The sequence below is a fragment of the Flavobacterium sp. HJJ genome, assembly GCF_015351475.1.
Taxonomy (GTDB): domain Bacteria; phylum Bacteroidota; class Bacteroidia; order Flavobacteriales; family Flavobacteriaceae; genus Flavobacterium; species Flavobacterium marginilacus.
The window spans coordinates 1-57,671 of the sequence record NZ_JADKPR010000024.1; the positions used below are offsets into that span (position 1 = coordinate 1).

Here is a 57,671-nt window from a genome sequence, read left to right on the forward strand (position 1 = left end):
TTTATCACTTACCAAAGAATTGGTAACACTCCATAAAGGAACTATTAAAGTGAGTAGTGAACCTAATAAAGAAACCTGTTTTACGGTAAAATTATCTAATCTTACTTTTGCAAATGAAAATTTAGAATCCAGAAGCAATTCAGAATCTCCAATAGATACAACTCAGAAAGTTATTTTGGAGAATTCGAAATACAAATTACAATCAGATGTTCCTATTGTTTTGGTGGTGGAAGACAATGACGAAATTCGAAATTATATTAGGATGAATTTAAGTGAAAATTATAAGGTCTTTGAAGCTGAAAATGGGCTGAAAGGTTTAGAAATGGCTATCGATACTATTCCTGATTTAATTATTAGTGATATTATGATGCCTGAATTGAATGGGCTGGATCTATGCCGAAAACTAAAAACGAATGAGAGAACCAGTCACATTCCTGTACTATTGCTTACAGCCCAACAGTCGGAACAATCTCAAAAAGAAGGGTATGAAACTGGTGCTGATGCCTATATTTCGAAACCATTCAGTTCCGTTTTATTGCAGATTCGAATTAAAAATTTAATCGAATCACGACAAAAACTTCGTGAATTGTTTAATAAAACAACAGGTTTCAATCCGCTCGTTTTAGGAACCAATGCGGCAGATAAAGCTTTTTTAACTAGGGCTACAAGTCTAATCGAAGCTAATTTTGCTAATGAAAATTTTGATGTGGAATGGCTTGCGTCCGAAATGTTCTTAGGACGTACACAACTTTATCGAAAAATTAAGGCATTAACCAATCAGTCTGCACAGGAATTTATTACTACAATCCGTTTAAATAAAGCAGCCGAAATGCTTTTGGAAGAAAAATTTTCAGTTGCTGAAATAGCCTTTCAGATAGGCTATTCTGACTCTACCAGCTTTAGTAGAGTATTCCAAAAACAATTTGGTTTAACACCAAAAAAATACAGTCAGCAGGGAAAGACTACCCTTTGATAAAATCTCGGTATATTCATAGAGTTTTTTGGGTAGTATCATGATCTTGTTCTTGTAATGTATTTAAAATCAGTAAATATGGTTTGTTGGTCAATTAAAAATGTATCATTTGGTAGGTTTTTAGAATCATTTAGCCTGTTTTAAAAAGGGAGATTATTCTAATTTCGTATTGAATCAAAAAGCATCTGCCAATCCTTGTATTTATAAAAGGTACTAGCAGAATTATTGATTTCAGTATCAAGATTAATAACCAACATTTTAAACGGAATTAAATGATAAAACATTCATTTTTATTTTTTATTACAGCATTACTTTTTTTGAATTTAGCGTTAGCGCAAAAAAAAGACAGGAGTAACAAAGCAACCACTTTTAAGTTCGATTTTGGATCTGGTAAAACCGAAGCAGGCTACATTAAAATATTGTCAGAAACAAAATATACAGATGAAAAAGGTTATGGAATAGATTTAGAAACTTCAGCTACTGAAAATAAAAAAGTCGGAAAAAATCCTTCGACAGATGGTTATCTCACTTCTGATAAACCTTTTTATTTTTCTGTAAAAATTCCGGAAGGAAATTATCATGTTAAAGTGGTATTAGGAGATGATTTTGCAAGAGCAGATTTAGTTGTCAGAACTGAAAGCCACCGAATGATGGTCAACAGAATTCAAACCGATAATGGAAAACACAAGACAGTTGAATTTACAGTTCATATTCGGGACAGTGTTATTCGCGGTGGAAAATATGATAAAGTAAACTTAAAACCCCGTGAATATGAAAACCTGATGTGGGATGATAAAATTACTTTAGAATTTAATGGTTTAAGCCCTAAAATTAACGTTGTCGAAATTTGTCCTGAAAATAATAAAGTTACCACTCTCTTTCTTACGGGAGACTCTACGGTAGTCGACCAGTCAAATGAGCCATGGGCCTCGTGGGGTCAAATGATACCTGCATTTTTTAAACCGGGTCAGGTTGCGGTCGCTAATTATGCTGAATCGGGTGAAACAATTAGCAGTTCTATTGCCCAGCATCGATTGGATAAAGTGTATAGTTTATTAAAAGCCGGAGATTACGTTTTTATAGAATTTGGACACAATGATCAAAAACAAAAAGGCAAAGATGCTGGTGCATTTAAAAATTACAAAAAGTATCTTGAGATTGTTATTGCTGAAATAAAGCAAAGAGGGGGAATTCCGGTTTTGGTAACACCAGTACAAAGAAGAAAGTTTGACGAAAATGGTAAAATTGTTGCAACTTTAGGAGATTATCCGGAAGCAGTAAGGGGGACGGCTAAAGAGCAAAATGTGGCTCTTATTGATTTGAATGCGATGTCCAAAATAATGTATGAGGCTTTGGGTCCAAAAGAGTCTATTAATGCATTTGTACATTATCCTGCAAATATGTTTCCTGGAAAAGACAAACCGCTCGCAGATAATACGCACTTCAGACCTTATGGCGCTTATGAAATCGCAAAATTAGTTGTAAAAGGAATAAGGGACAGCCAATTGAAATTAGCACTTTCCATTCTTGACGATATACCTGAAATAGATCCTGCAAAGCCAGGAACTTTTGAATCGTTTTACTGGCCTTTAAGTCCTCTCAAAGAGGTAGTAAAACCAGATGGTAATTAGGATTAGCTTTAAATAGAATTGATATCAAACAGCAATAAAAATATATTTATATGAACCTAAAACAAGCATTTACAGTAAAATTCCCTCTAGTTGTTCTGGCTATATTGTTTTTAGCATTAACAACCAAAGAAGAGCCAAAAGCATGGACATCTTCAAGCCAGCCTTTAAAAGAAATGCAGCGAATTCGCAAATTGATTAAAGCTCCTGTTTTTAAAGACAAAGATTATGATATTACCGATTTTGGCGCTAAAGCCGATGGAGTAACCAAAAACACGAGAGCATTAAAAAAAGCCATTGAAGCTTGTAATGCTAATGGAGGCGGTAGAGTAATTGTTCCTTCAGGGGAATTCCTTACAGGACCTATTTATTTAAAGAGCAATGTCAATCTTCATTTAAAAGACGGCGCTACTATTGTTTTTTCAAGAGATACCAAAGATTATCCTCTTGTTTTGACCCGTTGGGAAGGGATGGATTGCATGAATTATTCCCCCCAAATTTATGCCTTAAATGAAAAAAATATTGCCATAACCGGCAAAGGCATCATAAACGGAAATGCCGATAAAATACATTGGTGGCCATGGAAAGGAAGAGCGCAATATGGTTGGAAAAAAGGGGCACCAAACCAATTAATAGCTAGAGACAGCCTCCACGTTATGATGCGTGACAAGGTAGATCCCCAAAAAAGAATCTTTGGAGACGGTCATTATCTAAGACCTTATATGATTCAGCCTTACAATTGCAAAAATCTATTGATTTCGGGAGTTACGTTAATCGATTCGCCTATGTGGTTTGTAAGCCCTGTAATGTGTGAAAACATAACTATTGAAAAGGTTAAAATTGATTCTGAAGGACCAAATACCGATGGCATTGATCCTGATGCATGCAAAAATGTACTCATCAAAGATTGTTATTTAAATACAGGTGACGATTGTATTGCCATCAAATCAGGTCGAGATGAGGATGGTAGGGATAATAAAAAACCTGCCGAAAATCATATCATTGAAGGCTGTGAGATGAAAAATGGCCATGGAGGCATCGTCATTGGCAGTGAAATTGCGGGAGGAGCTAAAAATATTTATGCCGTTAATTGTAAAATGGACAGCAAAAATCTTGACAGAGTATTACGGGTTAAAACCTCATCATCAAGAGGGGGAACTATAGAGAATATTTTCCTGAAAGATATTACGGTGGGAAGCTATGGCGAATCTGCCATTCATTTCAATATGTTTTACGAAGATCCGGGGAAATTCATTCCTACCATCCGCAATATTTGGGTGGAGAACCTAAATGTGGAAAATGGTGGTGAATATGCAGTTTTTGTGGATGCCTACAAGGAATCTCCTGTGACTAACTTGAAAATAGTGAATTGTAATTTTAAAGGAGTAAAACAGCCATTTAAAATCAATCACGTTAAAAATATGGACATGAAAAATGTAAAGATGGATGGTCAGGTTGTAAATTTTTCTGAGACTCCGAAAACAAAATAACCCAGCTACTAATTATAAAAGATGAATTTTAAAAACATATTATATGCCTTATCCTTATGTTGTTTTTCGGCAATGGATGGGCAAGTACAATCGCCTGTAAAAAAGGAAATACAATATCTTTCAGGAACCGATGTAAAGCATACAAAAACTTGGGACTTCTGGGCCACGGCTGGCAGAAAAAGTGGGGTTTGGACTTCTATTGAGGTACCGGGACATTGGGAACAACAAGGTTTTGGCGGTTATAATTATGGTCGGGACAATGTAACTAATGGTAAAAACTTTCGCTATCATGATGAAAAAGGTTTTTATAAATACCAGTTTAATGTAACTGCTGATTGGAAAAACAAAGACGTATATATTGTTTTTGAAGGATCCATGACAGATACCGAAGTAAAAATCAATGGCGATCTTGCCGGTAAAGTACATCAGGGTGCATTTTATCGTTTTAAATATAATATTGGAGACAAACTAAAATTTGGACAAAAGAACGAGCTTGAAGTTTTGGTAAGCAAAATGTCGGCAGACAAATCAGTAAATGGTGCCGAACGTTTAGCGGATTACTGGATTTTTGGAGGGATTTTTAGACCTGTTTATCTTGAAGCTTTGCCAAAAGAAAATATCTCATGGACTTCTATTGACGCTAAAGCTGATGGTTCTTTTAGTATGAATGTTCATTTGAATACTAAAACTGTTGGGCGAGATATCATTGCCGAAATTATAGATTCAAAAGGCAAAGTGATAGGCAAAGCAACTGCTACAACTTCAGAAAATGATTCTGTAGTGAATGTTAAAACCTCGATTAAGAAACCTTTACTGTGGTCTGCTGAAAGTCCTAATCTTTACAGTGTAAAAGTTTCTTTAAAGAAAAATGCTGATGTATTATACGAAACATCGGATAAGTTCGGTTTTAGAACTATTGAAGTTAGAAAAGAAGATGGTATTTATCTTAATGGGACTAAAATAAAAATTAAAGGGGTAAACCGTCATGTCTTCTGGCCTGAATATGGGCGTGCAACTTATCCCGAAGCCGATTTGATTGATGTGAAGTTGATTAAGGAAATGAATATGAATGCGGTGCGTTGTTCACATTATCCTCCGGATGAAAACTTTTTGAGAGTTTGTGATTCGCTAGGGCTTTATGTTATTGACGAATTGGCAGGCTGGCAAAAGGCGTACTCAACCAAGGCAGGTGAGCCTCTTGTCAAAGAAATGGTAATTCGGGATGCCAATCACCCATCGATATTTTTTTGGAGTAATGGTAATGAGGGCGGGCATAACTTTGATTTTGATGATGATTTTGCCAAATATGATTTGTCAAATCGCACAGTTATCCATGCACACCACAAACCCGGAAATGCAATTAACGGAATTGACTGCAATCATTACGAAGGCTACTACAGTACCCAAGAAATTGTCAAAGATACCAATATCTATATGCCAACGGAATTTTTGCACGCCATGCAAGACGGAGGAGCGGGAGCAGGATTGGCTGATATGTGGGAATTGCATTGGAACTCCAAAAAAGGTGCAGGAGGTTTTATCTGGGATTTTGCAGATGAAGGTATTGTGCGAACAGATCTCAATAATTTCATTGATGTGAATGGAAATAATGCTGCTGATGGAATTGTTGGTCCCCACAGGGAAAAAGAACGGAGCTTTGATGCTATTCGCGAAATTTATTCGCCGATACATATTACATTTAAAGATTTGCCAGAAGGTTTTAAAGGCGAAATTCCGGTAGAAAACCGTTATCATTTTACTAATTTGAACCAATGTACTTTTCAGTGGGAATTGATTAATTTCAATGGGAAACAGGAAGATGAGACTGGTCATACAATTATAAAACAAGGAACTTTTGTTGGGTCAAATATTGCACCCGTAACTAAAGGTACGTTGAAATTAAGCCTTCCGGCCGATTGGGAAAACAGCGATGCTCTGGCTTTAAAAGCTATCGGTGCAGATAAAAATGAAATTTACCGTTGGGTTTGGAAAATAAAATCCAACGCAGATCTATTGGAAGGGATGTTAAAGGCCGAAATGTCAAAAACGGTATCTATTAAAGAAACAGATGTTGCTATAACCCTTTCAGCCAATGCTATTTCTGTTAGTTTCAGCAAAGAAACCGGTGAATTAGCAAGTTTAAAAAATGAGAATGGGGCAGCATTGTCTTTTGGAAAAGGTCCGGTGATGGTAAGTGGTACTTCAACTTTTTCAGGTTTAAAGCATTTTAAAGAAGCAGATGCTTATGTGATTGAAGCTTCTTATTCAGGAGATTTGAAGTATGTACGCTGGAAAATGCAGCCTACAGGTTGGTTAGAAATGGATTATGAATACACACTGAATGGGGTATACCCTTTTGCTGGAATTAGTTTTAGTTATCCCCAAGGCTTGGTTATTGGAGCAAAATGGTTAGGTAAGGGACCTGGTCGTGTTTGGAAAAATCGCCTGCAGGGCGTTACTTTTGATGTTTATCAAAACCAAAATAACGCTACGCAGACCGGCAGTTCACCATGGATTTACCCAGAATTTAAAGGTTATTTTTCCGAAATTGTCTGGATGGAATTAAGTACATTGGAAGGTAAGTTTACAGTCGCTTCAACCGATAAAGACCTTTTTGTGCGATTATTTGATTTTTATGGAATCAATGGTAACAAGCCACATCCACAGCTGCCTACTGGCGATATTTCTTTTCTTGATGCGATTCCTGCTGTAGGATCAAAAATGGGAATAAATGATGGGGATGTCAAAAAATTAGGTCCTAATAGTGAATTAAATCATATTAATGAGCCAATTAAACGCAGCTTGTATTTTTATTTTGGAACTCCCAAGATAAAGGAGCAAAAAGAAGAGAAATTGCCAAAGTAAGTTTGATAACAAATTCTTTCCTCCACCCCCAACTGTCGCGTGCGTTTAGCTCGTGCACGAAAAGAATATAAAATCTCAATGAAAATATGTGAAATAAAAAAAGCTTTTATGAAGCTTTTTTCTGGTGACAAAGACGGGACAAATTTCAAAATGTTTTAAGGATGATGTGAAGAAATTGGCGTACTACAAATAGGGTATGTCTTTTCTTGGCATCGTAAATTTGATTTGGATGTCCAGTTGGGGATCGATGGAAAAACAGCCTTAAATTTTTTGTGGACAATTGAAGGTACTTCAAATAATGGAAAGGTAGATTACTGAAATTACGTTTACTATAAGTAGAGCATTTTTGAATTTGTTGGTTGTTAATTTGTACAGGTTAATTAAAATTGGGATTAGGTGTTTAGTCCTACCGTTTTTCCCACTTTATTCTTCACTATTATATTTTTTTTTAACATTCTACAGGACAGTTGGACTTTTTAGATTCTTTTATTTTGCAAAAAATACCTTCTTAGTTTTCCATTAAAAAGATTGTGAAATGGGGTCCTCCATTCAATAGAACAATTTTAATCTCCAGAATTAGAATTATTTTCCCTGCATATAGAGATTTAATAAATTATGAAAAAGAAACATAAAATTGAAAGTTTACTCATTGATGAATTTTCGTCAATACCTAAATATTTGCAGTTAGTTAATTCTGTGCTGAATTTGATTAAACAAGGTGAATTAAAAAAAGGAGACTTAATGCCTTCAATTAATGAATTAAGTTTCGAATATGGAATTTCGAGATTAACAATTGAAAAAGGATATAATCATCTAAAAAAAATAGGGGTTTTAGGTGCCTTTCCAGGGAAAGGGAGTTTTATTGCCTCAACAAATGTTCTACAAGATATAAGAATTTTTTTAATGTTCAACAAACTCAGTTCTCATAAAAAAATAATTTATGATTCTTTTATTGAAACCTTGCAGGATAAAGCTTCGATTAGTTTGTTTATTTACAATAATGATTTCAGTCTATTTGAAAAATTATTAAACCAGAAAAAAGGAGATTATTCTCACTACGTTATAATCCCACACTTTATTGACAAATCGGGAGAGTATCAAAAACTAATTGAAAATATACCAAAGGAGAAATTAATAATTGTAGGCAAGAAGATTGAAGGTATTTCGGGTAGTTATGCTGCTGTTTATGAGAATTTTGAAAAAGATATTTATACATCACTGATGAAAGCATTAAAACCTCTAAGGAAATATCATACTTTAAAATTAATTTTTCCTGAGGTTAGTTATCTTCCAGAAGAAATTGCCAAAGGGTTTAAAAAATTTTGTTGTTCGTTTGATTTTGATTACAAAATAATTAAGGACATTAATTTGGAACCTGTCAATAGGGGAGAAGTATTTATTAATTTATTGGAAGAGGATTTGGTTAGAGTTCTTGATAAAATTCTTGACCAAAATTTGACAGTGGGTGCAGAAGTTGGCGTGATATCTTATAATGAAACCCCATTGAAGAAGTTTATAATGAATGGATTGACTACTATTTCAACTGACTTTATTGAAATGGGAAAGACTGCAGCACGCTTAGTGTTGAATTCTTCGAAAGAGCAAGTTGAAAATCCCTTTGATATAGTTTTTCGCGGATCATTGTGAAATTTTAGTTCTTTTGTTTGAGAACTAAAAAAACCTTTTATATATTTGCAACTTAAAACTGTATTATGATGTTAAAATTATCAGACAAGCAACTTAAATTAGTAGAAGATCTAGGTATTTACTATGAGAAATCAGATTTGCAGCCTGCTGCCGCAAGAATTTATGCTTTGTTAATGGTAGCTGATCGCAATGAATTAACATTTGAAGAAATATACGAGAATTTAAACATTAGTAAAAGTGCTGCCAGTAATGCTCTTAATTTGATGATTGGAACTCAAAGGGTTGATTATATAACAAAGCCTGGGGAGCGTAAAAGATATTTTCGTTGTAAAGTTGAGTCATTGACTGATGGAATGGGGAAAACTTTGCATAATCTAGTTGTTTTTAATAATTTATTAAAAGAGGTGATAGAGTTGAGACCAAAAGAAACAAAAGAATTTAACGATAATCTGAAAGAGGTTGTTGGTTTTCTAGATTTTATGAGTATGGAACTACCTATTTTGGTAAAAAAATGGGAAAGTAGGAAGAAATAATTTTTTTGCCCTATTGGTTCTTTTAGTTAAGAACTAATTGGATTTGATTTTAAAGAAGACCAGAAAAATAAAGAGAAAATTTTTTTGTTCAATTGGTTCTTTTTGTTAAGAACTAACTATAATTAATATAACAATAAAAACTATGAAATTGAAGAATTGTATGATACTCCTTCTGTGCTGTCTCTCAGGTGTGTCATCACATGCACAAAAGACAGTAAGTTTAAAGGATGCTATTAATTCCAGTTTATCGAATCACAGTAGTGCCGTAATTTATAACAACAAAATCGGAATTGCAGTAAACCAGAATAAAGATGCATTATCGGGATACTTGCCTCAAATTAATGGTTCATTCGCATTTGATTATAATATAAAGAGGCAAACGACTGTATTTCCAGGAGTAATGTTGGGAAGCCCTAATGATGTAGAGGTGCAGTTTGGAAATAAGTACACAGGTATGGCTACTTTACAATTGGATCAGACTATATATGATCAAGCATTGATTTACGGTATCAAAGCTGGTGTTCCTGCAAAATTAATTGCAGAGCTTAATCGTGATAAAAATAATGAAGATCTAACTTATAATACAGCGGCAGCTTTTTTTCAGATTCTTGTTCTAAAGGAACAGAAAAAACTTCTTGTGGCAAACGAGACTCAATATAACGAGTTGCTTAGAATATCTACACTTCGTTTTGATAAAGGAGCCGAAAAAAAGGTAGATGTTGATAGGGTTGTTGTACATCTTAATGATGTTAGAGCAGATTTAAAGCAGATAGACTTAGATATTGATGTCGCATATAATACACTGCGAAACGCTATGGCACTTCCACTCGAAGACAAATTCAGTATAGATGAAAACTTGGATTTTAAAAAATACTTGGAATTTCAAACTGAAAATTTAAGTGTTAGGGATCTCATTGGTTATAAATTGCAGGAGCAGAATATTGTTTTGCAAGAAATTGATTTAAAGCGTAAGAAAGCGGCGTATCTCCCTACTGTAAATGGTTATGCAAGATATGGAGAGCAGGCATTTGGGAATGAATTAGATAAAGTTTTTGACCGATGGAAGGATTTTTCTAGTCTGGGGCTGAAGGTAAATATTCCAGTATTTAGTGGAGGACACCGTAATGCACAAATACAGGTTAGCCGTTTGGAACTTGATAACGCTAAACAGGATTTAAATCAGGGTGTAATTGATTTTGAGATCAAGTTTGAAAATGCAAGTAAGCAACTTGCCGAGGATATCACTAAGCTAAATTCAAATAAAACAAATATGGATTTAGCAAAGAGTATTTACGAGACCAATAAATTCCAGTATAGTAAAGGTGTTGCTCAAATGTCGGATTTGTTAGACACCGATTTTACTTATAGGCAGGCAGAATCAAAGTATATGAACTCATTGTTTAATTTGGTTACTAACCGTCTAATATACGAAAGGGCGAAAGGAACTATTAGAAATTTTGTTAATCAATTATAATTATGTTATTATGAAAAAGAAAATTATAACTATATCAATCATACTTGTGTTTTTTACAACAATAGGTTATGTATTAAGTAAAAATAAAGAAGCAATCGACAAGAAAAATGTAAGTGTCGACAGAAGTAATATTCCTGTTGCGGTTTCTGTAATAAAACTGGAACAACAAACTGTTAAACGAAACTTAGAAGTACCTGCAACTTTGGAGCCTTCAAAAAAGGCAAATATTACAGCTGCATCATCAGGTACACTTGCCAGCCTAAATATTTCTTTAGGTTTGAAGGTAGTTGCAGGTCAGGTTATTGGTGCCATTGATACACGTCAACAACAGATAAATTTAAATGATGCGAAAGATGCTTTTAACAAAGCAAAATTAGATTATCAGTTAAATAAGGAGCTTTATGAAGGTAATGCCGGAACAGGTCAGAGCGTTAAAGATGCACAACGAACAATGGAGAGTGCCCGTTTTAAATTATCACAACTCAATCAGCAGATTGGAGATGCCAAAATAAAAGCTCCAATTACAGGGATTATTGTAACTAAAACAGGAGAAGTAGGTGAGTATACAAGTCCGGGGACTACAGTTGCGACAGTTGTAGATGTTTATAATTTAAAAGCAGTGGTTTTTGTGAATGAAAAAGATGTATACAAGCTTCATCTTAATCAGCCGGCGGTTATTACTGCAGAGGCCCTCAGTGGAAAAAGTTTTAATGGAAAAGTGAATTTTATATCACCGGTAAGCGATGAAAATCATAACTATCGTGTGGAATTGGTTGTGAATAATCAATCAGCAGTACTAAAAGCAGGAACTTATATTAAAGTGAGTTTCGATTTTGGCAGCGAAGCTTCTGTTTTGTTAATTCCTAAAAATACACTTGTTGAAGGAACAAAGAACCCTTTTGTTTATGTTGTAAATGGAGATAGGGCTACAGTTCGTAAAATTACCGTTGGAAGGGAGTTTGGAGAGAATGTGGAGGTATTAAGTGGGCTGCGTCAAGGTGAAGAAGTTGTTGTGAGCGGTCAAATTAACCTTAGTGATAATTCTAAAATAGAAAAAAGAAATGTCAATAAATAAGACTATAAAACTTACAATTTTTGAGTGCTGTGGAGAACTAAATTATAAATAGAGAAAAATGTCAATAACAGAATTATCAATAAAACGACCGCTATTGATTACCGTAATCTTTGTTACGATGATCCTTTTTGGCTGGATCAGCTATAATCAGCTGGATTATAATTTACTTCCTAAATTTGAAGCCAATGTGATTTCAGTTCAAACTGTATATAGAGGTGCTTCATCGGATGAAGTTCAAAACAGTATTACCAAACCTGTTGAGGAGGCTGTTTCAACTATTGAAGGTGTTAGCTCGGTTTCTTCCATATCGCAGGAAGGTGTTTCAGTAGTTACTATCGAACTCAAATCAGGATTCGAAATGAATAAGGCGCAAAGAGATGCCGAAAGAAAAGTAAACGAGATTAAGGGGAATTTGCCATCGAATGCAGATGATCCTTTGGTTCGAAAATTTAGTACTGATGAGATGCCTATACTTCGTATTAGTGCTACGAGTAATTTGAGTGAACCGGGCCTTTATAATCTTGTAGATACCAAAATAAGACCGCTTCTGCAAAATGTGGCCGGTGTAGGACAAGTTACGCTTATTGGTGGTAACGAGCGTGAGATTCAAATAACGCTTGATAATGATAAGCTTGAAAGTTATGGGGTTTCGTCAAATCAGGTAAATCAAATTATTGCCAATAGTAATACTTCATATCCAGCTGGAAGTGTTGAGTCAAGTAGCAGTCGTTTTTCGATAAGGCTAGATGCCAAAACTTCTAAATTAGAAGATATGCGTAATCTGATTATAAAGGAAAATACTGATGGAAGCCGTATATTACTGAAGGATATTGCGATTATTACCGATTCGCAAACCGAACCAACTACTATTAACCGAATTAATGGAAAATCTGGAATCGGAATTCAAATAACCAAGCAGGCGGATGCAAACGCTGTAGAAGTAAGTCAGAGCGTAAAACAGAAGCTTGAAGTCATTAAAAAGCAGTATGCTGGTGAAAATTTTAATTATATAATTGCGGCAGATCAATCTGTTTATACTTTAGCTTCGGCTGATGCGGTAATGCATGATCTTTTTTTGGCAATTTTAATTGTAGGTGGGGTGATGTTGTTGTTTTTGCATAGTATGCGAAGTTCATTGTTTGTTTTGGTTGCCATTCCTTCGGCTATGATTCCGACATTTGCTTTAATGTACTTGTTTGGATTTTCATTGAATCTTATGACATTAATGGGGCTTTCACTTGTTGTTGGTATTCTTGTTGATGATAGTATAGTGGTTCTTGAAAATATTTATCGTCATATGGAAATGGGTAAAGAAAAGGTTAAAGCCTCACTTGAAGGACGAAATGAAATTGGGTTTACTGCAATGGCAATTACTTTGGTCGATGTCGTAGTTTTTGTTCCACTTTCATTTTCAGGTGGTTTAATTGGGAATATCCTAAGAGAATTTGCTCTTGTAGTCGTATTTTCAACTTTAATGAGCTTATTTGTATCTTTTACATTAACTCCATTACTTGTTTCAAAATGGGGAAAATTAGAAGTTTTGAGTAAAAATTCACTTTGGGGAAGATTGAGTTTAAGCTTTGAGCACTTCATGGATCAGCTCAAAGTAACTTATGGCCATATTTTAGAGTGGACTTTAAGTCATAAACGATGGGTCTTAGGAGGGATATTTGTACTTATGATTGGGTCTTTTACTTTACTAGGGAAAGGTTTTATAGGTACTTCGTTCTCTAGTAATGGAGATCGTGGTGAATTTACAATTCAGGTAGAGACATCCGTTCAGACTCCTTTGTATCAAACCAACCAAAATGTAAAGCAATTAGAGAAATTATTGTTGTCTTATCCAGAGGTAGTAAATGTTTTTACCAATGTGGGATTGCAGAGTGGTACTACTGGGGGTAATTCCAATACTAGTAATGTGGCAGAATTGGCGGTAGTACTGGTGGATAAAGAAAACAGAAGCATTTCTACCGAAGATTTTGGTTCAAAAATTAGGGATGAAGCTGCCAAAATACCTGGATTGAAAATTAGTATCCTCCCTACCACTATAGCTGGAACAATTTCGCTTCCTATTCAAATTGCTGTAAAGGGAACCGACATGGATTCTATCTGGAAGGGGGCAAGGTTGCTGCATGATGTAGTAGTAGCTACTCCTGGAACAGATTATGTGGAGTTCAGCACAAAGAGTCCTAAATCTGAAATTTCTATTGACCTAAGCAGAGAACGTGTGTCGCAGTATGGTCTAACCATACCTGAAGTTGGAAATGCGGTACAGTTGGCTTTTAGAGGAAACGATGAGACGAAGTATAAAGATAATGGTGAAGAATACCCAATTAATTTAACTCTTGAAAAAGGGGATCGATTGAATATAGAAAGCGTTAGAAAGCTGACTATTAAAAACAGCAGGGGGGCTGTTGTTCGATTAGACCAAATAGCGGAAGTTAAGGAAATATTGGGACAGGCAGTTCTTGAGAGAACTGATAAGTTGAATACCATTAAAGTTACGTCGGCTGCGGTTGGGCGACCAAGTGGTACGATTGTGGAAGATATTCAGAAGAAATTAGAGCACGTTTCGATGCCTAAAGGAGTTAGTATTGAATATTTAGGTGATGCCAAAAATCAAAAAGAAGCTTTCGGGAGCCTAGGTTTCGCTATGTTGCTTGGTATTCTACTTGTTTATTTAATTATGGTGGCTCTATATGAGAGTGTCGTTTATCCATTTGTTGTCCTATTTTCTATACCTGTGGCAATTATTGGAGCTCTTTTAGCATTGGCTTTAAGTATGGAAACTTTATCCATTTTTGCAATAGTCGGATTAATTATGCTTCTTGGTCTTGTAGCAAAAAATGGAATCTTGATTGTAGATTTTACGAATCAGCTGAAAAGCGAGGGCTTACCAGTTAAAGAAGCATTAATTGAAGCAGGTAAGGAACGTTTGCGTCCGATATTGATGACTACGATTGCCATGATTACGGGAATGTTGCCAATTGCTTTGGCAAGCGGTGCCGGAGCAGAGGTTAAAAAAGGTATGGCATGGGTAATTATTGGAGGATTGACCAGTTCTTTACTACTTACTTTAGTTTTGGTTCCTGCTATGTATATGATTATCGAAAGTATGAGAGTTAAAGTCAACGGATGGTTTTCGAAAAAGAAAGAGGTGATTGATGAAGAGCAGGAAATTGTTGGGGTTTAGTATTTCCTTTTTAGGAGGTATATAAACTGTCATTTTAGAATCGCTTATTGTAGAACAGATATTTTATTAATTAAAAAAAGTAAAAATGAAAATAGTATTAACAATTCTTTTTTTTGGACTATTTAGTGTGGGGTTTGCCCAGACATATGATTTGACAATTAAAGTTCCTAATGTAAAAAATTCGAAAGGGAGTATTCATGTTTCAGTATATGACAGTAAAAACAAAACCGTATTTACAAAAATAGGTAAAGAGTATAGGATTTTGGATTTTAAAAATCTGGGTACAAAAGGGAAATATGTTATTAAGGATTTACCTGAAGGAGAATATGCAATTGCTTTATATCATGATGAGAATGATGATAAAAAATGCAATACTAATATGATTGGTATTCCAACTGAAGGTTATGGATTTACAAATCTTGAAAAAATCTGGTCAATTCCAAAATTTGATGATTGTAAGATTCTTTTAAACAAGAAACTATCGGTGATGGTTACTCTTATTTATTAGGAATTTCAATGAGTAGTAGATTCTTTTCATCATTCAATAATTTCATAGATCCACAAAGATTTTTGATGTTTAGCATCTTATGAACAGTTGAGTTTAATAACTCACGTTCAATTGATGAAATGGCATTCAGGACATATTTCCTATTTTTATAAATAAGGAGTTATGTCCTGTTTTGCTTTTTTAAAGATTATTGTTAAATACCAATATTAATTTTACCTTTAATAGGTTATGATTCTTATGAATTGCAATGGTTTATAGCGAGTATTTTGAATAAGATTGTCTCAAATTTTAAAGATATATTATTTATAATTTATTTTTTTTTATTTAATACTTTTTATTTAAAATTGCCAAAACCTTTTTTTTGAATATATGAAGAAATTTATGAGAATTAGTAAATGTATTTTAAAAATAGAAGTTGTTAACTATACGTAATTATGGATATTATATTATTATCTATAGGATTATCACAATCATTGTTTGCAGTATCAATGATTATGACTAAAAGGCCAGTTAAAATTGCATATATAATTTTGTGCGCATTGCTATTGGTTTATGCCTTGATTTTTGGACTTGACATTCTTCAGTACTGTCATATTATACCTTCGCGTCGTTGGTTTTTGTCGCTCAGCCTTAGAATGTTTTGTGGACCTTTATTTTTCTTGTATGCAAAATATATAACGAAGGATTTGAGTAAGTTCAATCCTAAGGACTATTATCATGCGTTACCATCTATTTTGCTGATTATTATATTTTTTATTTTAAAGTTACTTCCTGAAAACAAATCTATTTCCGATCAATTTTTTTACGATAAATATGAGTGGTTACGAATGATCTATGGTTGGATTTTTATTTTGCTTGTTACTTATTATTCAATATCTTCTGTTAGTATTGTTTTGCAGTTTAAAAAACAGATCGTTCATAATTATTCTTACAGTTCCTTTAAAAATAGTTTGGACTGGCTGATCATTATGATAGTCCTTTTTGTAATTTTAATTATTTTGGTGATCGTGAGTAGTGCTTTGTATGAACAGGGTCGAATTGATGCTAAAGTTTATATTTTTAGGCACATTGTAGAGCTGTTTCATGTATATGTGATAAGTATTTGGGGCTTTCAACAGAAACAATTATCAACCATACATGAGCCAGAGTTAGAAGATGATGATGAAACAGAAGAGTTTTCAAGCGGTAAATATATAAAATCAGGTTTGAAGAGTGATGATGCTAAGAATTATATTGAAAATCTTATAAAATTCATGGATGATTCGGCTATATGGAAAGATAGTGAGCTATCTATTGCAAAGTTGGCATCGCAAACATCAATTTCTAAGCATCGGTTATCAGAGGTTTTAAATGAATATCTTGGCAAAAGTTTTTATGTTTTTGTAAATGAATATAGAGTCGAGCATGCAAAAAAATTACTAAAAAAGAAAGAATATAGCAATTGGTCTATTATTGCAATAGCTTATGAGTGCGGTTTCAATTCAAAAACAGCTTTTAATAATTTTTTTAAAAAATATACAAATCAAACGCCTAGTGAATTTAAAAAAAAATGGTGATAGGTGATTTATTAATGGGAGATTAGGATTGAATGATTGTAAATGATTGATTTAGCAGTAAGTATTAAACTTACTGCTTTTTTTTTGGCCATTATTTTATGGTTTCTACGGAATGTTAAATGTTTCAGGTGTAGTAAGGTTCTATTTAAAGATTTAAAATCTGGTTAGTGCTGAAGTTCTAATATTTTTTTATTAGCAATGATTTAAATTAATGAATTTTTAGTTTTGTTAGTTATTTTAGGTTTATTCATGAGGCTTTATTGTCTAATAAATTTGAAGTTTAATATCTGATTTGAGGAGATATTTATTGTTTTTAATTGTTTCAATCAATAACGGAGTATTTTAAGGTTAAAAAAATGATTTTAATTGATTATATTGGATGTAAAAATAAATATAATGTTTTTTTTATGTGTTATTTTTTTTGTATCAATAATTTTCGTGCTTTTTTATTTGTTAAAAAGAAAATAATTTTTTGTCAGCCTGATGTCAGTTTTAGAAAAAAAACACTTCTAAGGGCTTGTAAATAAAGCTCCCCGAGTTAAGCGTACGATTTTCCCAATTTTAACGAATGTCTTTTTTTATCGGGAAAATGTATCGAAACTATTTCGATGTTAATTGTGTGTTAAGTTTGTCCAAGAAGAAATGAAAAACTGGTGACAGTTAATCTTAACTAACATTAACAAATTCAAAAAATTAAAATTATGAAAAGAAATGTTCCCATGACCAACGGACGAAAAAAGTTACTCGATGTCTTTTATATAGGCATAGATTTTAAAAAAAAAGTGTTTAACTAGGATTACAATTTAATATTATGAAAACGAAACATTTATTATTGTGTGCATTATCCATATTTTCAGTAGTAGGAGGATTAAAGGCGCAAGAATCAGATAAAAAGAAAAGTCAGCATATTTCAGATTCACTTGTTGTTAATAAAAAGGAAGAGAAAAATAGAAATGTGATGTTGAACGCCGAAAGTAATATCGGCCCACGAAATGTAAATATTGGTCTTCCTTTTACAGGGGATGTAGTTATATTAGAGAATGGACTTCCTGTGGTATATTACTTTTATCCAACGCTTCCTACTACTTCATGGAGAATGGATAACAGTTTGTCAAAAATGGGACTTATGTCCTTTGCAGAAAGTGCAATTACAACCGGTAAAGTTGGTTATGCTGTAAAAAGCTTTGACAGAGACGCTAGTACCTCATTAAAAGGATATGGTTCAGTATATGTGAATTCATTTGGGTCTTCTAGATATGATTTAACTTTAACAGGCCCTTTAGGTAAAAAAGGTTGGGGTTATATGATAGATGCTTATAAGAATTTTGATAGAGGAAACGGTACTAATTATGAATTTACACCATGGAATGACAATACAACCATGCTTAAATTTGGAATTCAAAAAAAATACAAAAATGGAAATGTACGTTTACTTTTTAAAACAATAAACAGTCAGTCCGTAACTACAAATTACAGTCCACTTACTTATAATGGGAATGGTAAAACAACACCGCTAGATAATTTTAAATTAGGAACAGATTCCTATATTCTTGGATCAGGGATGATACCATACTATAACTATAATACTGGTGTCGCTGCATACGCAGATTTAAATAGTAGTGAATTCTCTCGGACAGATTCTCATACTCTTTATTTAAATGGGGAGCATAATTTTGCGAGTGGTTGGAAAATGACTTATTCTACAATGTATCAAGATGTGAATAATCCTTTGGCAATAACATTTCCTTTGACTTTGGGAGTATATGATCCAGATAGAGCGGCTGCCAGCAAATGGAGTTTTAAATATCAAGGTACTTCAAATGCTTATACGGGTTCAGCACAGATGGTTTCTTCACAAATGATTCCGCAATCAAAAAACAATTCTGTATTTAGCAGGGTAGAGTTGACTAAGAAGATCGGTGTACATGATTTTCGTTTTGGGCTAAATCAACTCTATACTCATAGACAATTTAATTCTAACTCTGGTTTGTATTTCCAGACGGTTGAACCAAATCCTCAACTTTTAGATTTATATTCTTTTGTTCCAGCCTATAACATGACGGTAAAAGTTACCAACGATCATGGGTTAATGCCTGCATCAGCAGGTGGGTACGGCAGTTCTACGAATGATCAATATATTAAGTTTGCTGTTTACGGTACTGATGATTTCAAAATTGGGAAAAGATTGGATGTAGGAGTGGGATTGCGTTTGGAGAACCAGACTATCAAAGATCATTCGAATCCTTATATTAATGATTTTCTAAAAGACAGACCATTAGTTAGTCATGATTTCAAAAATCGTTTGAATACTGTAGGTTCATTTAATTTTGTTTACAAAATTTCTAGCCAGTTTGGTTTAGTAGGAGATGCTACTTATAACTCGTGGAATGAACGTTATTGGGATTACCCTTACAGAGATGCAAATGGTAACCCAATTGCTGATCCAAGTACTCCTGGAGCAAAACCAATGCAAACTGCTCCTAAAGAGTTTAAAACTAATGTAACCAACTTTGGTGGTGGAATTTTTTACAATATTGCAAATAAAATGCAGCTAGTTTCAAAATTGACGTACATTACAAAAGACAATATAAGAACAAGCCAGACTGTAACCAATCCGGCCAATGCAGCTGAAAGAACAACTTTCGATCCGATTATTTATGATTTGAGTACTGTAGGATGGACAACTGATATTATGACTACTCCATTTAAAAATTTCGATCTTCACTATTTATTTACTTTGCAAGCACCTAAATACAAGAATTATACTTATTCAGCATATGGAACAACATATGATTATAGCGATAAATATATTCCAGAATTGTCTGGGGTATTGATGGAGATTGATCCAAGTTACTCATTCAAGAACGGTATTAGGCTTTGGACAAGCTTGCGCTATTTTGGAAAACAGTATGGTAACCCTACTAACGTATTTTACTATGATGGATGGTGGGAAAATTTTGGAGGTGTTGATTATCGTTTAAGTCGTGACATCAATTTGAAATTCCAAGTAACTAACTTCTTAAATCAAGAAGGAGTGAAAGGTAAAATACAAGGTGCTGACCAAATTACTGATGCAACTCCTTTTACTGATCGTACGATCGTGGCTAGTGGTATTCGTCCAAGAACATTTGAGTTAACTTTACAATATAAATTCTAAACAATCAAATTCTTATTTAAGCGCTCACATGACTTAAATGTATTGTGAGCGCAATAAGAATGAAAACCTTAATTAATTTAAAACACTAATTATTATGAAAACAATTAAAATGATTTTCGCTACAGCTTTACTTATTTTGGTATCAGTTACAGTAAAAGCACAAGAGAAAAAAGTTGACTTCTTCGTAGGTAAATGGGAATGTCTAACAGTTGGAACTCCAGGAGGGGATGGCAAATCTGTAATTATTTTGAAGAGAAATGAAGAGGGGAAACTTACAGGTTCATTAAGCTCAATTGCCAACACAGGAGGTGACAGTCCTTTTTCAAGAGTAGATGAAAAAGAAAAATCGGTTACGGTATACTTCAAAGCAAATGGATATGATGTATATATTTATTTAGAAAAAGTAGATGACAATCATTTGTCTGGAAGTACAATGGATATGTTTGATACTACAGCTACAAGGGTTCAGGGATAAAACTCTCTTAAAAAGTACATTCAGATTTTAGGGGGCAGCTTCAAATGCTGCCCTTCTTAAAGGTAATACACGGAGCTTAGTTACAGTTCTGTGAGGACTTTTGTTTTCTAATTCCTAGAAGTTTTAATCTAATTTTTTCTGGTAAATCAACTATAACTTTGATTATGTAGTTTCATAATGTTTGTTTCAAAAGATTCAATAATGAAGAAAATTAATATAAAAAAAGCTCTTTTTATTTCATTTATCTTTATTTCGATCCATAGTAAAGCTCAAATTAAATTTGATCAGTCTACTTTTTGTAATCCAATAAATTTGAGTTACAAATTTCAACCGGATTTGCCCTCTCGTCGAGAGGCTGCAGACCCTACAATGGTTCTGTTTAAAGGTAAATACTATTTATTTGCATCCAAATCGGGAGGATATTGGGTTTCAGATAATCTTTTGAAATGGTCGTTTGTCACTAGTACTCAGCTTCCATTGGAAGACTATGCACCAACAGCTTTGGTAATGAACAATGTTTTATATTTTATGGCACTTGATCGCCGAATCTATAAAGCAGTGGATCCACTAATAGGGCAGTGGGAAATTGCAAAAGATTCTATGGATATTTATGCTGGTGATCCCTGTTTGTTTCTGGACGATGATGGTCGATTGTATTTATATCACGGGTTAACAAACTCAAAGCCGATTCGTGGTATTGAAATTGATCCAAATACCTTCAATACTATTGGAGATGAAAAAAATCTTTGCAATACCAATCCTAAATTAAATGGGTGGGAAAGAACAGGGAATTACAATACGGAACAGAAAAGACCATTTTTGGAAGGTGCTTGGATAACAAAACATAATGGAAAATATTTTTTGCAGTATGCTTCGCCGGGAACTCAGTACAAAAGTTATAATGATGGATTGTATGTAGGTGATAAACCTCTAGGACCTTTTGAATTAGCCGATAATAATCCGTTCTCCTATAAACCTGAAGGTTTTGTGTGCTCTGCAGGCCATAGTAGTACTTTTCAAGATAAACATGGTAATACATGGCATATTGTTACCATGTTGGTAGGATTGAAACATAGATTTGAAAGAAGAATTGGAATGTTTCCAGCATTTTTTGACAAAGATGGAGTGTTTTATACCTACACAGGATTTGGGGATTTTCCACATGAAATGCCAAATAGAAAAATAAAGTCCCCTGAAGATTATCAACCTTCTGCAATGTTGCTTTCCTGTAATAAGCCAATAGAAGTTTCATCCCAGATAGAAGGGCATTCAAAGAATTATGCTACTAACGAAAATATTTAGGATTATTGGAGTGATAAGGGCGAGTGGTTATTAATTGACTTACTAGATAAATGTAAAGTAAGCAGCATTCATATAAATTATTATGATGAAGCCACATTGGTAACAGGTAGATCAGAATCATTTATTATCAATATTTATTAGAGTATTCTAATGATAAAATAAATTGGAAAACACTCGTAGATAAAAGTAATAATAGAACTGATATTCCTCATGACTATGTGGAATTGCAGGCACCGGTATCTGCTCGTTACATACGATTAACAAATTACCATGTTCCTGACGGCAAATTTGCAATTTCTGATTTACGTGTATTTGGAAAAGGCAACACAAAAAAAGCAAAGCCCGTAGAGTCTTTTTCTGCTGTTAGAGATACTGTTGATGCCTATAATGTAACATTGAATTGGAAGAAAAATGACAAAGTAACTGGTTACAATATTAGCTATGGGATGTCACCTGACAAATTATATCAAAATTATCAGGTATTGGGTTCGGAATCATTAGCCATTGATAGCCTTAACTCTTTACAAGACTACTATTTCACAATTGATACTTTTAATGAAGTTGGGATTACAAAAGGGACTATCGTTATAAAAGCTTCTGTAAATAAAAAAGATAGCTTGAAACTAACTAATAAGAAAAATATTTATGAAAAAAATAATATTTATAATGTTTTTGTTTAGCATAGCTATTGCAGCAAATGCTCAACAAAAGATTGAAACAATTAATGAATTTTGGCGCTTTGAAAGGAGTGATATTAATTTGGCGTCTGATCCTTCTTTTAATGACACGGATTGGAAAGTTGTTAATTTACCACACACATGGAATGCAGACGACGCTTTGAAAACTAATAATTATTACCAGGGAATTGGTTGGTATAGAAAGAAATTGATAGCCACAATACTTGAAAATAAAAAGTACTGCATTTTTTTTGAAGGTGCTTTACAAGATATTCACTTGTTTGTAAATGGCAAGGAAGTAGGAAGGCATCAAGGAGGATATTCGGCTTTCAGGTTCGATATTACATCGTATTTGAATAAAGGAAATAAAGCGGTTAATCAAATTGCTGTAAAAGTGGATAATACGCTAAATCCATCTATTGCTCCTGCAGCATTTAGTGCAGATTTTAATTTCTGGGGAGGTATTTATCGAGATGTCTATCTCGAAGAATATAACCAAGTACATTTTCGTAGTGACAATTATGGATCAAATGGAGTATTTATAGAAACTCCAGAAGTAAGTAATGATGCTGCTAGGGTTAAAATCCGAGGGGAAGTAAAAAACGAAGGACTTAAAGTTTTATCGGTAAAAATAAAAAATGCAATAGTTGATGCTGATGGAAAAACAGTTAATGAAACGACTATCAAGTTAAAAACAGAACCAGGAAAGAATATATCTTTTACAGCACTATCTGATATAATTAAAGCTCCACAATTATGGTCACCAGATTCGCCATATTTATATAGGGTAACAACTCAAGTGATTAATGAAAAAACGGGTGAAGTACTTGATGAAGTGGGAAATCCATTAGGATTTCGATGGTTTAGCGCTGATACAAAAAATGGATTTATGCTTAACGGGAAACCTTTAAAATTAATTGGTGCATGTAGACATCAAGATTATAAAGGACTAGGCAATGCATTAAGTAATGATTTGAATAGATATGATATAAAACTTATAAAAGATATGGGGGCTAATTATATTAGAATTTCGCATTATCCTCAAGATCCTTCTGTTTTGGAAGCATGTGATAAACTAGGATTAATAGCTTGGGAAGAAATTCCAATCGTGAATGCTATTACGCCTACAAAAGAGTTTTTTGAAAATTGCCGTATTAATCTAACCGAGATGATCAGACAACATTATAATCATCCTTGTGTTGTCTTTTGGGGATACTCTAATGAGGTATTAATAGGTGGATATTCTGATGAGCTTGGAGAATTGCATAAAGAATTGGAAGCAATTTGTCATAAAGAAGACGCTAACAGACTTACGGTATTAGCATTTCATGCCAGTCCAGTTTACAACAAAAAAGGACTCGGTGATTTACCCAATGTTGTTGGATGGAATCGTTATGAAGGATGGTACAGAGCGACACTTGCAGATTTTGGTAAATTTCTAGATGATGAAAATGCCAAATACCCAAATCGTCCCTTGATTATAAGTGAGTACGGTAGTGGTTCAGATACACGCCTTCACAGTTTAAGCCCAGAAAGCTATGATTTTAGTATGGAATATCAGCAATTGTTTCATTCTTCATATCTTAAGCAAATACTTGAAAGACCATTTGTAATTGGATCATCAGTTTGGAATTTTATTGATTTTGGAGTTTCCAAACGAGGAGAATCGATGCCAGGAATTAATAATAAAGGGCTTGTTCAATATGATCGCCAGCCGAAAGATATTTATTATTTCATGCAAGCTGCATTGACAAAAAAACCAGTACTTTATATTGCATCTAGAAATTGGGCAGATCGTATCGGAACTACGGCAGCACCAAACGAAAATTTTGTCAAACAGCAAGTTAAGGTGTTTTCTAATTTGCCTGAGGTAGAACTGTTTGTAAACGGTAAATCAGTTGGTAAGCAAAAAATAATTGATTTTACAGCGATTTATGATGTACCTTTTGAAGATGGCGTAAATTTACTTGAAGTAATTTCAGGAACTCACAAGGATGCATTTGAAGTTAATTTCAAAGTTCTTCCTTCCGATTTGCGTACAAGTAAAGACAAAGATCTTGTCGTTGCTGTCAATGCGGGATCCAAATGTTTTTTTACTGATCCTGATAACCGTGTAATTTATCAACCTGATCAAGTTTATCGAGAAGGAAGCTGGGGATTGATTGGACTTGACTTAAATAGCACAGTAAGAAGTAATTTGAATGTTCCTCAAACTATAAAGGCAACAAATATTGCCCCTCTTTTTCAAACAGCTCGGTTAGGGATGAAGGCCTATAAGTTTGACGTTCCTGACGGCCGCTATGAAATAGATTTGCAATTTTGCGAGCTGGAGCAATATGAAGCTGGGAAGAGAATTTTTGATATAAATATCAACGGGAAGGAAATTGCGAAATCATTTGATTTGTTTGAACATTCGAGTATGCTGACAGCGCTAATCAAAACCTATTCAGTTGAAGTAAAAGATGGGAAGGGAGTTCGAATTGATTTTATTCCAGTGGTAGGGCAAGCTATAATAAGTGGCATTAAGCTAACTAGACTTTAAGTAATGGTTGTAAATTTTTGCATTTAAAATGAAAAACAAATTTATATATAGTATCTGCCTTTCTTTTTTGTTCCTTCTTACTATACCAATTCATAGTCAGTGTATATAGGTACAAATTCAGAAGATGTAATGCAAGCTTCTTTTGTATGGAAAAAATAAATTAAATAAAAAAAGGATAATCAATTTATTTAAATTACTTAAAATCATGATAAAAAGTAAATCACTCAAATCTGTTTTAGCATTATTTAGCATTGTTTTTTTCTTATGTGCCTTTTCAGGAATTGATTCAAACCACAATATTGATAATGTACAGTATAAATATGAAATTAAGAAAGATATTAATTATTACGAAGATAGTGCAAGTCTCGATGACACCTATAAAAAGTCGCAATGTAAACTTGATATCTATTACCCGACAGATAAAAAAAATTTTACAACCGTTATATGGATACATGGTGGTAGTCTGACAGGTGGTAAACTGGAAATTCCCGATGAGTTGAAAGACAAAGGTTATGCAGTTGTTGGTATAGAATACAGATTATCTCCTAAAGTAAAAGCAACGGTATGTATTGAGGATGCAGCAGCAGCAGTTGCTTGGGTTTTTAAACATATTGAAGAATTTGGAGGAAATAAGAAACTTATTTTTGTGTCAGGACATTCTGCAGGTGCATATCTCGGATTAATGGTAACACTTGATAAAAAATATCTGAACAAATATAATGTAGATGCAGACAGTATTGCAGGTCTAATTGCTTTGAGCGGCCAGGTGGTTACACATTTTACGATAAGGCGAGAGTACGGAATACCCAATAAGCAATTAATTATTGATGAATTTGCTCCATTATATCATGTACGAGTGAATGCTCCGCCCATTGTTTTGATTACTGGAGATGCCGAAAAAGAACTTTTGGGTAGATATGAAGAAAATGCTTTGTTGTGGCGAATGATGAAATTGGTAGGTCATCAGAAGACCAAGATTTATAAATTGGATGGATTTGATCATATTGGAATGGTAAAACCCGGACTATCACTGTTGAATAAAGATGTAGCTACTTTGGCTTTTGCTATTTCCCCCAATTAATCTTTTTATGACACTAATAACACTTAAATTAAATGATTATGCGCTTAATTTTTAAAAACACTTTAATGGCATTTTTTATATTGTTGAGCTTATTGCAGGTAAGAGGATCAAATTCTACTGTGCCAGCAAAATTAAGATGCAATTATTTGGTCAACCCTATTGGAATTGGGAATTCACATCCAAATTTATCATGGCAAACAAATGCCTCGGAAGAAAATTGGTTACAAACAGCTTATCAGATTATTGTTGCTACGAGTCCTAAGCATTTAACTGAAAAAGAATGTGATGTTTGGAACAGTGGAAAAATCTTGGATGGTGAATCAGTATCAATACCTTATGCAGGACCAAAAATGAAATCCCAAAAAAGATACTATTGGGCAGTCAGGGTATGGGATAACAAGGGCAAGGTCTCGTTGTGGTCAGCGGCTGCTTTTTGGGAAATGGGAATATTAAATAATTCGGAATGGACAGCAAAATGGATTTCATTTACTGATAAAAAGACTATTTCCGATAGGGAAAACGTATGTTGGGTTTGGTTGTCCGATCAGGATGCTCTGGATGTTCCTTCTAAAACGAAAGCATGGTTTAGATTAAAGGTCAATTTTAATGAGTTGCCAAAAATAGCCAGCTTACAAACAGTAGTACGTGGTGATTATCAGTTGTTTGTTAATGGTAAATTAGTAGTGGCTAAAACGAAAGCATGGCAAACATTTGAACGTCAGGAAATTTTAGGATACCTCCATAAAGGTGAAAATAACATAGACGTGAAGGTTTCAGCTGTTAGAACTTCTTCGTTTTCACCTTCTACTGGCAAGGCGTTGGCTGGTAATTATGCAACGTTTGCAGCCTTATTTAAAGTTGTGGATGCAAAGGGGACTATTACTAAATTCAAAACTTCTGACGGCAAATGGTTGGCCAGAAATGATAATAACTCTGAATGGAAATTACCTAAGGTGGTAGGTGAATTAAATGATCCGAATTTTGGACTGGATCCAGGACCACTTGTGGAGTCTGCATCGATGTTCCGCAAAGAATTAAATGTAAAAAAAGATATAGCATCAGCACGACTTTATGTTTCTGCTTTAGGGAGTTATTGCGTGTATGTGAATGGACAACGCGTTAGTAATGCAGTATTAACTCCAGAATTTACCAATTACAATTCACGTATCACTTATCAAACTTATGATATAGCTTCTTTATTGAAGAAGGGGCAAAATGCCATTGGTTCATTGTTGGGTGATGGTTGGTTTGGAAGCCCTATGGGCTGGAACGGGGAATATGATTTATATGGCCCAGCTGCCAATAAGTTATTTGCCGAAATTCATCTCAAATATACTGATGGAACGACTGAAAAAATAATAACCGACCAAACTTGGAAAGCGGATGCCTCTCCAATATTGTTATCTGAGATTTATGCCGGTGAGTTCTATGATGCACGTTTTGAGCAGTCAGGATGGAATAAAGTTGGATTTAATGATAAAAACTGGAATACAGTCAAAGAAGAAAAGGGTAACAACAATTTCTTATCTGCACAAGTAAATAATCCTGTTAAGGTTACGATGAAAGTAAAGCCTGTAGCAATACACAAAACACCTTCAGGTAATTGGATTATTGATATGGGGCAAAATTTAGTTGGATGGCTTCAATTAAAAGTTAAAGGCTCATCAGGGACAGTAGTAAGAATGCGATTTGCTGAAAAGTTAAGCAACAAAGACAGTATTTATGTAGACAATTTACGTAATGCTACAGCCACAGATAATTACGTTTTAAAAGGTAAAGTAGATGAAGTTTTTACACCGCATTTTACTTTTCATGGGTTCAGATATATTGAAGTGAGTGGTTATCCAGGTCAATTAACTAATGATAATATTGTCGCAGAAGTAATTAGTTCTGTAGAAGATGTTACAGGTGTAGTAGAAACATCAAATCCTTTAATCAATAAAATGTATTCCTTAGGCATTTGGGGACAACGAAGTAATTTTATCAGTGTACCTACTGATTGCCCTCAAAGAGATGAAAGAATGGGTTACACGGGAGATGGTCAGGTATTTTGGAGAACAGGGACTTATAATTTTGATATTGCTGCATTTACCCATAAATGGTTAAAAGATATAGTTGATGAACAAACTGTTGAGGGTGGTTTTACAAATACAGCTCCTGCTGTTCCAAAAAACAATAGAAAAAGTGGTTCTCCGGGCTGGGAAGACGCAGGTGTAATCGTTCCTTGGAATTCATGGATGCAATATGGAGACAAAGGACTTATAGAAGAAAATTGGAATGCCATGGTACGCTATATGGATTACGTTGCAGCAAAAAGCAATCAGTACATTCGCCCGGGTGGATATCTAGGAGATTGGTTAGCACCCGACGGAACAACGAATAATGATCTTATAAGCACGGGACTTTGGGGAATGACAGCCAAAATGATGGCTCAAATGGCTACCACAACAAATAGAAATGAGGAGGCAAAGAAATATCTTGAATTGGCAGATAAAATAAAAGCGGCTTTTCAAAAACAATTTATTGCGGCAGATGGAAAAGTTGGAACTGGTAGCCAGACATCATATGTAATTGCATTGCATACCGGTATGGTACCTGAATCTTTACAGAAAGTAGTTACAGACAAATTGGTGCAATCTATTGAGGCACATGATGGTCATTTGACTACAGGATTCTTAGGAACACCATATTTACTTTTTGCTCTTTCTGAAAATGGCAGAGCAGATGTGGCTTATCGTCTTTTATTGAATGAGACGTATCCATCTTGGGGTTATATGGTAAAAAATGGAGCAACTACTTGGTGGGAACGTTGGAACAGTGATAAAAGCGACCCTACAATGAATTCATACAATCATTATGCTTTTGGATCTGTAGTAGAATGGGTTTACAGATCAATGGCGGGTATAAATGCAGATCCAACTGCTCCTGGCTTTAAAAAAACTATAATTAGTCCAACAATCGACACTACCGGAAAAATTACAGATGCCAAGGGAAGATACAATTCGGTATATGGAGAGATTACTTCAGAATGGAAAATAATTTCAGACCATAAAGCAACGTTGAAAGTTAAAGTACCGGCAAATACAACGGCTAAAATTATTTTGCCCAATTCAATGAATTTGACAGAAGTAGTAATTGGAGGAGGTTCTTCCTCAGCTACTTCAGAGAAGGAAGTTGGTTCCGGTTCTCATCAATTTGAAGTAAAATGGTAGTACAAGCAATTCAACAGTTTCAATTACGACCGGTAATTGGAAATGAAAAACAAGCTCGATTTACTTTACAAGCAGTCAAAGATGCTGGTTATACCGCTATCGAGCTAAATGGCTTTATGATTCGAAAGATGCCATTGATTGTTCCACTTATAACATGGTTTGCAGGGATGCCAATTGGAAGAAGCGGAAGATTCGATTGGAAAAAATTGATTGCTGATTCAGGTTTAAAAGTTATTAGCATTCATGAAGATTTGGGAGAAATTCTGAAGAATCCGCAAAAAAGGATTGAAGAAGCAAAGGCCTATGGAGCTAATTATATTGTGATTACCGGAATGTTTCGCTATGATTATTCGGATTATAAATCGGTTTGTGAATTAGCAGAAAAATTAAACAAGGCTGGGAAATTATTGAATGAAGGAGGGATAAATCTTCTTTATCATAATCATAATTGTGAGTTTCGTCGCGTGGAATCAGGTGAGACTGCCTATCAAATTTTATTAGAAAAGACAGATCCACAGTATGTGAATTTTGAATTTGATTCCTACTGGGCCATCGATGCTGGCTGTGATGCTGCACAACTTATGGATGTCCTTGGCAGCAGAATGAAGCTTTGGCACGTTAATGATAGAGGAATTCGGATAAAAGGCAAAAAGGGATCAATTCTGAAATCAGATAGTATGGAGTTGGGAGATGGAAACATCAATCTGAATGCATTAATTGAAACAGCAAAACGAAATGGTGTTGAGGCTGTAATTCTTGAAACTCATAGAAATTGGGTAGATAATTCACCCATTAAATCATTTCAGCGTAGTGCTGAATTCCTAAACAAATATTTAAAATCGTAATTAATTCAACATGAAAAAGATATTATACATTTTAACATTATCCATTGCTACTAATTTATTAGCGCAAAAACAAATTTTACCTCGTCTGGAGAAGATTAATGGAAAGACAAATTTTATAGTAAATGGTAAACCTTTTTTAATGCTTTCGGGAGAGCTACATAACTCAAGTGCAGGAAGCGCACATTATATGCGACCTATTTGGAAACAATTAAAAAACAACAATCTTAATACTGTGATTGCTCCCGTTTCTTGGGAACTTATAGAACCAGTTGAGGGTAAATTTGATTTTACCTTAGTAGATAGTATGATTGTTGGTGCCAGAAAAGAAAAACTTAAACTTGTGGTATTGTGGTTTGGCACCTGGAAAAATGCAAAATCTACTTATGTGCCGGAATGGATAAAGAGAAATACAGCAAAATATCCATTGATGGAATCCCAAGGGGGAAGATCCTTAAATACGCTTTCAACTTTTAGCGAAAATTCTCTTACTGCAGATGCTAAAGCATTTTCAGCTTTAATGAATCATATCAAAAAAGTAGATAGCAAAGAGCAAACAGTGATAATGATGCAAGTGCAAAATGAAGTCGGAATTCTGGGTTCTCCAAGGGATTACAGCCAAACAGCTACAAAAGCTTTTGAAGGACAAGTTCCGCAGGAATTAATGGCTTATTTAGCAAAGAACAAAAGTTCTTTGTATCCTGGCTTATTGAAAGTATGGGAGGCTAATGGTTCTAAAATGAATGGAACTTGGGAGGAAGTTTTTGGAAAAGGAGAAAAATACAAAGGCGAAGATTGGAAAAATAATTATAGTTTTTATACCGAAGAAATTTTCATGGCATGGAATTTAGCGAAATATATTGGAAAAATAGCCCAAAAGGGAAAAGAACAATATGCTTTACCAATGTTTGCTAATGGATGGATTAAGCAACCAAAATCGACTAATCCAGGGCGATACCCTTCGGGCGGGCCATTACCACAAGTGCTTGATATTTGGAGAGCCGCCGCACCTGCTATTGATTTAATCGCTGCAGATATCTACGCAGTAGAAGAATTTGACTGGGTTTGTAAAGAATTTTCATTGTCTCAAAATCCTCTTTTCATACCTGAAACAACTCCGGATTTAGGAGGTTCTGCTAGAGCTCTTTACGCTTTTGGTAAATATCATGCTATAGGTTATGCTCCCTTTGGTATTGACGGAAATGGTCTGTTCAATACCGCAGATTTAAAAGATGTTTCTTTGAAAAAAGTTTATGATTGTTTGAAAAATATTTCATCTGAGATCAGTAAATATCGCGGAACTGCAAACTTGACTGGTTTATATCTTGGGGAAGGCGATACAGATACCAGTGTCGAAATGGGTGATTTTGCGGTTTACATGTCTCGATTTTCTTCTGCTGGATTATTTAAGAAAACGGGTGGTAGATTTGGTATTGCTGGAGAAGAAGACAGAAGCCCGGCGGGCTTAGTAGTTATAAAATTGAATAAGGATGAATTCCTTGTTGCAGGAGGAGTAGGAGGAATCCAAGTTACTGTAAGCGGTTCTAAAACCAATACAGCATTTAGTGATTACATTTCAGTAGATGAAATTACATTCGAAAAAGGGAAAATGAGAAGTCATAGCTTAAACGGTGACGAAACAGCCTTAGGAGGAGCTATCATCAAACCCGGGGAAGTGAAAATTTTTAAAATAAAAGTTTATAACTATTAATTTTGGTAGAACCATAGAGCAGAAAGGATAAAAAAAAATTATTAGTTATGAAAAAAAAATTGCTAATGCTATGCTTAATTGGCTGTAGTAGTTTGGTTAAAGGTATCGCACAGGAAACTGTAGAGGATACTAAAAGGCAAAACACTTTCTGTAATCCGATGGATATAAATTATCGTTTTCAACCTAGGGGGCTAAAGGCATACAGGGAAGCTGCGGATCCGATGATAACACAATACAAAGGGAAATATTTTTTGTTTGCTTCTCATTCGGGAGGATATTGGTATTCGGATGATATGCTTAATTGGAATTATATTCCCATTAAAAGCTTACCCATTGAAAGATATGCTCCTGATGTTTTAATCAAAAATGATACGATTTTTTACACTACATCTATCAAGAAAAAAGAACATATTTATTATAGCACGAATCTTTTTGAAGATTCTTGGAAACCTTTAGAGACACTATTTCCTTTAACGTATTCAGATCCCCATTTTTTCAAGGATGATGATGGCAAAGTTTTCTTTTACTCGGGTTCTTCTGATATCAAACCAATATTAGGAGTTCAACTAAATGATAAACTACAGCCGATAGGAGAGCCGATAAGTGTTATTCCTCACAATATAGCTGAGCATGGTTGGGAAGCTGTTCTGGATACAAACCAAAAAGAAAAGAATGGTTTTAATGAAGGTGCCTGGATGACAAAATATAACCATAAATATTACTTGCAATATGCAGGACCAGCGACTGAAGAAAAAACATATGCAGATGGTGTTTATACTTCGGACGCTCCACTGGGACCTTTTAAGTACGAATTGTACAGTCCTTTTTGTTATAAGCCAGGTGGATTTGTAGGCGGAGCTGGGCATGGTTCAACCTTTCAGGACAAATATGGGAATTACTGGCATACGGCGACATTGTTGATTGGTAAACGTAATTATATTGAAAGGCGTATAGGGCTTTTTCCGGCTTGTTTTGATAGGGATGGAGTACTACGAACTTTTACTGCATTTGGTGATTATCCTACCATAATGCCCGATAGGAAAATTAATTTCGAAAAAGAAAGCCTTTTTAAAGGATGGATGTTATTGTCTTATAATAAAAAAGCTTCTGCGTCTTCCTCTATAGAAACGTTTCCAATTGCAAATGCCTTTGATGAAGATATCAGAACTTGGTGGTCAGCTAATACAGGAAATAGAGGAGAATGGCTGAGTATTGAATTGGATGGTGATGTAACAATAAAAGCTATTCAATTAAATTTTGCTGATAACGATTCTGAGATAAGAAGTGACAGCAAAGTTGATCTTCCATATTGCTACCGAATTTTAGCTTCTAATGACAAAAAAATATGGAAAGTAGTCGTTGATAAAAGCAACAACACAAAAGATGCTTGTCATGAATACCTAGAATTAGCAAAACCATTAAAAGCAAAATATATAAAGATTGAAAATGTGAAGGTTCCTGATGGGAAATTCTCAATATACGATTTTAGAATTTTTGGGCTTAAAAACGGTAAAGCTCCTTTAGAAGTCAATGGTTTAGAGGTTACCCGAACAGAAGATTCTCGTAAGGCCATTGTAAAATGGACACAAAATAAATCTGCTACCGGCTATGTCCTAAATTATGGTATAAATAAAGAAAAACTTTATTCATCTTATATGATGTATGGTTGTGATTCAATTGAACTCACAGGCTTGAATAAAGATATTGTTTATTTTTTCAGTATCGACGCATTTAACGAATCGGGAATAACTAAAGGAACAAAAACTATTACAGTTAAATAGATTTTAAAAGATAACTTGATAAAAGAAGGATACTCGTTTAGTCTTATATAGTTAAAAATCAATAGAGATTATTTTTTGTTTTCTCCCTTGGATAATGATTATAATCCAGGCGGTAATCTATTGCCTTATCCGGAATAATACTTTGCAAAAATGATGTTGGTTTACTTGTAGAGTTATGTGACAAAAGCATTGTAAAAAAAGTATAGTTGAAATAATAATAGCGTAAGAGAATTTCTTTTCAAAACGGGAAAAATATTCAAGAACATATGTATTGGTACTAAAAATAGATCAGTTAATGTTGAAAAAAATCAGTTTAATATAAAAGTTATAATTAGAGAAATATGAAAGTTCAAGACAAAGTAATTTTAGTAACAGGTGGAGGAAATGGAATAGGAAGAGAATTAGTTCTTCATCTACTTTCAAAGAAAGCAAAGGTAATTGCAATAGATCGAAATAAGTCGGCATTGGAGGAAACTGCGATTATAGCTGAAAAGTTAGGTTATTCATTAAAAACGTTTGTTGTAGATATAACGAACAAGAATGATGTTGAGGCATTGACAGTAGATGCAATTGCTCATTATGGTTATGTTGATGGTATAATTAATAATGCCGGAATTATTCAACCTTTTGTAAAACTTAATGATTTGAGTTATTCTGAGATAGAGCGAGTAATACAGGTAAATTTATATGGAACCCTATATGTAACAAAGTCGTTTTTGCCTCATCTTTTAACTCGTCCTGAGGGACATATAGTTAATATTTCAAGTATGGGAGGTTTTCTTCCAGTACCAGGTCAAACTATTTACGGAGCAACTAAAGCAGCTGTAAAATTATTGACAGAAGGTTTAAATTCAGAACTTTCTAATACAAATGTTAGGGTTTCTGTAGTATTTCCAGGTGCTATTCGTACAAATATAATGGGGAATTCAGGCCTTTCTGTGGAGGAAAAACCAATATCTAAAGCGGAAGAGAGAATTCTAACATTGCCTTCAAAGGCCGCTAAAATTATTGTGGATGGGATGGAGCGCAATCGATATCGCATATTTGTGGGTCTCGATTCAAAGTTTGTTGATCTATATTATCGATTAGCGCCAAAATCTGCAGCAGCATTTATATGCAAAAAAATGAAAGGACTGATAAAGTAACTTATTGTCAGTTTGAATGATTCCGAAGTGTGAGTGTTAAAAGAATTAAAAACATTAAAAGGAACAGATGAAAGAAAATGAATTAGCAGAATTAAATGGGAAAGTGGCTTTAATAACAGGAGGAGCAGGAGTTCTGGGAGCTGGAATGGCTAGAATATTGGGGCAATATGGTGTTGTTGTTGGGATTATGGATTTAACAATTGAAGGTGCTGAAGCTGCGGTTAATATCATTAAAAAGGATGGGGGTAAAGCTTTTGCTGTCAAAGCCAACGTGTTAAATAAAGAAGAGCTAGAAGCGGTTAGCAATTTTATTATTGATAAACATCGGAGGTTAGATATTCTAATTAATGCTGCTGGTGGAAACATGCCAGGAGCCACTATTGGACCAGATCAGGCTATTTATGATATGCAGTTGCCCCATTTGCAAAAAGTTCTGGATTTGAATATTATTGGTACTATGCTACCAAGTCAAGTGTTTTCAGAAATCTTTTCAAAGCAAAAATCGGGAATCATTATTAATATTTCTTCAGCTTCGGCGCAAAGACCGCTTTCTAGAGTCGTGGGTTATTCAGCATCTAAAGCGGCTATTGATAATTTTACTAAATGGATGGCGGTTGAACTAGCTAGTAAATATGGTGACGGAATTCGTGTTAACGCAATTGCGCCAGGTTTCTTTATTGGAGAACAAAACAGAGCTTTACTGTTGACACCGGAGGGAAATTTAACACCAAGAGGAGAAAAAATTATTGAACATACACCAATGGGAAGATTTGGTGTGCCAGAGGATTTAGATGGTGCATTATTGTTCTTGTGCAGTAATATGTCAACTTTCGTTACTGGTATTGTTCTTCATGTTGATGGTGGTTTTGGTGCTACAAGTATTTAATTAATTCAAAAGGAAGAAAAAATGAAACAAACGTGAAGAAAATATAAACTTAATGAGCCAGTACAGTTAGCTGATGTTAAATAAGTTAGTGTAACTGGAAATTGTGACTGCTTTGCAACATATTTATCTTATGAAATGGTAGATAGTTCTAAAGTATTACTTTTTAATTTAAATGAGTTTGACGCTTTTGGAATATTTATTTAAAAGGCCTGGCATGCAAAATATTTATGCAGAAACTCGGAACGCAAAAGCAGCTTTTGAAAAAGTGACAGATGCAGATAAAATAAAATGGCAGCAAAGCATCATTGCGACTTACAGGGAACTGAAGAATCTTATACGGTTAAAGATTTTATTAAAGTACTTCAATATCACATGTATTTTGTAGAGTATAGGTTCCAATAGAGTAATTGCGAAGGTTTTTAATCAGCAGATGGAATGTTTTAGATTATTAGAAAATGCGGATACCTGAAAGGTACTTATGGAGAATGAAAAGAAAAATAATATTACACGCTGCGGAACTTTTCTTAAAACGTGGTTTTAAAACAGTAACTATGGAAGATATAGCTAAGAATACGGGTGTTTCAAAAAAAACACTATACAAATATTTTGAGAACAAAGAATTACTTGTAAGTGAGAGCATAGAAATTATTCATACATCGCTGAATGATAAGTTTAATTCTGTATTGAGAAAGAATTATAATGCGATTGAGGAAAATTTTCAGATTCAAAAAATATTCAAACAAATGTTTAGTGCAAGTAGTTCTTGCATTGTTAATGAATTGAAAAGTTGTTATAGCGAAGTTTATACTGGTATAATTGAAAAAGAGATGTATGAATTTCAAAAAATTTTCAGGCAAAATATCGATAAGGGAATAAAGCAGGGACTATATAAATGCGATCTTACTTATGAATATTGTAAGTTTTTTTACTCTACACTGGTTTTTAATTTGGACAAAAATAATACTTCTCAAACAGTAATAGACAAACTTGAGATTCAAGCAATGGAGTATCACATTAGAGCAATTGCTACTGCCAAGGGAGTTTTGGAACTTGAGAAACAATTAAAGTATTTAAAAAAGGAAGCGTCAAGAAATAACTTGTTGTTTTAAAACCGGCACAATGTATTAAAAATTGAAATCATTTTATGAATTAAGCATCAATAACAAAGGTTTCTTAATTAAAATGTTTTGATCTTAAGATGAGTTTAAATCTTGTTTTACAGTAATAGATTTTAATCAAATGAATTAAAGTAATAATTAACCCCTAAACTAAAATAAATTATGAAAAACGTTACTCTTATGTTTTTTTTTCTTCTAATGTTTTGCAGCGTTAATGCGCAGCAATTTGGTACTGCACAAATTCTTCCTAACGGGATTGATCTAAAATCAGGAAAAGATAATGATGATTCTGAAGCGTCCACAGAAGTAAAAGTTAATTTGCCAAAAAGTATAATCAGCACAAGTGCTGAAATACGTACTTATCATACCGATAAAGTTCTCGGAGAAATGTCCAAAGGAGCTTTGGTAGATTTATATATAGAGCATCTGAAAGTTGTAATAAAAAAAATGCCTCGTATTGCTTTGGCAACCAAACCAGGGGTAACGATCATAGATTTAGGTATTCCTGACAGTGTAGATAATAGAAGGATATTGGAAATAGAAGATGAAGCAACAGAGGCATATTTAGAAAATAGCATAAGTTTCTTAAAAAATATGCTTCCTTTTGCAGATAAAGAAAAATTAGTGACTATGGTTTTGTTTTATGAGCAAATGATGAAGTCATTACTTGAAGTTGGTCAACAATAAAAAATAAAGGGATTTATAAAAGAGCTGAAAAGGTAGTGTTATTGAAGTAAAATCTATTTAATGAATTTAACGATTTATTTGGATAATAAGTGGATTGTAGCTATTTAATATGAATATGAACAATAAATTTATGGGTGCATAATTGGGCTAATTAGCATGTTACTGACGTTTATAGCATATCTCCTTCTTTAGCTAATTCACTCTGATTTTAAAGACCCTATCATAGAGGCATCTTGAAATGTTATTTTTATTGGCCCTATACTAAATAATTATTTTGATCCTGGTGCTGACAGAGTAAATTATAAGATTAAAATTGATAAATATATCAGTCTTTGTTTTGAGAAAAGTTCACAAAGAGTAGTTTTTTTTAGACTGCATCTTTGAGGTTGTTACAATTAGTTGGTTGGTTGTCGGGTTCAGCTTTATGCCATAGCTGGAAATTCGATAACAGTAAAAGGGGGGCTTAGTAAAGCATCCCCTTTTTTAATAGGCTCCAGGGCATTCGCTTTTAAAAATTTTAATAAGCTATTAAAAAGTCTTATGTTTGTACTGTAATGGTAGTGGGTCTGCCATTAAAAAAAATGACCTCTAGCAGCTACACTAAATTAGAAAATTTACTTTTCAAAGAAATCTTTACTACTTTGAAAGATCCCAGAAGAACCACCAAAGGAAATATAAATACAGCTTAGAGGAAATCATTTTTCTCACGCTTTCGACTGTGATTAGCGGTTAGATTGGCTTCGTCAATTTTATCCTTACAAATACGGCAGGCCTTCACATGATACTTTAGGTGAATTTTATAGCAGATTAAATCCCAAGGAATTTGCAAAATGCCTAATAGCTTTTACAGAATCACTTGCAGATTAAGACACTAGGATAATTGCCATTGACGGAAAAACTATCAAAGGATTCCTTACTAAAGAGAGCTATCCTTTGCATATTCTTACGGCATTTTGCACAAAAAACAGAATGAGTCTGGGTGAAGAAACTGTCACTGGAAAGGAAAATGAAATCGTTGCAATCCCAAGATTACTGGATTTGATTTGTATTAAAAACAGCATTATAACCATTGATGCTATGGGATGTCAGACAGTAATTGCAAAGAAAATTAGAGAGCAGGTTGTTGATATCTAATGAAAAATCGTCTCCTGTCATAACCCAATACAACTGCGGACTAATCATTCTTGACAAAGGAATTTTTGCCGATGCTATCTGACCTTGTAATTGGTCTTGTGCACCACCTTGCCATACATCCATAAAAGGCGATAGGTAATTTTCTAAATCGGAATATGAGGTAAGAATGGTAAATACGTCAGAATAAAATTTGATGTCATGCGCTGGTGTTTGCAAACAAAACTGATTCAAAATTTTGAAAAGTTCTCCGAATTACTTTTGAGTACTGGAAATAATATAATTGTAGAATTCTCTGCAAAAGATCCTACTTGGGGTGCAATGCCAATTAATGCAGAAACTTTAAAAGGAAAAAATGCATTAGGCAGATTATTGATGGAAATTAGAGAAGTCCATTTAAAAAACGTAAAAGAATTAGAATACATAAAACCATTAAATATTCCAGCGTTTTTACTTTTTGACAATCCTATAGATAAAGTACATAAACCCGAGTTTGTTATTCATGATCTTGATGATATTTATGCATATTAAATCACATTCGTAATATAAAAACAAAAAGCAGCTCAGTAATGAGTTGCTTCTTTGTTTTTATATGCTTTGCTTGCTTATTGGAATGGGCACGAGCAGAGGCATCGCTAGCCCCGTATTACTTATGGTCGGACTAGCGGGTTCATTGTCTTGTCATTGCGAGGAACGAAGCAATCCCATTAACATGTGCACATAAGTTACTAATCATTGCCTTATTTTGTAAACGCAGAAGGATTTGAACCTTCGACCGCCTGCTTAGAAGGCAGGTACTCTTACATTATGGCTTGTTTTACCAAACTCATAATATACTCAATATTCATAGTATTATTTACAATTGTTTCATAATCGCCATTACCCCAATGTCCCGTTTCAGAAACATCTTTCATTATTCCTTTAGGATCGTCAAGCTGCCTTTTTTTAAGGTTAATAAAAATTTTGATTCCTTTTTTTAAGATAACAATGTCAGCAATATTTTTATTCTTTTTAAAAGCTATGTATAGCTTTTTAGGAACTATTTCAATATCATCTGCCAGAATCAAAATAGCATTTTTAAAATTTTCATATAATGCAATAATTTCTTCAGAAGAGCCATTTAAATGATCCTCCTCTGTATAAACTTTAATCTCATCAGTTACCGATTGGATAACACTATTTTTTTGAGTCAAAGGTTTTATACTTTCGGCTGATTTCGTTTTCTTAATTGGATTAATACTTATCAAATCATTTTCATAGCGTTTTATTTCCCAAAGTTCGATTGCAATGTCTTTGAAGTTAGTTGCTAATCGTTGGTTTTCTGTGAAACTGGGAGACACGAAAACTACTCTTGTTTGCGACCAGTCTATTGTATTGCTATGCAAAGATTTATTTAAAGTTTCATTATAGCACAATACAAAATCTGCTTTATTTTCTAGCAACAAACTCAAATAGGTAAAACCTTGGTCAACCACACTAACGTTTTTATCTCTCTTGTATTCTATAATTATAAAAGCATTCGATTGACTATCATAAGCTAATGTATCAATACGTTTGCCTTTAATACTAAATTCACTTTTTACCATTTCCAACCCTGTAATTTGAAATAGGTTTTGCTCAAACAACGTTTGTATTTCTCTTTCAAGATGGAAAGGTTTTTCATTTAATAGAGACAGGGTAGTGGTATTTTTAGCTTGGTATATATTCATGATTTGTTATTAAAAATAGTACTGTTTAAGAGCCTGTTTAAATTTTATTTTTGAGATTTATTATTAGATGATTTTTGAGTGAAACTAGGCAGATTTTTATAAAATAGCAGAGCTATTGTATAAAAATTTAACGAAGTTGTAGCCAAAAATCGTCATAAGAGAGCCAATAAATAAAACGTAAACAGGCTCTTATAGTTCATATGTCTATTTTTTTTTCGTTCAGTTCGATTCTATGTCTAGGAATGTTAATCTCATGTTCCTGCGGATATGGTTCACGATGAGTGCTGCTGATATCTTCCCTAATTTGATTTTGCGTTTTGAACTGATCTTTAGAATCTTTATATCTCGGATCAGGAATGAAAGGCATTTTTGCCATTTTGGTTATGGTGATTGTAGGGAAGTGATAATCTACTTCAACAGTACCTAAGAGTAGATAACAGCCACCGCCCAAGAAAGGATAATGAACCAGAGAGTCGGGGAAGTGGGCTGTGTCAAAATAAGAACCTTCATAATCAATCCAAGTCCCAAAGTACATCGTTCCTCTTTTGGTTGGTACCTGTTTTCGGGATATAAGATAGGCGAGCATGCGGACTTGTTTTTTGTGAAGGAGGTGAAGGTCTTTTGCCATAATATCGCCACGGTTCTTGGTCTGCAACAGATCAAAAGGGGTACAGGATACAGGGAAACTCAGCAGTTCAATTTCATCAAAAGCGTCTTCAAACGAAGAACGCTCCAGAGTAGGGAGTTTGTATTCTTTAACCGGTTCCTGTAGTAGTAAATTTCTGTTTTCGGGTTTGTAATTATTCATCAGCAGACTGGCGATAATCAGTAGCTGGTTTTTGGTCTTGCCGGTAAAGCGGAAAGCGCCTATAAAAATTAATATTTTAATTCCTTCAATACCTATTGGGACTCGGTTAATGAAATCTTCCAGAGACCGAAATTCACCATTTTTATTGCGGTCCGAGATTATGAATGAAGCCATTTTATATTGAAGACTTTCCAAATGCATGAAACCTAAATAGACTTCAGTACCATAGAGCGTAGTTTCATACTCACTTTTGTTCACGCAGGGATTATGAATGGAGCCTCCAGCCATCCGCGCTTCGTGTACATAGACTTCTGTCCGATAAAAACCGCCTTGGTTATTAATGACAGCCACCATGAATTCGACAGGATAATGTACTTTTAGGTATAAGCTTTGATAACTTTCAACTGCATAAGATGCGGAATGTGCTTTACAGAAGGAATAGCCAGCAAAGGATTCAATCTGTCTGTATATTTCTTCGCTCAGCTTCAAAGGATGTCCTTTTTGCAGACAGCTGGCAAAGAAATTGTCTTTGACTTTCTGCAGTGCCTCTTTTGAACGGCCTTTACCGCTCATGGCACGGCGCAGTATGTCGCCGTCAGCTGCGGGAAGTCCGCCATAATGCAAAGCAATCTTAATGACATCTTCCTGATAAACCATAATGCCGTAGGTTTCACCCAGCTGTTCTTTGAATACTTCATGAAAGTACTCGAATCTGTCGGGATGATTGTGGCGAAAAATGTATTCCTTCATCATACCTGACTGTGCCACGCCAGGGCGTATGATTGATGAAGCGGCAACTAGTGTTTTGTAATTATCGCAATTCAGACGGCGCAGTAATCCCCGCATAGCTGGGCTTTCAATATAAAAACAACCAATGGTCCTGCCTTGTGCTAAATAGCTGTTGGCTGAAGCTTCATCCTTGGAGAGGCAAGTGTCGCGGATATTCACTCGGATTCCTCTGTTTTTCTCTATGAGTTTTACGCTGTCATCAATATGCCCAATACCACGCTGGCTCAGTATGTCAAATTTTTCGAAGCCGATGTCTTCGGCAATATGCATATCAAAGAGTACAATAGGAAATCCTTTGGGAGGCATTTCCAATGGGGTGAAATTGGTAATAGGTTCTTCGGAGATTATAATTCCGCAGGAATGCATACTGCGCTGATTAGGGTACTTCTCCAGTAACATTCCATATTCCTGAACGAGTTTTACAATGTTGTTTGTCTGGTGTAATTTTATTGGATTTTTAGCCAGCATATCTAATTCTTCTTTGGGCAGTCCAAAGACTTTACCCACTTCTCGAAAAATGGAACGGTATTTAAATTCGACATTAGTACCACAAAAAGCGACATGGTCACGACCGTAACGGTTGAAGATGTATTCTAAAATTACGTCGCGTTCTTTCCAGCTCCAATCAATGTCGAAATCAGGCGGACTCTTGCGGTTGAGATTCAAAAAGCGCTCAAAATATAAATCCAGTTCTAACGGACAGATATCGGTAATGCCTAGGCAGTAGGCAATGATGCTGTTTGCACCGCTGCCACGGCCGATGTGCATAAAACCCCTGCTGTTGCTGTAACGGATAATATCCCAAGTAATTAAAAAATAACCGCTGAATTGGAGTTGGTCAATCACTTTAAGTTCTTTCTCAACACGTGCTTTTGCCAGACTATTGTCTTTTCCATATCGCCATAAAAGTCCCTGACAGGCCAGAGTAGTTAATAATGCTAAATCGCTTTCCTGATTGTTAGTATAGAACTTTTTATTTCTAGGGGTATTGAATTCAAATGTAAAATCACACAAATCCATTACTGTTTGCGTATTGGAAATGATTTGCGGATATTCTTTATAGGCTTCCAAAAGAGATTCTAAAGGCAGCATTACTTCAGAAGTTTTGCAGTAATCTGAAGAAGTGAGTTTGGAAAGAATGCGGTTAGTATCTATAGCCCGCAGAATCTTATGAAGATTAAATTCTCTTTTTGTCCTAAAGGTTACAGGCTGGAGAATAATCATTTTTGAAATTTTGCTTTTCCATTCCAATAGAAAAAGTTTAGGGAGTTCTTCTGGACGAATTCCAATATACTCGTTTTCCCGAAGCGTTGCGGGAGCCTGTTCCAACGAATACATGACAAACACATCATTAAATTCGGGAGCAATAATAGGCAAGGGCACTCCACTGAAATTGTGGGTAGTCAAAAAACGGTTCATTTCGGCAAGTCCATTGGCATTTTTAGCCAGACCGATGTACCGTAATTGATGCATGCAGCGAAACTCAATGCCAACAACGGGTTTAATAGCTGCAGCAGCACATCCCTTTATAAAATCATAAATTCCTGTCACAGTATTGACATCGGTAAGTGCCATAGTTTTTACCTCACAAGTGACTGCCTGCCCAATGAGTTCCTCAAGGGGAATGGTGCCATAGCGTAATGAGTGAAAAGAATGACAGTTGAGGTACATGGGCAGGGTTTGTGTTAAAGACTTTAGTATTTACGTTTTAAAATTTCATCTTTGGTATTGGGTTTAAAAGAAGCCCCTGCGCAGCGCATTACTGCATCAAAACCGTAACGGCTTTTCATTTTATCCATAGCCTGATACAAAGACAGCATTTCTTCAGTATCTTCAAAAAGGTTGATCTGGTACGTACCGCGGACGAGTCCGCTGAAACGTATTCCAATCAGTCGCAGTCGCATGCGGCGCTGGTAGAGTTTGTCAAACAGGTCCGTAACCGTATTTGTCAGTATATGGTCGGCAGAAGTATACTGCACACGGCATTGCTTGGTCTCGGTGTCAAAATTGGCATATCGTATTTTAATAACGACCGTTGATGTAAGCCACTGCTCTGACCGTAACTGAAAAGCCAGTTTTTCGACCATGCCCAACAGTATTCGTTTAAGTTTTGGGATGTCGATTGTATCCTGCGTGAACGTATGCTCTGTTGATATGGACTTTCTTTCGGTGTAGGGCTCTACTGGATTGTTGTCTATGCCATTGGCTTTTTTCCATAGTTCTGTGCCATTTTTTCCTATCATCTGCTGTAGCACTTCAGCGGGCATTTGTGAGAGGGTCTGAATAGTGCGGATGCCTATTCTAGATAGCAGCTGGAACGTTTTGTCGCCAACCATCGGTATTTTTTGAATTGATAATGGATTTAAAAAGGACTGCACTAAATGTTCTGGTATTTCCAGATTCTGTTTTTGCTTTCCTTCGCCTGTTCCAATTTTAGAAACGGTTTTATTGACAGACAGTGCAAAGGTCAGGGGCAGGCCTGTTTCTTTTGTAATGGTTTTTGCAAGCTCATCAGTCCACTTGTAGCTGCCATAAAATTTGTCCATTCCAGTAATGTCAAGATAAAACTCATCAATGCTGGCTTTCTCGACAACCGGTGCATTTTCCTGAATGATTTCTGTAATGGTATGCGATAATTTAGAATACAGTTCCATATCGCCTTTCATTACTTTTGCTTGAGGGCAAAGCCTCGTAGCCATAGCAATTGGCATAGCCGAACGCACTCCAAATTTTCTGGCTTCGTAAGAGCAGGAAGCGACAACACCTCTTTCGCCACCGCCAATAATCAGTGGTATTCCGTTCAATTCAGAGTTTGTCAGCCTTTCACAGGATACAAAAAAGGTATTCATATCAATATGCACAATTGCCCGTGTCATTTTTCTTTGTTTTAGAGAAACAAAATTAGTATAAATTGTAACATTTTTTAATATATTTGTTGTTACAAATTGTAACAAAATTATTATGTCCTTATTTTCAGACAATATCAGAACGCTTCGAACAAGGCATAAGATATCGCAGGAGAAACTTGCCGAGTGCCTATGCATTACAAGGGGCAGGTATGTTAAGTATGAAGATGGCACATCGGAGGCTCCATACGATATTTTGAAGAAAATAGCGCATTATTACCATATCAGTATTGATTTATTATTGTCTGTGGATGTGCGTAAAATTGACACCGAAGACCTGCTGAAATTGGAAAACAACCGATTGGTGCTTCCCATTATGGTAGATAGGGAAGGAGAGAATTTCATTGAAGTAGTAACCCAAAAAGTAAAGGCTGGATACTTAAACGGTTATGCCGATCCCGAATATATTGAGAGCCTGCAGCAGATTTCCCTTCCTTTTTTAGGACTTGGCAAGCACAGAGGATTTCCGGTGGAGGGAGACTCAATGCCACCGCATCAGGACGGTTCCATCATCATTGGCCGTTATGTGGAATCATTAGGCGAAGTGCTTGATGGCAAGACCTACATATTCATCACTAAAAATGAGGGGATGGTTTATAAGCGTTTGAACAAAAACAAAAAGAACACGTTTGTTCTGGAATCCGACAATCGGCTTTACCCCAGCTATGAAGTTAAGACTTCTGATGTATTGGAGATTTGGGAATACGAATGCAGTATTGGGCGAAGCGACAGGCTGCCTAGAATTTCAGAACCCGTAAGCGTTGAAAAAATGCTGTTGGAATTAAAACGCGATATCTCAGAAATAAAGGGTAGCCTCAAGATATAAGGATAGCCGATTTATAGATTTGCAGAACATTCATTCTTTTCACATAAATAAAAAGCAATCATTTTTAAGCAGGAATTCTTTAAATACTGGTTACTATATGCTGTGTTATTTTACTTTTGTAAGTTTACATACTGCAGTAGTTATCATCTTAAAAAAGCGAGTGAAATTTTTTGATTAATCAGGCATATTTTTAAAATATTTGGAAACAGCAAATCACATAAAACTCTCCGAGCTTAATGGTATTATTTTAGAGACTATTAAAAATAAATTCAGTACTGTTAAATATTGGATAGTTGCTGATGTCACTAATCATTCCTATAAGGCAGATAAAAAATATCATAATTTTGATTTAGTTGAAAAGGACAATAATTCTAATAATATAATTGCAAAAATTGCTGGAAAGGCTTGGGGTAATGGCTCGATGAGGATTTCAGATTTTGAAAAGAACACTGGACAGAAATTCACAAATAATATAAATGTTCTTGTTCAGGTGTCAGTTGAATACCATCCTTTGTATGGTCTTTCGGTTAATGTAATTGATATTGACACCAGCTTTACGCTTGGTCTTTTAGAGCAGAAAAGAAATCAGACGCTCCAGAGATTAGTCCTCGAAAATGAATTCATCAAAAAAACTGGAGAATATTATCAAACGAGAAATAGTCAGCTCAAATTAAAAAGTGTCATACAAAAAATAGCATTATTATCCTCTGTAAATTCTGCAAGCGGTGAAGATTTTAAGCATACTTTAGAAGTCAATAATTTTGGTTATAAATTTTTCATTGATGATTACCACACCATTGTCCAGGGAGAGAGTAACTCAAAATTATTTTTAGATAAATTAATTGAAATTTATAATTCTAAAATAGATTATGATGCAATTGTCATAACAAGAGGGGGCGGTGCCCAGACAGATTTTCTTATTTTTGATGATTATCAGATAGGAAGAGCTGTAGCTAAATTTCCAATACCGATTATTACCGGCATCGGACATCAAAAAAACATTACAATAGTTGATTTAATGGCCCATACACAGACCAAAACGCCAACTAAGGCAGCAGAATTTATTATAGCGCACAATAGGAATTTTGAACAAAACATGTTATCATTTCAAAAGTCTATTTTAATTAAATCACAGCAAATATTTTTGGTTAATTTTCAATTATTAGGATGGCTTAATAGCTCAATTGTAAATAATGCGAGAAACATCCTTGCTCATAAGAAGGATGAAATTGTTTCGATTAATCAAGTTGCGATAAACAATTCGAAATCTATATTATTTAATCACAGGAGAAATCTTGTCCACACTTCGTCGCAAATTCTCGCAAAGCCTAAAATTATTCTATACAATAGGATTAATGACATAAAAAATACAATCAGTAATTTAAAAACATTCAGCAGTCAATATCAAAAAAGCAAAAGAGGCGATTTAGGGCACTATATTTCAATGATCAAGATGATGGCTCCTGAAAACATTTTGAAAAAGGGATATGCAATTGTTAAGGTCAATAATAAAATAACGAGCAATCCCTGCGACATAAAAATTGGAAGCGATATTGATATTATGCTTTCCGATACAATTATTAAAACAACCGTTAAACAAAAAACATTCTACAATGGAAAAGATAAAACTAACTTATGAAGAGGCTTATAAAGAACTGGCTCTAATTGCTTCTGAGATCGAAAACGAAACAATTTCTGTTGATATACTTGCCATTAAGGTAAAAAGAGCATCGGATCTAATCACTTTTTGTCAAACTAAGCTCAAATCGACAGAAGCGGAAGTAAACAAAATTATTGCTCAAATGGAAAATTCAAATCAGTAATAATCTTAAAATAGACACTGTCCCAAAAACTGGGAAAATGACAATAATTTCAAATTTTATGAATATTGCATTGTTACACCAGCATATAATACTCTTTTAGGCATAGTTTGGGAAGGAACTATAATAAGCTAATTTCTATCTTAATTCATAGCTTTATAATGCTTTATATCTCTTCTCTGGCAAATAATGGCAAACGCTATTTATTCTATTTACTAGATTAAAAACTTCCATGAGTCATTTTAAAGTTATATTTTTTTATGTTCTATAATTAATCCATTTTCCGAAAAAGAAAATGTTCGCTCGTCAAAAATAGATTTCATTAGTAACCACACTTTATCGACTAGGGTAAATTCTAAATTCTTGTGATAATCATTTTGAGTTAATTTCCCTGTAATAGTAACCTCTTCAAATGGAATGCTTTCACTTATGCCTCGTCTAAAAAGATGACTTTTCGGTAGTTTATAGCTTTTTGTTATTTCAATATTCATCTCCTTTTGATCTGCTATATTTAAACGAAAATCAGTTACATAATCATAAAAGGGAACGCGTTTTCCATCTTTTAGTAAAATAAAATAGTTGAACAGATCAAATTCATCTTGTACGTCTAAGTAGCGATTATTGCCAAGATTGATTTGTAAAAGTTTCGGACGAGTAGCTGTGATGTTTAAATTAATTGGCAAAGTTGCAATCTCGATTTCCTTTGGGGCAGATTCATGGTCTTTGTCGGTTGATTCTCTTAATTCAACAAGGCCAATATTTTTAAATTTTGCATATTCCAGACCATCTTTTGTAAAACCACTCTTTGTCACTATGACTCCTTTGCTTATGTCAGCATCCTCAATAATTGATGAAACTTTCATTACAATGTCCTTATTGATCTTTTCTTTCCAGTATTTACACTCGATAGCAGTTTTATAGGTATGAATTCCATCGGAATGTGTCGTTAAAACATCAATTTGATGACTTATGCCAGATTTTCCATTTACTTTACAATTATTGCCATAACCTTTTATTTTTACACCCGATTCTTTACCTAAAGTTTCATAGATATATTTAGTAATCTCCTCGTATTTTTTCCAATCTAAGTTATTGTTTCCTGGTATTTTTATTCAATTAAAGATTCAGCGATTCAAGGTATTTCAGATAACATTCTGGTAGTACAGCGGGTTTGGTACTTAATTAAGCTCATTATTTGGATTTGCTACGATAGCGAATACGAAGTAAATCATCCCAAATACAAAGCCAACTTCCCATTAAGCCAATGCCCCCACCCGAGGCTGTAAGCCGAACGGACGAAGTAAATCCGTTGAAGCTTTTAGCAGTATTTATTTTTCTCTGCGTAGTTTTAAACTTTTTAATTTATTATTAATTGAATAAAATAGTCCGACGAAAACTAAAAACACAATGATTTTTAAAAATAATGAGAGTACCAAATTCGAAGGGTAAATTCCAGTTTCATTATACATTGTCCAAGAACTTGGGAGGTAATCTCGATGAAACGCTGTAATTATTATAATCATTCTTTCTATTGATATCATCAATAAAATACTAAATAATATTCGCAGAAAAATATTTCTTCTAATAGTGTTGAATCGTAACAATTGGGTAATTAATACCCAAAGTAAAGGTTGAATCCAAAATCCAAACCAATATTTCCCAAACATTCTGTTTAAAAGTTCGGCTTTGTCGTCTTGGCTCAGGATATTTAATTCAGCAAATATTCCGATAATCCACAATAGTAAATAGAGTATTCCAACAAAGGAAATAAAGCGATTAGATTCTTCATCAATGTTTTTGATAATAGGTTTTTTAATAAATATTGAGGTAATAAAGTATAGGAAAGTAAATAACCCAAAAGCTGTAAAAAAATCTATTTGAATTAATTGTAATGTAAAAATTATTTCTTCTATCATTATTACGCTATTTAATTTTTTGAATTGTTGGCTAAACAGCTAACGTTACTAGTACGGCGGGTTTGGGACTAAATTAAGCCCATTATTCTGATTTGCCAAATCATCACAAATAAAAAAACCGGCTTCCCATTAAGCCAATTGCCCAAATCTGTTGCCATTCTATTTTAAAGTCGTACTTGGGATCATTACATTACAATTTTCGGGTCACTTGCGAATTCTTCAAAACCAAAATCTGTATAGTTTACATTATGTCCTAAAAACCTTTGGAATCGTAATTTTTCTTCATTCTTAATTTCAGTTTTCTTTCCTTTATGATTGTTTATCACAGTAATTTTTAAAGATTGAGGATTTCTTCTGTTCTTTTGAATTCTCTTTATCAAATATTTTATGTGAATGTCTGCATCAGGAAAAGAGTAGCCACAAAAAATTAAATGGTCAACTTCCGACAATTCATTTTCGGCTCTATTCCACACTTGACTTAAAAATACTTTTGACAAGTCTTTATAAAATGTTGGTGGAACTATTATTGGAGAGTATACGGTTTGGCATTTTTGACAATATGAAGAAGAAGGGTTAACCATTAAAGTGTAAACACCTTTTTCATATGGCGTAATTCTAAGGTTGTTACAAGTCGGACAATATAGCCAATTCAAAGAGCCGTGTAATTTAAGCAGTTTTATACTCCCTAAATCAGGTCTTTCAAAAGTGCCTTCTCGAAAATTCACAAAGTCAACACCATAGTCCACCTTGTCGTTTGGGTAAAGGTCAAGTATTGCGTTGTCGCATAAAATGTCATAGTTGGTAGTTAAAAATATTGTGTTTGCTAAGTCTCCATTTGATTTGAGTTTTCTAATAAGCTTCCTATGAATATTTTTACTTGTTCTTAAACTATTATCAATTATGTCAGCCATTAAATAAACCAAATACAATCTTAAAAACTTTATTCGTCCGCTATTACTCTCAAAATTTATGTTTGTGAAGTCCTTAAATGATTCATTCTTTAAGTCAGCTAAATCAAGGACACCAAGAGCTTCTTCAAAAGTTGGAAATAGTGCATTATCAAGATTGCCATTATCAACATTAATGTCGAACATTAAAGCAAAAAAAGTTGCTAATTCTCGTTCGTGTTCAGGTGTGGCATATCTGCTACGAGTCCGAATTAGATTGAAATAGTCCTTAAACAAATTTGTTTGGATTGGTGCTCCTTCGGCAGCCGAAGCACCTGCACCTAAAAATATTGCTGTTTTCAATTTATCTTTTTTTGATTTAGCCATTTGTGTGTTTGTCTTGCCTCTTACAGTTGTTATTGCCTGCGCATTAAATATTCGAAGGCCCTATACCAAATTTATATAATTTTTGACCTAATTCAACTATTACAAAGTTAGAACCTTCTCGAAGACCAATGCCGGAAGCAATTATTAGTGCTTCATCTGGCGGACTTTGGATAATTGTGCTTCGCCAATACGGTTGATTAGACATTTCTTTTAAGAGGAAAAAGCATTTTGGATGAATGTTGTCTAATATATATGATAAATCCGAAAATTCAGCCCAAGATAAATTATCATTGATATGAGCTAAAACAAGATTTGCTAAAATTTTAGACTTTTCAATTTGTAAAAACCTTTCGTTTAATACTAATATAGTTTCAACAATTTCATCTCTATATTTATTGTCAGAATTAAATTTGTACAAAAATTGATTAAACTTCGTATCGTCAATTTCTCCACTATTAAATTCTTGAAAGAAAGTGATGATTTTCTTTACGTTACGGCGAGCCAAAATTGAACTTCCAATATTGTAAAAAGAAGTTATAATACCCATAAACGGAATATCTTTTATAATTCCATCTTTCATGAAGTGATCAATTCCAAATTCAAAAATGTCTTTTTCTAGACTAAATGATCTTGTAGTAAGTTCTTCTGACACCCAGTTTGTAATATCTGTTGAATTATTTTTCATGTTTTAAATATGTTTGAAATTTACGTAGGGGGCAGTCTCATAGCCTCTAACGTTTCCTATACTACAGTGGGTTTGGTACTTAATTAAGCCCATTATTCGGATTTGCTACCCGATAGCGAATACGAAGTAAATCATCCCAAATACAAAACCATCTTTAAATTCAGCCTAAAAACCCAATCCCGCCAAGCTGTTAGCGGTAGTTTTACTTATATTTGCCAAGAACAGTCTTTCCCATTTGGGTATTCGGGTCAATTTGCGTTACCATATAACCGTCAGGGTCGTACGATTGATAATTATTAGTAGTCGTGTTAGCCGGCTTGTCTTGTTGAACTTGTGATACGAGATTTTCAACTTTACTTTGATTATAAGGATTGTAAACGTTTTGACAAGCTCCCATAAAAGCTCCGCCATACCAACAACCACTAATGTAGCCGTAATATCTTGACATCAAAACACCTGCCCCATTATAAAATCCTGCATTGAAACTACCGTAATAGAATGAGCCATCAGCCCAATAAAACGTCCCAGTTCCATTGGCATAACCATTATAAACTTGTCCTTGATAGTAGCCATTGGGATAGTATATGATACCTAGCCCTGCATAGCCAGCATAACCCTGACTGTAGATTTGTCCATTTGTTTTAAGAATACTTAAAAAGAATAGCAGTGCGATAGTGAAGATTGCTTTTTTCATTTATATTTTGATTTAATGAGTTACATGAACGATGCAATTTATTCTACTTGTAAAATCACTCCAGCTTAATTCCTTTTTTGATGGGTTTGTTGGCCACGGGTCTCTTAGAGTAACTTTATATGGGATTTTTGTTCCGTTGGAATTTCTTGTGTAATAGATTGCAGTAAGTACATAAGCATGACCCATATTTTGTCCAGGCATATTAAGTCCTATTACAACTGGGTATTTGTATGCTAAAGCATTAATCAAATCGCTTGCAGATGGTGAACTCTCTTGCCAAGCTTCTAAAGTAGTTCCATTATAATTCCAACCATTTGCAGCATTTGTCATTACATAGCAATCAGCACCTCTATTTACAAGCTGTCCAAATGCTTTTATCACAATGTTGTCTTGACTTACTTTAATACCTTGATAGTTTAAAACCATTTGAATACAAGCTGCCCAACACCAATTATCATATTCCTGTCGTGCAGCATAATATTGAAAAATGTCTGACTTGATTGCAGCACAATATGAGCCGTCAGGAAATTGATATACTTCACCTGTTTGTTGTCCGAATGATACTGTTGAAGTTATCACGGCAATCAATATTGTAAAAAGATATTTTTTCATTTTAGTCAAATCTATGAGTTCGTTTTAAATTTTTACAACAATTTTTTTGGCTGTCTATTTTTACCATTTGTTCATGTTTTCCAGTGTCAGCCAAAATTACCACTAATGTCAGTCTGTGAAAAAACTAAAATCAGCTTCTTGAGAATCTCATATTTGATTTTTTTCTTTGGTACCCCTTCGAATACTTTTTAAATTTGAGGAGGTTTTTTCACAGCCTGACGTTTAACAGCTACAAGAAGTTGGCGGTTTTCACCACAAATGTGTCTGCGGAGTACTTAACCTCCAATTTCTTGTAGGAGTAGCTATTCTTATGCTTCATCTCGAGTAATCATAGTAATTGTTGATGCAGTCGCTGATAAAATGTCGGGGTTAATTTTAAGAAGTTCTGGTTTATTGTATAGGTCAGATAAAAGTGTTGATTTAATTAAATTGTTGTCGATGTGAATAGGTTTGTCAATACTAAGTCTAGAAGCAAAACTTTTATTAAATATCTCGTCACCAATTTTAATAAAGCCTAATGCTTTAGTATCGAATTTCGTATCTGTCTCACCGTTTAATATGTTAGCGAAAATATTTTTTGTGGCAGTTACTTCTACTGCATCAACAAGTGGATTTACAGATGCTTCATAAGCCTTCCTTTCTTCTTCAAATTTAGTCGAATAAAATGCTGTAAGTTGTTTTATTTGAGGTACTATTAAGTCTGCACATCTTCTAACATCTAGTAAAACAGATTGAAAGGTTTCTTTTGCTTTTGGTAAATTATTTTGCCAAATATGATTTTGGGCTTCTTCAAAAAGTTGGTGAAAACTAAAAGTTGTATAATCATTTCTTGTGTCAGATTTTACAATTTTATAAAGCAAATAATCATTGTCAGAATAAATTTTTAAATTGCTTTTGTTGTCTCCAAAATATAGTTGCTCGTCTTTAATCCAAAATTTACTTGAGTTAATTGATGTCTGGTCAGCCCTAATAATAATATAATAACCAGGAACGAAACTGTTAGTTGGGTTTGTTCTTGGATCAGCGAAAGAATTTCTCTGACCTAAGCGAAATTGCATCTGGTCACCCATATCAAAAAAACTTTCAATTCCATCTGTTAGTGGTCCAGAAATATTTACATAGCTTGTCAATTTTGTGCTGTCAAAAACTTTCGCAACAGTTTCTAAAAGTCCTAATGCTTGTTTAGCCCAATCTTTTGTTTTTACTCTAAACAAACCCAAAAATAAGGTTATGTCGTCACCTATGTATGGAGTTGGGCCGACAACTCTTGTATTTTTATACCTTATTCTTTCATCTCCTTCAAGTTGACCAATGCCATTTAGTAAACTTGGTCCAATAACGAAAGGAAAATTGTCACGTTTTTTATTGTAAATAAATTCCGTCAATACAACAGTTAATGGGTTGTATTCATTCCAATATTCACGTTTGTCTTTTAAAAATTGTTCGGCAATTCTAATTTCAAAGTATGCTTCGTTTGCTTTGAAAGGAGTGGAATCAAATTCAAAATCAACAATTCTTTCCTTTGGAATTTGAAATGATGGAGGAGTTACTGCTGGTGAATGGACCAGTCTATTCCAGAAATCTGATATTTTTGACATTTTTATATTATTTAAAAGTTAAACAAATTTTTCGGCTAATTCACCAATCACCCAAGGTGCAGTATTATCTTCTTCACCTTCATTAGTATTGTCCATGTGCGTAAACTCCCATTTTCCATCTAAAAAATCGGCTGGCTGAGTGCTTTCGTGAACCAAAGTATTAACCGCTGTTTTTAAATCATTACTAAAACAACGGGTATTAATTTTTATCAAGGTGGCACTTACCGTTGTTACATTAACACAAGTTAGTGGTCGAAATGGATTAAAACTCCAATAAGTTTTTATTTGAATATCTTGGTTTGCCTTTCTAAGAATATCAGCTATTTGGGCTGATGTCAATTTAGTGTTGTCAAACTGTGGTAACTTCTCTACTTGGCTCCAAAATGCAGGATTACTTAAAATTTCATTTGCTTTGTCAACAGCATATTTAATGTTGGATTGACTTCCTTTAAAAATAAGTTTCATTTATTAGAGTATTAATTGTTAAATATATAAATTATTACTTACAATAATAAGTAGTAAATAGCATCAGTTGTTTGGTGTAGTGTTTCGCTATAATAGCACATAACGCCAGGCTTTGAACAAACTCAAATTTACCTCTTGAGAATCTCATATTTGAGATTTTTCTTAGGTAGCCCTCCGAATACTTTCTAAATTTAAAGTAGCTTTTTCCAAGACTGACGTTCTAGACAAATCTTTACTGCTCTATATTTTTTTTCAGCCAATTTGGACACTTGTCCGAGAAAATGATCATTTATAAATAGCAATATTTGGTAATCTACCGAATTAACAACTTCTACTCTCGATTTGAGAAGTATTTGTCATAAAACAAAAAAAAGATGCCACAAAGCATCTTTTGGAAGGTATAGGATTAAGGCGAAGCCAAATTCAAAACTTATAAACCATTTCCATTTTTTCTTTACGGTTTCCCATATTATCAAAAATAAAAAAAAACGTACATTTGTTCTATCTTAAATTTATCAATAATCATTGCTATGAAAAAGTACATTTTATTTCCTGCTCTATGCATTATTTTAGTATTGCCAATTAAAACTTTAGCGTGGGGTAAAAAGGGACACGCTCTAGTTGCTGAAGTAGCTTTTAATTATTTGGACAAAAACACTAAAAAAATCGTTTTGGGTTATCTTGATGGGATGAGTATTGAAGATGCTGCCACGTGGATGGATGATATCAAGGATGATCACAGTTATGATTATATGAAACCTTATCATTATGTAAACATTGATAAAGGAGCCGAAGTTTTTGAAAGATCTGGAAGCAATATTATTTACATTTTAAATCAAACTATTAAAGAATTGCAAAACAATAAAAACTTCACCAAGCAAGAGATAAAAACCAAAATACTAATTGTTTTTCATTTAGTTGGTGACTTACATCAACCCTTGCATATTGGATACGGCTCTGATAAAGGAGGTAATACGGTACAGATAAATTATAAGGGGCAAGGTACAAACCTTCACTCATTTTGGGATTCTGGTATTATATATGACAGAAGCATAACCCTAAAAGACTGTTTGGAAGCCAATAAATTTTCTCCAGCAGCAATGAATAAACTGCAAACTATTGACGTTATTGCCTGGTCTAAAGAATCTCGAAGTTTACTTGATTCTGTTTACAATATGAGAGGAGCAAAAGTAAAGGATGATTATGTACGTGCTAGTGCAGTAATTATTCAAGCTCAAATCCAAAAAGCGGGTATTAGATTGGCGGCAATCTTGAACACCTCCTTTAAGTCATAAAAACAAATACAATATTATAAAGTTTGTTTTCCTGTTTAAAACCTCGTTTAATTTGTTTTTAAACGAGGTTTTTTATTATCACAAATATTTGGGTATGAGTGCGAGCTGAGATGTTCATGAGTCAGGAGACTTTTATCACATTTCCGATTTATAGGAACTTTAAAAAAATCAAAGCCGTGAGGCTTTGCATAGCGCAGCAGCGGACACTTCTTATAGCTTGGTTTGACAGTAATAAAATCCGTGATGTTGGTTGGTATAATGAAGGCAACTTGTCCTGGCGTATCTTCCATTGTCAACATAGTGAGTTAGTGCAAATTTAATTTTAGAGGTGCCGTAATTACTTTCGATGTTGACAATGACACTCATTAAGGGTCAGTGATTTGGCTAGTGACTGTTGAATATGAGACACTTCTGAATTTGAAGCAATGCACGTTACAATTTCTCCCACTTTTTGTATTAGAAATTATCTTTGGATATGTTTTATAGTTCAATTTTTAAGAAATGATTTAACTCTATAGTTGAATTATAATTGTTTCATCTTTATGTAACAGTAAAAGTTAATGCAAAATAATATGCTCCTTCATATAGTTTCTAAGGTTTTCATTGCATACATAAACGAATGTTCCTTTTATTCCTCTATACATTAAAGTTTTATAAATATTGACTATATATTGATGAAGCACCTCAAAATCATGTACGCCATTTTTACCATTTTTATCTTTATAATTTTCCTTGATGACAATTATTTTTTTGGTAATTGGATCATAATCTATTTCATAGCCAAAAATAACACCAATATAATTTAAATCATATCCTTGTGTTGTATGGATACATCCTACTTCGTTTTCTGAATTTTCTGAATTTAACCAATCCTCAGTCACATAATTCCATTGCAATTCTACACCATCAATTTTTATATCAAATTTGCTTTTGTCATTTTTTGATATCCAATCCCATGAAAAACCTGCAACCATTCTACTTAAACCAAACTCTTTTTCTTTAATGGATATTTCATCAACCATACTTTTCAAAGAATCAAATATCTTAAACTCATACCCATCCATTTGAAATTTTTCGACTAAAATATCAACTCTACAATTTAGCAGATTATCCACATAATTAATATAATCACTACCTCCTATTACTCTCATTTGAGAAACTAATTCGATGTTATATGAATGAACCCTTAATTCATCAAAAACCTCTTTTGGTATGTCTGATGGTTTTACTGATTGAGCATCGTCATAAAAAAATATTTGATTTTTGCTTTGTAGTAATATCCAGTCTAATTCTGTTCCATTTTCGTCTAAACCAAGTTTAGCATTGTTTTTATTAAAGCTATCATAGTTAACAATATTCCTTTTTCTTTTTAATCTATGAGCTTCGTCTACAATTAATATATCATATTTTTGTTTTAAAACATCGGACGGTCCTATAACCATATTAGGACTTAATCCCTTAATACTTCTAAAAACAGTTTTTAGTGTTTTTCTTAATGATGTCATAGGTATGACAAGAGCAATTGATGGATTTAAGAATTTATCTTTAATTGTGGATATTAATTTAAAATCCTCACTACTTGATA

General features: G+C 34.1%; 43 protein-coding genes and 2 pseudogenes (1 of these 45 running past the window's edge). 32 read left to right on the forward strand and 13 right to left on the reverse strand.

Annotation, left to right across the window (positions count from 1 at the left end):
* The 27 genes and pseudogenes from IRZ80_RS16615 to IRZ80_RS16745 form a co-directional block, all read left to right on the forward strand.
* A partial coding sequence (locus IRZ80_RS16615) for a response regulator (RefSeq protein WP_194642700.1) occupies positions 1–973 on the forward strand: 973 nt, incomplete at its 5' end.
* A 272-nt stretch (positions 974–1,245) separates the two neighbouring features.
* Positions 1,246–2,604 carry a rhamnogalacturonan acetylesterase gene (locus IRZ80_RS16620; RefSeq protein WP_194642701.1) on the forward strand — a complete coding sequence of 453 codons (1,359 nt, stop codon included), beginning with the start codon at positions 1,246–1,248 and terminating at the stop codon, positions 2,602–2,604.
* Positions 2,605–2,654: 50 nt separating this feature from the next.
* The gene (locus IRZ80_RS16625) at positions 2,655–4,091 is read left to right on the forward strand and encodes a glycoside hydrolase family 28 protein (RefSeq protein WP_194642702.1); all 1,437 of its coding nucleotides are present in this window, start codon (positions 2,655–2,657) and stop codon (positions 4,089–4,091) included.
* A gap of 21 nt (positions 4,092–4,112) precedes the next feature.
* On the forward strand, positions 4,113–6,956 hold the full coding sequence (locus tag IRZ80_RS16630) for a glycoside hydrolase family 2 protein (RefSeq protein ID WP_194642704.1): 2,844 nt from the start codon (positions 4,113–4,115) through the stop codon (positions 6,954–6,956).
* A gap of 615 nt (positions 6,957–7,571) precedes the next feature.
* On the forward strand, positions 7,572–8,603 hold the full coding sequence (locus IRZ80_RS16635; protein ID WP_194642706.1) for a GntR family transcriptional regulator: 1,032 nt from the start codon (positions 7,572–7,574) through the stop codon (positions 8,601–8,603).
* Between the two features lie 65 nt (positions 8,604–8,668).
* Positions 8,669–9,136 carry a GbsR/MarR family transcriptional regulator gene (locus IRZ80_RS16640; RefSeq protein WP_194642707.1) on the forward strand — a complete coding sequence of 156 codons (468 nt, stop codon included), beginning with the start codon at positions 8,669–8,671 and terminating at the stop codon, positions 9,134–9,136.
* Positions 9,137–9,296: 160 nt separating this feature from the next.
* A complete protein-coding gene (locus IRZ80_RS16645; protein ID WP_194642709.1) occupies positions 9,297–10,610 on the forward strand; it encodes a TolC family protein in 1,314 nt (437 codons plus the stop codon).
* 10 nt (positions 10,611–10,620) lie between these two features.
* Complete coding sequence (locus IRZ80_RS16650) at positions 10,621–11,685, forward strand: efflux RND transporter periplasmic adaptor subunit (RefSeq protein ID WP_194642711.1); 1,065 nt, start codon at positions 10,621–10,623, stop codon at positions 11,683–11,685.
* A gap of 58 nt (positions 11,686–11,743) precedes the next feature.
* On the forward strand, positions 11,744–14,878 hold the full coding sequence (locus IRZ80_RS16655; RefSeq protein ID WP_194642713.1) for an efflux RND transporter permease subunit: 3,135 nt from the start codon (positions 11,744–11,746) through the stop codon (positions 14,876–14,878).
* Positions 14,879–14,963: 85 nt separating this feature from the next.
* Positions 14,964–15,386 carry a DUF2141 domain-containing protein gene (locus IRZ80_RS16660; protein WP_194642715.1) on the forward strand — a complete coding sequence of 141 codons (423 nt, stop codon included), beginning with the start codon at positions 14,964–14,966 and terminating at the stop codon, positions 15,384–15,386.
* A 434-nt stretch (positions 15,387–15,820) separates the two neighbouring features.
* Positions 15,821–16,942, forward strand: a complete 1,122-nt coding sequence (locus tag IRZ80_RS16665) for a helix-turn-helix domain-containing protein (protein WP_194642716.1) — start codon at positions 15,821–15,823, stop codon at positions 16,940–16,942.
* Between the two features lie 811 nt (positions 16,943–17,753).
* Positions 17,754–20,099, forward strand: coding sequence for a hypothetical protein (locus IRZ80_RS16670; protein WP_194642718.1), 2,346 nt, complete (start codon positions 17,754–17,756; stop codon positions 20,097–20,099).
* Between the two features lie 94 nt (positions 20,100–20,193).
* The gene (locus IRZ80_RS16675; protein WP_194642721.1) at positions 20,194–20,574 is read left to right on the forward strand and encodes a hypothetical protein; all 381 of its coding nucleotides are present in this window, start codon (positions 20,194–20,196) and stop codon (positions 20,572–20,574) included.
* Between the two features lie 201 nt (positions 20,575–20,775).
* Positions 20,776–21,876: a family 43 glycosylhydrolase gene (locus tag IRZ80_RS16680; protein ID WP_194642723.1), complete on the forward strand. Its 1,101-nt coding sequence runs from the start codon at positions 20,776–20,778 to the stop codon at positions 21,874–21,876.
* Positions 21,877–21,995: 119 nt separating this feature from the next.
* On the forward strand, positions 21,996–22,556 hold the full coding sequence (locus tag IRZ80_RS16685; protein ID WP_317174783.1) for a discoidin domain-containing protein: 561 nt from the start codon (positions 21,996–21,998) through the stop codon (positions 22,554–22,556).
* Positions 22,522–25,095 (forward strand): glycoside hydrolase family 2 TIM barrel-domain containing protein, encoded by a 2,574-nt coding sequence (locus tag IRZ80_RS16690; protein ID WP_194642725.1) that lies wholly within the window; start codon positions 22,522–22,524, stop codon positions 25,093–25,095. The genes IRZ80_RS16685 and IRZ80_RS16690 overlap by 35 nt, the downstream gene beginning before the upstream one ends.
* 205 nt (positions 25,096–25,300) lie before the next feature.
* Positions 25,301–26,176: an alpha/beta hydrolase gene (locus tag IRZ80_RS16695; protein WP_194642727.1), complete on the forward strand. Its 876-nt coding sequence runs from the start codon at positions 25,301–25,303 to the stop codon at positions 26,174–26,176.
* Positions 26,177–26,241: 65 nt separating this feature from the next.
* Positions 26,242–29,388 carry an alpha-L-rhamnosidase gene (locus IRZ80_RS16700; protein WP_194642729.1) on the forward strand — a complete coding sequence of 1,049 codons (3,147 nt, stop codon included), beginning with the start codon at positions 26,242–26,244 and terminating at the stop codon, positions 29,386–29,388.
* The gene (locus IRZ80_RS16705) at positions 29,382–30,233 is read left to right on the forward strand and encodes a sugar phosphate isomerase/epimerase family protein (protein WP_194642731.1); all 852 of its coding nucleotides are present in this window, start codon (positions 29,382–29,384) and stop codon (positions 30,231–30,233) included. Before IRZ80_RS16700 ends, IRZ80_RS16705 begins: the two co-directional genes overlap by 7 nt.
* A 10-nt stretch (positions 30,234–30,243) precedes the next feature.
* Positions 30,244–31,941: a DUF5597 domain-containing protein gene (locus IRZ80_RS16710; protein WP_194642733.1), complete on the forward strand. Its 1,698-nt coding sequence runs from the start codon at positions 30,244–30,246 to the stop codon at positions 31,939–31,941.
* Between the two features lie 47 nt (positions 31,942–31,988).
* Positions 31,989–33,722, forward strand: a complete 1,734-nt coding sequence (locus IRZ80_RS16715; protein ID WP_194642735.1) for a family 43 glycosylhydrolase — start codon at positions 31,989–31,991, stop codon at positions 33,720–33,722.
* A 341-nt stretch (positions 33,723–34,063) separates the two neighbouring features.
* Positions 34,064–34,867 (forward strand): SDR family NAD(P)-dependent oxidoreductase, encoded by an 804-nt coding sequence (locus tag IRZ80_RS16720; RefSeq protein ID WP_194642737.1) that lies wholly within the window; start codon positions 34,064–34,066, stop codon positions 34,865–34,867.
* A gap of 67 nt (positions 34,868–34,934) precedes the next feature.
* Entirely contained in the window at positions 34,935–35,753 is an 819-nt protein-coding gene (locus IRZ80_RS16725; protein WP_194642739.1) for an SDR family oxidoreductase, read from the forward strand.
* Between the two features lie 485 nt (positions 35,754–36,238).
* Complete coding sequence (locus IRZ80_RS16730) at positions 36,239–36,862, forward strand: TetR/AcrR family transcriptional regulator (RefSeq protein WP_194642741.1); 624 nt, start codon at positions 36,239–36,241, stop codon at positions 36,860–36,862.
* A gap of 171 nt (positions 36,863–37,033) precedes the next feature.
* A complete protein-coding gene (locus IRZ80_RS16735) occupies positions 37,034–37,558 on the forward strand; it encodes a hypothetical protein (protein WP_194642743.1) in 525 nt (174 codons plus the stop codon).
* A 741-nt stretch (positions 37,559–38,299) separates the two neighbouring features.
* Positions 38,300–38,425: pseudogene (locus IRZ80_RS21275) on the forward strand (transposase family protein); the annotation flags it as partial.
* 12 nt (positions 38,426–38,437) lie between these two features.
* Positions 38,438–38,692, forward strand: coding sequence for an ISAs1 family transposase (locus IRZ80_RS16745; protein WP_317174784.1), 255 nt, complete (start codon positions 38,438–38,440; stop codon positions 38,690–38,692).
* Here the strand turns inward: IRZ80_RS16745 and IRZ80_RS21050 are convergent.
* A pseudogene (locus IRZ80_RS21050) lies at positions 38,678–38,884 on the reverse strand (conjugal transfer protein TraG); the annotation flags it as partial. The gene IRZ80_RS16745 and the pseudogene IRZ80_RS21050 sit on opposite strands and share 15 nt — an antisense overlap.
* A 6-nt stretch (positions 38,885–38,890) precedes the next feature.
* Between IRZ80_RS21050 and IRZ80_RS16750 the strand changes: the two are divergent.
* Entirely contained in the window at positions 38,891–39,220 is a 330-nt protein-coding gene (locus tag IRZ80_RS16750; RefSeq protein WP_194642745.1) for an NADAR family protein, read from the forward strand.
* Positions 39,221–39,489: 269 nt separating this feature from the next.
* On the opposite strand, the gene IRZ80_RS16755 is transcribed toward IRZ80_RS16750, so the two are convergent.
* The 3 genes from IRZ80_RS16755 to dinB all read right to left on the reverse strand — a co-directional run bounded on the left by IRZ80_RS16755 (position 39,490) and on the right by dinB (position 44,871).
* Positions 39,490–40,398 (reverse strand): DUF5655 domain-containing protein, encoded by a 909-nt coding sequence (locus IRZ80_RS16755; protein WP_194642748.1) that lies wholly within the window; start codon positions 40,396–40,398, stop codon positions 39,490–39,492.
* A gap of 196 nt (positions 40,399–40,594) precedes the next feature.
* On the reverse strand, positions 40,595–43,666 hold the full coding sequence (locus IRZ80_RS16760) for a DNA polymerase III subunit alpha (protein WP_194642750.1): 3,072 nt from the start codon (positions 43,664–43,666) through the stop codon (positions 40,595–40,597).
* Between the two features lie 23 nt (positions 43,667–43,689).
* Positions 43,690–44,871 (reverse strand): DNA polymerase IV, encoded by a 1,182-nt coding sequence (gene dinB / locus IRZ80_RS16765; protein WP_194642760.1) that lies wholly within the window; start codon positions 44,869–44,871, stop codon positions 43,690–43,692.
* Positions 44,872–44,956: 85 nt separating this feature from the next.
* Between dinB and IRZ80_RS16770 the strand changes: the two genes are divergently transcribed.
* The 3 genes from IRZ80_RS16770 to xseB all read left to right on the forward strand — a co-directional run bounded on the left by IRZ80_RS16770 (position 44,957) and on the right by xseB (position 47,550).
* On the forward strand, positions 44,957–45,727 hold the full coding sequence (locus IRZ80_RS16770; RefSeq protein ID WP_194642762.1) for an XRE family transcriptional regulator: 771 nt from the start codon (positions 44,957–44,959) through the stop codon (positions 45,725–45,727).
* A gap of 199 nt (positions 45,728–45,926) precedes the next feature.
* Positions 45,927–47,366, forward strand: a complete 1,440-nt coding sequence (gene xseA, locus IRZ80_RS16775; RefSeq protein WP_194642764.1) for an exodeoxyribonuclease VII large subunit — start codon at positions 45,927–45,929, stop codon at positions 47,364–47,366.
* Positions 47,341–47,550 carry an exodeoxyribonuclease VII small subunit gene (gene xseB / locus IRZ80_RS16780; protein ID WP_194642767.1) on the forward strand — a complete coding sequence of 70 codons (210 nt, stop codon included), beginning with the start codon at positions 47,341–47,343 and terminating at the stop codon, positions 47,548–47,550. Before xseA ends, xseB begins: the two co-directional genes overlap by 26 nt.
* Before the next feature lie 245 nt (positions 47,551–47,795).
* On the opposite strand, the gene IRZ80_RS16785 is transcribed toward xseB, so the two are convergent.
* From IRZ80_RS16785 to IRZ80_RS16820, 8 genes are all read right to left on the reverse strand, one after another.
* Positions 47,796–48,659 (reverse strand): restriction endonuclease, encoded by an 864-nt coding sequence (locus IRZ80_RS16785; protein WP_194642817.1) that lies wholly within the window; start codon positions 48,657–48,659, stop codon positions 47,796–47,798.
* A 216-nt stretch (positions 48,660–48,875) separates the two neighbouring features.
* On the reverse strand, positions 48,876–49,463 hold the full coding sequence (locus IRZ80_RS16790; protein ID WP_194642769.1) for a hypothetical protein: 588 nt from the start codon (positions 49,461–49,463) through the stop codon (positions 48,876–48,878).
* 185 nt (positions 49,464–49,648) lie between these two features.
* Entirely contained in the window at positions 49,649–50,737 is a 1,089-nt protein-coding gene (locus IRZ80_RS16795) for an SIR2 family protein (RefSeq protein ID WP_228520938.1), read from the reverse strand.
* 43 nt (positions 50,738–50,780) lie between these two features.
* A complete protein-coding gene (locus IRZ80_RS16800) occupies positions 50,781–51,422 on the reverse strand; it encodes a hypothetical protein (protein ID WP_194642771.1) in 642 nt (213 codons plus the stop codon).
* 202 nt (positions 51,423–51,624) lie between these two features.
* Positions 51,625–52,116 carry a hypothetical protein gene (locus IRZ80_RS16805; RefSeq protein WP_194642773.1) on the reverse strand — a complete coding sequence of 164 codons (492 nt, stop codon included), beginning with the start codon at positions 52,114–52,116 and terminating at the stop codon, positions 51,625–51,627.
* A 12-nt stretch (positions 52,117–52,128) separates the two neighbouring features.
* A complete protein-coding gene (locus IRZ80_RS16810) occupies positions 52,129–52,695 on the reverse strand; it encodes a C39 family peptidase (protein WP_194642775.1) in 567 nt (188 codons plus the stop codon).
* A 341-nt stretch (positions 52,696–53,036) separates the two neighbouring features.
* Positions 53,037–54,326, reverse strand: a complete 1,290-nt coding sequence (locus IRZ80_RS16815; RefSeq protein ID WP_194642777.1) for a hypothetical protein — start codon at positions 54,324–54,326, stop codon at positions 53,037–53,039.
* Positions 54,327–54,344: 18 nt separating this feature from the next.
* Positions 54,345–54,791, reverse strand: coding sequence for a hypothetical protein (locus IRZ80_RS16820; RefSeq protein ID WP_194642779.1), 447 nt, complete (start codon positions 54,789–54,791; stop codon positions 54,345–54,347).
* 530 nt (positions 54,792–55,321) lie between these two features.
* Here IRZ80_RS16820 and IRZ80_RS16825 point away from each other — a divergent pair.
* Complete coding sequence (locus IRZ80_RS16825; protein ID WP_194642781.1) at positions 55,322–56,086, forward strand: S1/P1 nuclease; 765 nt, start codon at positions 55,322–55,324, stop codon at positions 56,084–56,086.
* A 557-nt stretch (positions 56,087–56,643) separates the two neighbouring features.
* On the opposite strand, the gene IRZ80_RS16830 is transcribed toward IRZ80_RS16825, so the two are convergent.
* On the reverse strand, positions 56,644–57,671 hold the 3' portion of the coding sequence (locus IRZ80_RS16830) for a DUF2075 domain-containing protein (protein WP_194642783.1). Its footprint extends 664 nt past the window's final position; only the last 1,028 of its 1,692 coding nucleotides appear in the window; the start codon falls outside the window, past its right edge — the gene reads right to left on this strand; its stop codon occupies positions 56,644–56,646.

Bases quoted from the DNA above. Each gene is read 5' to 3' on its own strand.
- IRZ80_RS16705 (WP_194642731.1), top strand. From the start codon at position 29,382: ATGGTAGTACAAGCAATTCAACAGTTTCAATTACGACCGGTAATTGGA.
- IRZ80_RS16805 (WP_194642773.1), bottom strand. From the start codon at position 52,116: ATGAAAAAAGCAATCTTCACTATCGCACTGCTATTCTTTTTAAGTATT.
- IRZ80_RS16755 (WP_194642748.1), bottom strand. From the start codon at position 40,398: ATGAATATATACCAAGCTAAAAATACCACTACCCTGTCTCTATTAAAT.
- IRZ80_RS16800 (WP_194642771.1), bottom strand. From the start codon at position 51,422: ATGAAAAATAATTCAACAGATATTACAAACTGGGTGTCAGAAGAACTT.
- IRZ80_RS16665 (WP_194642716.1), top strand. From the start codon at position 15,821: ATGGATATTATATTATTATCTATAGGATTATCACAATCATTGTTTGCA.
- IRZ80_RS16690 (WP_194642725.1), top strand. From the start codon at position 22,522: ATGAAAAAAATAATATTTATAATGTTTTTGTTTAGCATAGCTATTGCA.
- IRZ80_RS16645 (WP_194642709.1), top strand. From the start codon at position 9,297: ATGATACTCCTTCTGTGCTGTCTCTCAGGTGTGTCATCACATGCACAA.
- IRZ80_RS16730 (WP_194642741.1), top strand. From the start codon at position 36,239: ATGAAAAGAAAAATAATATTACACGCTGCGGAACTTTTCTTAAAACGT.
- IRZ80_RS16650 (WP_194642711.1), top strand. From the start codon at position 10,621: ATGAAAAAGAAAATTATAACTATATCAATCATACTTGTGTTTTTTACA.
- IRZ80_RS16715 (WP_194642735.1), top strand. From the start codon at position 31,989: ATGAAAAAAAAATTGCTAATGCTATGCTTAATTGGCTGTAGTAGTTTG.
- IRZ80_RS16720 (WP_194642737.1), top strand. From the start codon at position 34,064: ATGAAAGTTCAAGACAAAGTAATTTTAGTAACAGGTGGAGGAAATGGA.
- IRZ80_RS16680 (WP_194642723.1), top strand. From the start codon at position 20,776: ATGAAGAAAATTAATATAAAAAAAGCTCTTTTTATTTCATTTATCTTT.
- IRZ80_RS16770 (WP_194642762.1), top strand. From the start codon at position 44,957: ATGTCCTTATTTTCAGACAATATCAGAACGCTTCGAACAAGGCATAAG.
- IRZ80_RS16710 (WP_194642733.1), top strand. From the start codon at position 30,244: ATGAAAAAGATATTATACATTTTAACATTATCCATTGCTACTAATTTA.
- IRZ80_RS16790 (WP_194642769.1), bottom strand. From the start codon at position 49,463: ATGATAGAAGAAATAATTTTTACATTACAATTAATTCAAATAGATTTT.
- IRZ80_RS16625 (WP_194642702.1), top strand. From the start codon at position 2,655: ATGAACCTAAAACAAGCATTTACAGTAAAATTCCCTCTAGTTGTTCTG.
- IRZ80_RS16750 (WP_194642745.1), top strand. From the start codon at position 38,891: ATGCGCTGGTGTTTGCAAACAAAACTGATTCAAAATTTTGAAAAGTTC.
- xseB (WP_194642767.1), top strand. From the start codon at position 47,341: ATGGAAAAGATAAAACTAACTTATGAAGAGGCTTATAAAGAACTGGCT.
- IRZ80_RS16725 (WP_194642739.1), top strand. From the start codon at position 34,935: ATGAAAGAAAATGAATTAGCAGAATTAAATGGGAAAGTGGCTTTAATA.
- IRZ80_RS16620 (WP_194642701.1), top strand. From the start codon at position 1,246: ATGATAAAACATTCATTTTTATTTTTTATTACAGCATTACTTTTTTTG.
- IRZ80_RS16660 (WP_194642715.1), top strand. From the start codon at position 14,964: ATGAAAATAGTATTAACAATTCTTTTTTTTGGACTATTTAGTGTGGGG.
- IRZ80_RS16795 (WP_228520938.1), bottom strand. From the start codon at position 50,737: ATGGCTAAATCAAAAAAAGATAAATTGAAAACAGCAATATTTTTAGGT.
- IRZ80_RS16735 (WP_194642743.1), top strand. From the start codon at position 37,034: ATGAAAAACGTTACTCTTATGTTTTTTTTTCTTCTAATGTTTTGCAGC.
- IRZ80_RS16760 (WP_194642750.1), bottom strand. From the start codon at position 43,666: ATGTACCTCAACTGTCATTCTTTTCACTCATTACGCTATGGCACCATT.
- IRZ80_RS16820 (WP_194642779.1), bottom strand. From the start codon at position 54,791: ATGAAACTTATTTTTAAAGGAAGTCAATCCAACATTAAATATGCTGTT.
- IRZ80_RS16630 (WP_194642704.1), top strand. From the start codon at position 4,113: ATGAATTTTAAAAACATATTATATGCCTTATCCTTATGTTGTTTTTCG.
- dinB (WP_194642760.1), bottom strand. From the start codon at position 44,871: ATGACACGGGCAATTGTGCATATTGATATGAATACCTTTTTTGTATCC.
- IRZ80_RS16655 (WP_194642713.1), top strand. From the start codon at position 11,744: ATGTCAATAACAGAATTATCAATAAAACGACCGCTATTGATTACCGTA.
- IRZ80_RS16640 (WP_194642707.1), top strand. From the start codon at position 8,669: ATGATGTTAAAATTATCAGACAAGCAACTTAAATTAGTAGAAGATCTA.
- IRZ80_RS16815 (WP_194642777.1), bottom strand. From the start codon at position 54,326: ATGTCAAAAATATCAGATTTCTGGAATAGACTGGTCCATTCACCAGCA.
- IRZ80_RS16700 (WP_194642729.1), top strand. From the start codon at position 26,242: ATGGCATTTTTTATATTGTTGAGCTTATTGCAGGTAAGAGGATCAAAT.
- IRZ80_RS16675 (WP_194642721.1), top strand. From the start codon at position 20,194: ATGAAAACAATTAAAATGATTTTCGCTACAGCTTTACTTATTTTGGTA.
- IRZ80_RS16635 (WP_194642706.1), top strand. From the start codon at position 7,572: ATGAAAAAGAAACATAAAATTGAAAGTTTACTCATTGATGAATTTTCG.
- IRZ80_RS16670 (WP_194642718.1), top strand. From the start codon at position 17,754: ATGAAAACGAAACATTTATTATTGTGTGCATTATCCATATTTTCAGTA.
- IRZ80_RS16695 (WP_194642727.1), top strand. From the start codon at position 25,301: ATGATAAAAAGTAAATCACTCAAATCTGTTTTAGCATTATTTAGCATT.
- IRZ80_RS16825 (WP_194642781.1), top strand. From the start codon at position 55,322: ATGAAAAAGTACATTTTATTTCCTGCTCTATGCATTATTTTAGTATTG.